The sequence below is a fragment of the Cryobacterium sp. TMB1-7 genome (genome assembly GCF_004402435.1).
GTDB classification, from domain to species: domain Bacteria; phylum Actinomycetota; class Actinomycetes; order Actinomycetales; family Microbacteriaceae; genus Cryobacterium; species Cryobacterium zongtaii.
On the sequence record NZ_SOFZ01000029.1, the window covers coordinates 512412 to 568695 of the forward strand.

Annotated in this window: 54 protein-coding genes and 1 pseudogene (1 of these 55 running past the window's edge); 26 read left to right on the forward strand and 29 right to left on the reverse strand. The window is 63.5% G+C overall.

Annotated elements, in window-relative coordinates:
- Positions 1-86, reverse strand: the start of a protein-coding gene (locus E3O60_RS19010) for a helix-turn-helix domain-containing protein (protein WP_088456561.1). It extends 310 nt beyond the left edge of the window; the window shows 86 of its 396 coding nt (coding positions 1-86); its start codon is at positions 84-86; the stop codon falls past the left edge of the window.
- An 89-nt stretch (positions 87-175) separates the two neighbouring features.
- Here E3O60_RS19010 and E3O60_RS15520 point away from each other — a divergent pair, with 89 nt between their 5' ends.
- Both E3O60_RS15520 and E3O60_RS15525 read left to right on the forward strand, forming a co-directional pair.
- Entirely contained in the window at positions 176-796 is a 621-nt protein-coding gene (locus tag E3O60_RS15520; protein WP_134408419.1) for an NADPH-dependent F420 reductase, read from the forward strand.
- A gap of 111 nt (positions 797-907) precedes the next feature.
- Positions 908-1114, forward strand: a complete 207-nt coding sequence (locus tag E3O60_RS15525; RefSeq protein WP_240632499.1) for an RNA polymerase sigma factor — start codon at positions 908-910, stop codon at positions 1112-1114.
- 89 nt (positions 1115-1203) lie between these two features.
- Here the strand turns inward: E3O60_RS15525 and E3O60_RS15530 are convergent, their stop codons facing one another.
- The 5 genes from E3O60_RS15530 to E3O60_RS15550 form a co-directional block, all read right to left on the reverse strand.
- A complete protein-coding gene (locus E3O60_RS15530; protein ID WP_088456564.1) occupies positions 1204-1761 on the reverse strand; it encodes a hypothetical protein in 558 nt (185 codons plus the stop codon).
- Between the two features lie 174 nt (positions 1762-1935).
- Positions 1936-2766: a DUF2382 domain-containing protein gene (locus tag E3O60_RS15535; RefSeq protein ID WP_370291300.1), complete on the reverse strand. Its 831-nt coding sequence runs from the start codon at positions 2764-2766 to the stop codon at positions 1936-1938.
- A 106-nt stretch (positions 2767-2872) separates the two neighbouring features.
- Positions 2873-3532 carry a hypothetical protein gene (locus tag E3O60_RS15540; protein ID WP_174776214.1) on the reverse strand — a complete coding sequence of 220 codons (660 nt, stop codon included), beginning with the start codon at positions 3530-3532 and terminating at the stop codon, positions 2873-2875.
- 260 nt (positions 3533-3792) lie between these two features.
- Positions 3793-4755: an aldo/keto reductase gene (locus tag E3O60_RS15545; protein ID WP_088456566.1), complete on the reverse strand. Its 963-nt coding sequence runs from the start codon at positions 4753-4755 to the stop codon at positions 3793-3795.
- A gap of 40 nt (positions 4756-4795) precedes the next feature.
- Complete coding sequence (locus E3O60_RS15550; RefSeq protein WP_088458040.1) at positions 4796-5722, reverse strand: aldo/keto reductase; 927 nt, start codon at positions 5720-5722, stop codon at positions 4796-4798.
- 86 nt (positions 5723-5808) lie between these two features.
- Between E3O60_RS15550 and E3O60_RS15555 the strand changes: the two genes are divergently transcribed.
- The 3 genes from E3O60_RS15555 (at position 5809) to E3O60_RS15565 (ending at position 10522) form a co-directional block, all read left to right on the forward strand.
- Entirely contained in the window at positions 5809-6417 is a 609-nt protein-coding gene (locus E3O60_RS15555) for a TetR/AcrR family transcriptional regulator (protein ID WP_198415729.1), read from the forward strand.
- A gap of 394 nt (positions 6418-6811) precedes the next feature.
- Positions 6812-7375, forward strand: coding sequence for a Chromate resistance protein ChrB (locus tag E3O60_RS15560; RefSeq protein ID WP_088458042.1), 564 nt, complete (start codon positions 6812-6814; stop codon positions 7373-7375).
- Between the two features lie 636 nt (positions 7376-8011).
- The gene (locus E3O60_RS15565) at positions 8012-10522 is read left to right on the forward strand and encodes an excinuclease ABC subunit UvrA (RefSeq protein WP_134498572.1); all 2511 of its coding nucleotides are present in this window, start codon (positions 8012-8014) and stop codon (positions 10520-10522) included.
- Positions 10523-10688: 166 nt separating this feature from the next.
- On the opposite strand, the gene E3O60_RS15570 is transcribed toward E3O60_RS15565, so the two are convergent.
- Complete coding sequence (locus tag E3O60_RS15570; RefSeq protein WP_134408423.1) at positions 10689-11279, reverse strand: ABATE domain-containing protein; 591 nt, start codon at positions 11277-11279, stop codon at positions 10689-10691.
- A 96-nt stretch (positions 11280-11375) separates the two neighbouring features.
- Between E3O60_RS15570 and E3O60_RS15575 the strand changes: the two genes are divergently transcribed.
- Positions 11376-12443 (forward strand): LLM class flavin-dependent oxidoreductase, encoded by a 1068-nt coding sequence (locus E3O60_RS15575; protein ID WP_134408424.1) that lies wholly within the window; start codon positions 11376-11378, stop codon positions 12441-12443.
- 106 nt (positions 12444-12549) lie between these two features.
- Here the strand turns inward: E3O60_RS15575 and E3O60_RS15580 are convergent, their stop codons facing one another.
- The gene (locus E3O60_RS15580) at positions 12550-13392 is read right to left on the reverse strand and encodes an SDR family oxidoreductase (protein WP_134408425.1); all 843 of its coding nucleotides are present in this window, start codon (positions 13390-13392) and stop codon (positions 12550-12552) included.
- Between the two features lie 64 nt (positions 13393-13456).
- Here E3O60_RS15580 and E3O60_RS15585 point away from each other — a divergent pair, with 64 nt between their 5' ends.
- The gene (locus E3O60_RS15585) at positions 13457-13837 is read left to right on the forward strand and encodes a helix-turn-helix domain-containing protein (RefSeq protein WP_088456571.1); all 381 of its coding nucleotides are present in this window, start codon (positions 13457-13459) and stop codon (positions 13835-13837) included.
- 34 nt (positions 13838-13871) lie between these two features.
- On the opposite strand, the gene E3O60_RS15590 is transcribed toward E3O60_RS15585, so the two are convergent.
- Positions 13872-14252, reverse strand: a complete 381-nt coding sequence (locus E3O60_RS15590; RefSeq protein ID WP_134498574.1) for a helix-turn-helix domain-containing protein — start codon at positions 14250-14252, stop codon at positions 13872-13874.
- 78 nt (positions 14253-14330) lie between these two features.
- On the opposite strand from E3O60_RS15590, the gene E3O60_RS15595 reads away from it, so the two are divergent.
- Positions 14331-14732, forward strand: coding sequence for a nuclear transport factor 2 family protein (locus tag E3O60_RS15595; RefSeq protein WP_134408426.1), 402 nt, complete (start codon positions 14331-14333; stop codon positions 14730-14732).
- Between the two features lie 43 nt (positions 14733-14775).
- On the opposite strand, the gene E3O60_RS15600 is transcribed toward E3O60_RS15595, so the two are convergent.
- Positions 14776-16203: a PepSY domain-containing protein gene (locus E3O60_RS15600; RefSeq protein ID WP_134408427.1), complete on the reverse strand. Its 1428-nt coding sequence runs from the start codon at positions 16201-16203 to the stop codon at positions 14776-14778.
- A 74-nt stretch (positions 16204-16277) separates the two neighbouring features.
- Between E3O60_RS15600 and E3O60_RS15605 the strand changes: the two genes are divergently transcribed.
- The 3 genes from E3O60_RS15605 to E3O60_RS15615 all read left to right on the forward strand — a co-directional run bounded on the left by E3O60_RS15605 (position 16278) and on the right by E3O60_RS15615 (position 18186).
- On the forward strand, positions 16278-16886 hold the full coding sequence (locus E3O60_RS15605; RefSeq protein ID WP_134498576.1) for a DUF5134 domain-containing protein: 609 nt from the start codon (positions 16278-16280) through the stop codon (positions 16884-16886).
- Positions 16887-16967: 81 nt separating this feature from the next.
- On the forward strand, positions 16968-17330 hold the full coding sequence (locus E3O60_RS15610) for a BlaI/MecI/CopY family transcriptional regulator (protein ID WP_255455319.1): 363 nt from the start codon (positions 16968-16970) through the stop codon (positions 17328-17330).
- 10 nt (positions 17331-17340) lie between these two features.
- Positions 17341-18186, forward strand: a complete 846-nt coding sequence (locus tag E3O60_RS15615; protein WP_134408430.1) for a M56 family metallopeptidase — start codon at positions 17341-17343, stop codon at positions 18184-18186.
- Positions 18187-18200: 14 nt separating this feature from the next.
- On the opposite strand, the gene E3O60_RS15620 is transcribed toward E3O60_RS15615, so the two are convergent.
- From E3O60_RS15620 to E3O60_RS15630, 3 genes are all read right to left on the reverse strand, one after another.
- Positions 18201-20471, reverse strand: a complete 2271-nt coding sequence (locus E3O60_RS15620; RefSeq protein ID WP_134408431.1) for a cation-translocating P-type ATPase — start codon at positions 20469-20471, stop codon at positions 18201-18203.
- Complete coding sequence (locus tag E3O60_RS15625) at positions 20461-22347, reverse strand: cytochrome c oxidase assembly protein (protein WP_166789003.1); 1887 nt, start codon at positions 22345-22347, stop codon at positions 20461-20463. Before E3O60_RS15625 ends, E3O60_RS15620 begins: the two co-directional genes overlap by 11 nt.
- A gap of 154 nt (positions 22348-22501) precedes the next feature.
- Positions 22502-22708, reverse strand: coding sequence for a heavy-metal-associated domain-containing protein (locus E3O60_RS15630; protein WP_134408433.1), 207 nt, complete (start codon positions 22706-22708; stop codon positions 22502-22504).
- 271 nt (positions 22709-22979) lie between these two features.
- On the opposite strand from E3O60_RS15630, the gene E3O60_RS15635 reads away from it, so the two are divergent.
- Positions 22980-23618: an isochorismatase family protein gene (locus tag E3O60_RS15635; RefSeq protein WP_134408434.1), complete on the forward strand. Its 639-nt coding sequence runs from the start codon at positions 22980-22982 to the stop codon at positions 23616-23618.
- 250 nt (positions 23619-23868) lie between these two features.
- Here E3O60_RS15635 and E3O60_RS19140 read toward each other — a convergent pair whose 3' ends face one another.
- The gene (locus E3O60_RS19140; RefSeq protein WP_166788816.1) at positions 23869-24177 is read right to left on the reverse strand and encodes a helix-turn-helix domain-containing protein; all 309 of its coding nucleotides are present in this window, start codon (positions 24175-24177) and stop codon (positions 23869-23871) included.
- Here E3O60_RS19140 and E3O60_RS15645 point away from each other — a divergent pair.
- Together E3O60_RS15645 and cynS are read left to right on the forward strand one after the other, a co-directional pair.
- The gene (locus E3O60_RS15645) at positions 24125-24580 is read left to right on the forward strand and encodes a hypothetical protein (RefSeq protein ID WP_241980060.1); all 456 of its coding nucleotides are present in this window, start codon (positions 24125-24127) and stop codon (positions 24578-24580) included. The genes E3O60_RS19140 and E3O60_RS15645 overlap by 53 nt on opposite strands.
- The gene (cynS, locus tag E3O60_RS15650) at positions 24567-25004 is read left to right on the forward strand and encodes a cyanase (protein ID WP_088456577.1); all 438 of its coding nucleotides are present in this window, start codon (positions 24567-24569) and stop codon (positions 25002-25004) included. Before E3O60_RS15645 ends, cynS begins: the two co-directional genes overlap by 14 nt.
- A 53-nt stretch (positions 25005-25057) precedes the next feature.
- Here the strand turns inward: cynS and E3O60_RS15655 are convergent, their stop codons facing one another.
- Positions 25058-25972, reverse strand: a complete 915-nt coding sequence (locus E3O60_RS15655) for an HAD hydrolase family protein (RefSeq protein WP_088456578.1) — start codon at positions 25970-25972, stop codon at positions 25058-25060.
- Between the two features lie 86 nt (positions 25973-26058).
- Between E3O60_RS15655 and E3O60_RS15660 the strand changes: the two genes are divergently transcribed.
- On the forward strand, positions 26059-27006 hold the full coding sequence (locus E3O60_RS15660; protein ID WP_166788817.1) for a GlxA family transcriptional regulator: 948 nt from the start codon (positions 26059-26061) through the stop codon (positions 27004-27006).
- A gap of 23 nt (positions 27007-27029) precedes the next feature.
- Here the strand turns inward: E3O60_RS15660 and E3O60_RS15665 are convergent, their stop codons facing one another.
- Entirely contained in the window at positions 27030-28244 is a 1215-nt protein-coding gene (locus E3O60_RS15665; protein ID WP_134498580.1) for an MFS transporter, read from the reverse strand.
- A gap of 387 nt (positions 28245-28631) precedes the next feature.
- Here E3O60_RS15665 and E3O60_RS15670 point away from each other — a divergent pair, with 387 nt between their 5' ends.
- Positions 28632-28910: a hypothetical protein gene (locus E3O60_RS15670; RefSeq protein ID WP_088456580.1), complete on the forward strand. Its 279-nt coding sequence runs from the start codon at positions 28632-28634 to the stop codon at positions 28908-28910.
- Positions 28911-29660: 750 nt separating this feature from the next.
- Here E3O60_RS15670 and E3O60_RS18560 read toward each other — a convergent pair.
- Positions 29661-29819: a hypothetical protein gene (locus tag E3O60_RS18560; protein WP_166788818.1), complete on the reverse strand. Its 159-nt coding sequence runs from the start codon at positions 29817-29819 to the stop codon at positions 29661-29663.
- Between the two features lie 200 nt (positions 29820-30019).
- On the opposite strand from E3O60_RS18560, the gene E3O60_RS15675 reads away from it, so the two are divergent.
- Complete coding sequence (locus tag E3O60_RS15675; protein ID WP_240632206.1) at positions 30020-30187, forward strand: sigma factor-like helix-turn-helix DNA-binding protein; 168 nt, start codon at positions 30020-30022, stop codon at positions 30185-30187.
- Positions 30188-30751: 564 nt separating this feature from the next.
- On the opposite strand, the gene E3O60_RS15680 is transcribed toward E3O60_RS15675, so the two are convergent.
- The 5 genes from E3O60_RS15680 to E3O60_RS15700 are packed head-to-tail and all read right to left on the reverse strand — an operon-like array spanning position 30752 to position 38853.
- Positions 30752-31972, reverse strand: a complete 1221-nt coding sequence (locus E3O60_RS15680; RefSeq protein ID WP_134479747.1) for an MFS transporter — start codon at positions 31970-31972, stop codon at positions 30752-30754.
- Between the two features lie 26 nt (positions 31973-31998).
- Entirely contained in the window at positions 31999-32754 is a 756-nt protein-coding gene (gene narI, locus E3O60_RS15685; RefSeq protein WP_134408461.1) for a respiratory nitrate reductase subunit gamma, read from the reverse strand.
- Positions 32754-33404, reverse strand: a complete 651-nt coding sequence (narJ, locus tag E3O60_RS15690) for a nitrate reductase molybdenum cofactor assembly chaperone (protein ID WP_088456582.1) — start codon at positions 33402-33404, stop codon at positions 32754-32756. Before narJ ends, narI begins: the two co-directional genes overlap by 1 nt.
- Positions 33401-35125, reverse strand: coding sequence for a nitrate reductase subunit beta (narH, locus tag E3O60_RS15695; protein WP_088456583.1), 1725 nt, complete (start codon positions 35123-35125; stop codon positions 33401-33403). Before narH ends, narJ begins: the two co-directional genes overlap by 4 nt.
- The gene (locus tag E3O60_RS15700; RefSeq protein ID WP_198415730.1) at positions 35125-38853 is read right to left on the reverse strand and encodes a nitrate reductase subunit alpha; all 3729 of its coding nucleotides are present in this window, start codon (positions 38851-38853) and stop codon (positions 35125-35127) included. Before E3O60_RS15700 ends, narH begins: the two co-directional genes overlap by 1 nt.
- A 301-nt stretch (positions 38854-39154) precedes the next feature.
- On the opposite strand from E3O60_RS15700, the gene E3O60_RS15705 reads away from it, so the two are divergent.
- From E3O60_RS15705 to E3O60_RS15715, 3 genes are all read left to right on the forward strand, one after another.
- Positions 39155-40207 (forward strand): iron ABC transporter substrate-binding protein, encoded by a 1053-nt coding sequence (locus tag E3O60_RS15705; protein ID WP_088456585.1) that lies wholly within the window; start codon positions 39155-39157, stop codon positions 40205-40207.
- 98 nt (positions 40208-40305) lie between these two features.
- Complete coding sequence (locus E3O60_RS15710) at positions 40306-41760, forward strand: iron ABC transporter permease (protein WP_240632207.1); 1455 nt, start codon at positions 40306-40308, stop codon at positions 41758-41760.
- A complete protein-coding gene (locus E3O60_RS15715) occupies positions 41757-42878 on the forward strand; it encodes an ABC transporter ATP-binding protein (RefSeq protein WP_088456587.1) in 1122 nt (373 codons plus the stop codon). Before E3O60_RS15710 ends, E3O60_RS15715 begins: the two co-directional genes overlap by 4 nt.
- Here the strand turns inward: E3O60_RS15715 and E3O60_RS15720 are convergent.
- On the reverse strand, positions 42853-45456 hold the full coding sequence (locus E3O60_RS15720; RefSeq protein ID WP_166789004.1) for an AMP-binding protein: 2604 nt from the start codon (positions 45454-45456) through the stop codon (positions 42853-42855). The genes E3O60_RS15715 and E3O60_RS15720 overlap by 26 nt on opposite strands.
- Positions 45457-45599: 143 nt before the next feature.
- Between E3O60_RS15720 and E3O60_RS19145 the strand changes: the two genes are divergently transcribed.
- Entirely contained in the window at positions 45600-45971 is a 372-nt protein-coding gene (locus E3O60_RS19145) for a family 1 glycosylhydrolase (protein ID WP_370448662.1), read from the forward strand.
- A gap of 668 nt (positions 45972-46639) precedes the next feature.
- Positions 46640-46942: a hypothetical protein gene (locus E3O60_RS15730; RefSeq protein WP_134498584.1), complete on the forward strand. Its 303-nt coding sequence runs from the start codon at positions 46640-46642 to the stop codon at positions 46940-46942.
- A gap of 531 nt (positions 46943-47473) precedes the next feature.
- Here the strand turns inward: E3O60_RS15730 and E3O60_RS15735 are convergent.
- Together E3O60_RS15735 and E3O60_RS15740 are read right to left on the reverse strand one after the other, a co-directional pair.
- Positions 47474-47578, reverse strand: a pseudogene (locus tag E3O60_RS15735) (leucine zipper domain-containing protein); the annotation flags it as partial.
- Between the two features lie 284 nt (positions 47579-47862).
- Positions 47863-48468 carry a CGNR zinc finger domain-containing protein gene (locus E3O60_RS15740; RefSeq protein WP_198415068.1) on the reverse strand — a complete coding sequence of 202 codons (606 nt, stop codon included), beginning with the start codon at positions 48466-48468 and terminating at the stop codon, positions 47863-47865.
- A 120-nt stretch (positions 48469-48588) separates the two neighbouring features.
- Between E3O60_RS15740 and E3O60_RS15745 the strand changes: the two genes are divergently transcribed.
- A complete protein-coding gene (locus E3O60_RS15745; protein ID WP_088456592.1) occupies positions 48589-49140 on the forward strand; it encodes a carboxymuconolactone decarboxylase family protein in 552 nt (183 codons plus the stop codon).
- A 209-nt stretch (positions 49141-49349) separates the two neighbouring features.
- On the forward strand, positions 49350-49811 hold the full coding sequence (locus E3O60_RS15750) for a nuclear transport factor 2 family protein (RefSeq protein WP_134498586.1): 462 nt from the start codon (positions 49350-49352) through the stop codon (positions 49809-49811).
- Positions 49812-50097: 286 nt separating this feature from the next.
- Here the strand turns inward: E3O60_RS15750 and E3O60_RS15755 are convergent, their stop codons facing one another.
- On the reverse strand, positions 50098-51624 hold the full coding sequence (locus E3O60_RS15755) for a hypothetical protein (protein ID WP_241993287.1): 1527 nt from the start codon (positions 51622-51624) through the stop codon (positions 50098-50100).
- A 719-nt stretch (positions 51625-52343) separates the two neighbouring features.
- On the opposite strand from E3O60_RS15755, the gene E3O60_RS15760 reads away from it, so the two are divergent.
- The gene (locus tag E3O60_RS15760; protein ID WP_134408443.1) at positions 52344-52589 is read left to right on the forward strand and encodes a hypothetical protein; all 246 of its coding nucleotides are present in this window, start codon (positions 52344-52346) and stop codon (positions 52587-52589) included.
- A gap of 42 nt (positions 52590-52631) precedes the next feature.
- On the opposite strand, the gene E3O60_RS19150 is transcribed toward E3O60_RS15760, so the two are convergent.
- Positions 52632-52877 (reverse strand): ANTAR domain-containing protein, encoded by a 246-nt coding sequence (locus E3O60_RS19150; protein ID WP_088456596.1) that lies wholly within the window; start codon positions 52875-52877, stop codon positions 52632-52634.
- Between E3O60_RS19150 and E3O60_RS15770 the strand changes: the two genes are divergently transcribed.
- Positions 52820-53458: an RNA polymerase sigma factor gene (locus tag E3O60_RS15770; protein WP_241983557.1), complete on the forward strand. Its 639-nt coding sequence runs from the start codon at positions 52820-52822 to the stop codon at positions 53456-53458. The two genes, E3O60_RS19150 and E3O60_RS15770, sit on opposite strands and share 58 nt — an antisense overlap.
- A gap of 1024 nt (positions 53459-54482) precedes the next feature.
- Here E3O60_RS15770 and E3O60_RS15775 read toward each other — a convergent pair.
- Complete coding sequence (locus E3O60_RS15775) at positions 54483-55196, reverse strand: GAF and ANTAR domain-containing protein (RefSeq protein ID WP_134498590.1); 714 nt, start codon at positions 55194-55196, stop codon at positions 54483-54485.
- A 313-nt stretch (positions 55197-55509) separates the two neighbouring features.
- Positions 55510-55860: an ATP-dependent DNA ligase gene (locus E3O60_RS15780; protein ID WP_174845069.1), complete on the reverse strand. Its 351-nt coding sequence runs from the start codon at positions 55858-55860 to the stop codon at positions 55510-55512.
- Positions 55861-56284 lie beyond the last annotated feature (424 nt).

Genomic DNA, 56284 nt, shown 5'->3' on the forward strand with positions numbered 1-56284 from the left:
CGCGTCATGAGGTCGAGCAGTGCGAACAGCGGCCGCCCTGTTCGCGAACCCTTGGCAGGTCTTCCTGGAAGAGGGGTGGTTGACATAAAGCCACACTATCGCTTGCGCTTCGATATTCGAAGTGGTAGCTTCGGCTTCACTTCGATAGTCGAAGTGATCAGGGTTGGGAGCGGAAATGAAGATCGGAATTGTAGGCGCGGGCAACGTAGGCAAGCTGTACGGCGAGCAGTGGGTGAAGCGAGGCCACGAGGTCGCGTTCAGCTATGTGCGCGATTTGGGCCGTCTCGAAGATTTTGTCGGCCGGCTAGGTTCGTTGGCGTGCGTGCTTGAGGTAGAGAAGGTGGCAGCATTTTCGGACGTGGTCGTTTTCGCGCCGCCATTCGAGCTGATTGCGCACGCGGCAGCGCTCGTCGGTCCAGCATCAGGAAAGGTGGTCGTCGACACCACTAATCCTTTCAACCCAGAGCGCACTGGGTTGGTCGATCTCGGCACCAACACTTCGTCAGCGAAGGTCGCAGACTTGTTCCCGGACGCCTTTGTGGTCAAGGCCCTCCATAATTTGTCGGTAGATCAGGCCGCCGCTGCCATCAACCAGACTCCCTCCGTCATGTTCATAGCCGGGGACAACAACGAGGCCAAGGACATGGTGGCGCGCTTAGTCGTCGACGCTGGGCTCAGTCCCTTTGACACGGGTGAACTAACTACCGCCGATCTGAGCGAAGCACCTGGCCCCTTGTTCATGAACGTGTACAGCATGTCGGCGGTCGCCGAAGCGGTCGCGATCGCCCGCGGCTGACTGTCCCCTAACAAACTCGAGCCACCCCGACTTCGCGGTAAGTTGGCGCACGATCGAACGGAGCTCTCGTTCGACATCCCGGCCACAAGCGAAAGCAGCCCCTTGGACGTCGTGGAGTTGCTGCTCCAGGACGACGCCTTTACCCTGGCGTTGAGCAGCCTTCCCATCAATCAAAAACGTGCCTGGCTCATGCGCGAGTTCGCCGGCTGCACCTACTCGGTCATCGCGCTTGAACTCGTAGTTCCGGAGTCCACCGTGCGCGGGCTCCTGGCCCGATCGCGTCACACCCTTGCCCGGGAATTGGCCTCCTGGCGCTAAATCGCGAGACCGCTCTTCCCGGGGAGAGCGGTCTCGCCGCCGACAGGTGCCGGCCCGGGTCGAATCGACCCGGGCCGGGGATGGGGCGGTTAGCGCCTGATAGCGCGTTGGAACCAGCTGGCTTTGGCCGACGGCACCGGCCGCTGCTGTTCGCCCTGCTGGGCGCCGAGCACGATCAGGATAAGCGTGACGACCGGAGTGACCCACTGCAGGATGCGTTGCTGGTTCTGGGCGGACGCCAACTCGTCTGAGGTGACCTCGCTGGGTTCGGTGGTGCCCTCGACCGCTTCGCCTGCGTTCGCGCCCATCTTCATTCCCAGCACGCCGGAATACACGCTGGTGCCGATGGCGACCAGCGTGAGTGCCAGCTTGACGCCGGTGTTCACCCGCCCTTCCTTCTGGGCGGCGAGCCGCTCGGTGTTGCCCAGGATCAGGCCGACCCCGCCGAGGCCATGCGCGGCCATGGCCGCCCACTGCACCGGCGCCCAGTGCTTCCAGCCCACGCTGGACACCGCCAGCCGTTCCCGGGGGTTACTGACGGAAGCGGCAGCGCTGTTCAGCCCCACCGCGCCCATCAGCGAACCACCGAACCAGGCGGCCAGGCCCACATCATGAAGGCTTCGAACGAGAGTGTTGCGTTGTGACATACGTCTGCTCCTCTTAGTTGTTTCAGGTCGCGAAAACTCTTGGCTGTTTAGGCTTCGAAGGCTTCCGCGCGAAACGTCATGACCAACTGAATAGCACTGGGCCGCACGGTCGCGCCTCCCACGGCACCCGGACCCGGGGACCGAAGCCTCCCGGGCCTGGCGGTTCTTCAGGTGCTAAATGGTGTCGTCGCGGGCACGGCGGCCCTTGCGCTCGATGTCTGACTCGTCGTAGTCGATCTCTTCTTTGCGCACGTCTTCGGAGACCCGCTGGTCTTCGGTCACCGTTTCGGTGCCCAGGCGGACCCGCTCCACCGGAACGGTTTCTTTATCCACCACGACGCGCTCCTCGGTGAGCTGGACTTCGTGCTCCTCGTCACTGAGGTCGGGACCGGAGTTGGCGTTGCCGCGGTTGGCGTCGGTGATGGGTTCACGTTCGAGGGTGACCTCTTCGTGGCTCACCGGTACCGTGACGGTCTGGTTCTCCGTCACCACGTGCTTGCGCAGTCGGGCGCGGCCAGCGGACACCTGCTCCTTGCCGACGCGCAGCTGCTCCTCGGAGCGGGTCATCGCTTCGTCGGTGGTGGGCCCGGAGGTGTCGTATCCCTCGGTGCGACGGTCACCGGCAGCGGCATCCGTGCGGGTGTCGTCGGAGTTTCCGGTGTTGCCGGTGCTCTGGCCGACGGTGGATCCGCTGAGGCCGTAGTACCTGTAGAGGGCGTCTTCGTCGGCGCTCTCCAGCGCGCCGTCGGTGTCGATGCGGGGGGCATCCTTTACGACATCCTTCGCGAAGCCGATGTGGAGCTCGTCGCCGGTCCAATCGGCAGTTTCAAGGGGTGCGAAGGATTCGCTGGTTCCGAACAGTCCGGTCTTCACCGTGACCCAGCTGGGCTGGTTGGTGGACGAGTCCAGGTACACCTGGCCGACGGTACCGACCTTGCGGCCCTCGGTGTCGACGACGTTGGCACCGATAAGGGAATCGATGTTGTTGGTGTTGATCATTGTCATTTCTCTCTTCCTACTTCGCACGCCGGACCAGTTGCCCGGCGGTGGTGGGGCGGTGGATCGAATTGAGGATCAGGGTTGATGCAAGGGTGCTGTTGAGTGGTGCGGACTAGCGGCCGAGGCCGGCCTTGTCGACCTTGCGGTGGTAGCGCATTCCGGCGAGACCGCCGAGGATGGCGCCGCCGAGGCTGACGACGGCGATAGCGATGGCCGTGATGATGCTGCCGAGGGCAAGGTCGCCCTCGTTGATGGGGATGCGCGGGAAGCTGTTCAGGTTGGCGAGGACGTTGAACTGACTGCCTGCTATGGCTCCCACGACAGCCAGCACCACAGCCACGATCAATGCCCAAAGCCAGACGGCGATGCCCTGCTTCGCGCCGCTGAACCGCGCCATCCGCCCGGCGACATAGCCGCCGCAGAAGTATGCGACGAACACGACGACCCCGAGCGCGATTGCCCCGATTAGGCCCACCGTTGCGGCGTTCTCGGTTGCTGCCCCCGCTGCCTGCTCTGGGTCGGCCTGCGTGCCAAGCCCGACGGCAGCGCCGGCGCCGACGACCAACGCGGTAAGCAGCACCGCCGCCCCTGTAGCGGTGAGCCAGCCGAAGAAAGCGGTGCCGAACCGCATGCCGCCGAACTGTTCCTTCTGCTTCGCCACAACATCCTCGCGGATGGTGTTACCGCTGGTGGCTGCGTGAGCGGCCGGCTGGGTGTCGCCGGATGTTTGTGCTGGCGGCACCTGGCGGGGTTCGTTCTGCGCTGAGGTCATGAGGATCTCCTTCGAACGAGGCTGCCGAGTGGAACGAATGCGTCTCGATGGCCGGTGCGGCACATCCGCCGAATCATCGGCTACCTATCTCAGACGGTCAGACCCGGCGCATCGTCACGCTCCAAAGTGAAGTTTTCTCAAAAATCGCGAGACGGATACACGCAGGCCTTGGGACGTACCCAGCCGGAATTCGTTCCTCCTTGTTGATCATGATCTAAGTGGGTGATTGTGGGAGCCGAGTCTGCGTCGCGAGGTCGCGATCACTCCCATTCGGCGCTCATACCGGCCGGGAAGCGGGAGCCGAAGCCGCCCGTGGGGAGGATCTGCGTGATGCGGTCGAGATCTGTCTCGGTGAGGGTTAGGTCGGCGGCTCCGAGGTTCTCCTCGACGCGTGCGGCGCTTCGGGTACCGGGGATCGGGACGATGTGCTCGCCCTGGGCGAGGATCCAGGCGAGGGCGAGCTGCGCGACCGTCGCGCCCTTCGAGGAGGCCAACTCACCCAACTGGCGGGTCGCCTCGAGGTTCTTTTCGAAGTTGCCGGCCTGCCAGCGGGCAGCGGTGTGGCGCATGTCGGTCTCGTCGTACTCGGCTCCGGGCTTGGCCGTGCCGGTGAGGAATCCGCGTCCCAGAGGCGAGTAGGGCACGAATCCGATGCCGAGCTCGTCGAGGGTCGGGAACAGTTTCTCGATCTCGCGGTCAAAGAGGGAGTACTCGGTCTGCAGGACCGAGACCGGCTGTACGGCGTGAGCGCGGCGCATGGTCTCGGGGCCGGCCTCGCTGAGACCGAAGTACTTCACCTTGCCTGCTTCGATAAGTTCCTTGACCGTGCCGGCGACGTCTTCGATGGGCACGTTCGGGTCGGGGCGGTGCTGGTAGAGGACGTCGATGTGGTCCATGCCGAGGTAGCGGAGGCTGTTCTCGACGACCTCCCGGATGTGCTCCGGGCGGCTGTCGAGCCTGAATTCGGGCGTGAAGCCGAACTTCGTGGCGATCACCACGTCGTCGCGGAAGCTCTTCACCGCACCGCCGACGACTTTCTCGTTCTCGCCCCAGCCGTACATCTCGGCGGTGTCGAAGAAGGTGACGCCGAGCTCGTAGGCCTTCTGGATCGCGGCGACGCCCTCGTGGGCTTGGCCGGGTCCGTAAAACGAGGAGATGCCCATCGAGCCGTAGCCGATCGCGGAGGTGGTGAGGCCTTGCTGGCCAAGAGTGCGTTTCTGCATGAGATGCCTTTCAAAGGTGTTCGGTGGTCGGCGGTCGGCGTCAGACGTGAGCGCCGTCTGGGACGATCTGCTCGATGAGGTCAATGTCATCGGCGGTCAAGGAGAGGTCGGCCGCCGCATCGTTTTCGGCTACCCGCTCTACGCTTCGGGAGCCAGGGATAGGGACGATGTAGGACTTCCGGTGCAACAACCACGCAAGCGAAAGCTGCGAAAGGGTTGCACCCCTGCTCTCGGCAAGGGACCCCAGTTGCTCGGTGATTGCGAGGTTCGCCTCGAAGTTCCCGGGTGCCCACCACGGGTTGTGGCGGCGGAAGTCGTTAGCCGGGTAGCCGTCGAGTGGCTTCACGGCGCCAGTCAGGAACCCCCGCGCCAAAGGGCGGTAGGCGATGAGGCCGATTCCCAGGTCTTCGAGGACGGGGAAGAAGGCTTCGGACGCGCGGTCGAAGATCGAGTACGAAGACTGCACAACACTGATTGGATGCACCGCGTGCGCTTTGCGAACGTTCTCCGGAGTGGTGTTGGACAGGCCGAGGTATTTCACCTTGCCGGCATCGACGAACTCCTTCATCACGCCGACAACGTCCTCGATGGGCACTGCCGGGTCGTGGATGTGCTGGTACAGCACGTCGATGGACTCTACGCCCAGGCTCCGCAGGCTGCCGTCGACGACATCGCGCACATGGTCGAGCTGCGAGTTCGGAGCGAACGCGGGCGTGAAGCCGAACTTCGTCGCGATCGTCACCTCCTCCCGAATCGGGGCGAGAGCCGCACCGAGCAGTCTCTCGCCCTTGCCCCACCCGTAGAGCTCCGCTGTGTCGAAATGCCTGACACCGCCCTCAAAGGCGCGACGGATCGCGGCGATCGACGCGGCGTCGTAATCGCTGCCGTCGCCAAAAGCGGTATCCATCGCGCCATAGCCGATGGCGGACGTAGTGAGGCCCTGCTGACCTAGCGTGCGTTCCTGCATGGTGTAGTCCTTCCCAAAAACCGTAATTGTCATCATAGGCCCCGAATGGCAGACTCTGCCAAATTCGGCAGATGTAGAATGAGCTCGTGACTGAAATCAGCAATCCAGCCGGCGGGCTTCGAGCCGTGACCCGCGACATGGTTCGGCAACGGTTGGCCGACATAGCGATAGACCTATTCGCCGAGCATGGATTCGAGTGCGTCACCGTCGAGCAAATCGGCGCTGCGGCAGGCATCTCGGTCCGGAGCGTGCACCGCTACTTCCCCGCAAAGGAAGACATGGTGGTGGGCACGCTTGCCGCCTACGGCACGATTGTGCGCGATGCCCTCGAGGGACGCCCGGTCGAAGAACCCGTCATGCAGTCATTGCACGCCGCGTACGCGACGATGCTTCGGAGCCGGCCCCAGACCCAAGGCGACAAGGTCGCCATCCGCTTGCTCTCCAGCACGCCGTCACTGCATGCCCGAAACGCGGAGAAGCACCTTGCGTGGGCTGAGCTCTTGCAGCCCATCATCGCAGAGCGGGTCCATGGCGAAGATGCACCCCTGCGTTCACGGGTGCTCGTGCAGGCCAGTCTTGGCGCGTTCTCCGCTGCCTTGTCTGCCTGGGCCGATAGTCGCGAGACTCGTGACCTGCATGAGCTGCTGGATGTCGCTTTTCACGCGCTTGAACGCACCGGACCCGATTCGTGGTGACCGAGGTTGGGCGCGGTATCGGAGCACTATCTCAAGTCACACGTGATATTCGGGCCAGACGCATATTTTGAATGGTCCGAAGGCAACCCACTGATATATATGTTCCGTTATCTCCTTCTGGGTCGAGGCGACACCCCACCGGTGGTTCGGGAGATCCTGCGTGAAAGTGAACCAGACCCACGCAAACGCCCTATCGTCCACGTGGGCGGTTAGCAACTCTGCGGATGGGACCTCCAGGTGGTGAGGCTGGGGGCAGCCCGCTGAATGCTGGCGCGGTTTGCCATAATTTTTCCTCGGATGCCTGCTACACCCACACGGCCCGAGCGGGATCTCGACAGTGATGTTCTCCTTTTAGACACAGCACCACGCCTGTAACGTGTGTTACATTGCGTTTGTGACTGACACTACCTTCGCTTCCTGGCTCCTTCTCATCCCGCGCGTGCCCGCGCAACCTTCGCGCCACCGTGTGGCGATATGGCGGGAACTCAGACGGATGGGAGCCGTGCCGGCGACGGCGGGTGCTTGGGCGGTACCGAACTTGCTAGCCTTCACCGAGCAGGTGCCGGCCGTTCGCGAACTTGCGGAGCGGGGCGAGGGAACCCTTGCAGTGTTCGAGGTCACCGGCCAAAGCCAAGCTGACGCTTCAATCCTGCGGGACGCTTTCGCTGCGGCGCGCAGAGATGAGTGGAATGAGTTCATCGCTGATTGCGGCAAGTTCGATGCGGAGATCGATCGCGAGTTCGCGAAAGAGAAGTTCACCTTCGGCGAGTTGGAGGAGGAAGAGCAGAGCCTCGATCGACTCCGCCGCTGGCACCGCGATCTCATGCGACGCGACGCACTGGCTTTGCCCGATGCGGTACGGGCTGCGGAGCATCTTGCGCAAAGTACGGAAAAACTCGCTGTCTATTCCGAGAGGGTGTTCGAAGTAAATCTCCCAGTCGACCCATCTGAGGGTTGAGAGATTCGGGCTTCACCGGCGGCGTCGCCCCCGGCTCGCGAGCATTCGGGGTGTCCGCGAGGCATGGTTGGCAGCCCTACTCCGTCTGCCTCAGGGCCCGATCTGGGCGTACGTTTCCGGCGCACGTGAGCCGTCCCTTACGGCGCCAGCTCGCCAACTCTATTTCTGGGACCGGAAGATTCGTATGCCCGCCACGTTCATGACGCGGATATTCGTGATGCGGGGCCTTCGCTGACAAAGTCCGCGGCCGATTCTTATCCACAGGAGTCGCGGGAGACGGTACCCGACGATCCAACTGATTTCAGCGCGCTCGATTCACCTGGACAAAAAGCGAGCAGTACATTCCACTCCGGTCGCTCCGTGATCACCACACCCACCTAGTTACGTTGAGGTAACGGGTTACCCAATGCAATCCTTGACGAATCACCGCGGCAAGTAGACATACAGAGCGCGACTATGCACCACCTGTTGTGGCGGATACCGGCTTCGGCGTACCCGACAGCGGCGACGTGCCAGCAGCGATGATGCCTCTTCGGCCCAGTACCGAACTGGAGTCGACCGTGCGGTAGGTTCAAGCTCGAGTTGCCTGAACCCAACGTTGCAAATGACACACTGAAGGCTCCAAGAGAGACAGATATGACCATCAGTCAGCCGACGTCGATCAAAGTTCGTGGTGCTCGAGTCCACAATCTCAAGAACATCGATGTGGATGTGCCCATCGGCCGTCTCGTCGCGATCGCGGGTGTGTCCGGTTCGGGGAAGTCGTCGCTCGCGCTCGGTGTTTTGTATGCGGAGGGCTCGCGTCGCTACGTCGAGGCGCTTTCGACGTACACGCGTCGACGGATGTCGCATGCCACGCGTGCAACGGTGGACTCCGTTCAGCATGTACCCGCCGCCTTGGCGCTCCGGCAGCGGCCGGGAGTGCCCGGCGTTCGGTCGACATTCGGTACATCGACGGAGTTGCTGAATGTGCTGCGGGTGATGTTCTCGCGTCTCGGTTCCCACTTGTGTCCCAACGGGCATCGCCTTGCTCCCACCATCGACGTCGCTGCGAATAAGGACCTGGTCTGTCCCGAGTGCGGTGCCTCGTTCTACCCGCCCGGCGCCGAAACTCTCGCGTTCAACTCAGACGGCGCCTGCACCGTCTGCACCGGCACAGGCACAGTGCGCGACATCGATGATGACACTCTTGTCCCCGATTCTTCGAAAACTATCGAAGGCGGAGCGGTAGCTCCGTGGGGCATGTTCGGACTTTCCGTGATGCCCCAGGTCGCGGCCGAACTCGGCGTGCGCATCGACGTACCGTACCGGGACTTGACTGAGAAAGAACGATGGATGGTCACGGATGGCCCCGCCGTGAAGCGGGAGATCCGGGTCCCCTCGAAGTCGGGAAAGCTCTTCGACCTGAACTTCACCTACCGCAGCGCCAGGCAGGCCGTCCGCGAGGCGATTGACAATGCGACCAGCGAAGCTGGACTCGGTCGCGTGAACCGGTTCATCACGGCACACGCGTGCCCGTCGTGCCACGGCACTCGGCTGTCGGACCAGGCGCTCGGAAGCGAAGTCGACGGCATCAACCTCGCTGAAGCGGCCGGAAAGGACCTCGACACGGTGCTTTCCTGGGTATCGACGATCCCGAGCACAGTCGACTCCGATCTGCAGCCGATGGCATCGCTCATTGCCGGCCAGTTCGCCGAGATGGGCCGACGTCTGCTGCAACTGGGCCTGGGATACCTGACCCTCGACCGTGCCAGCTCAACGCTCTCCACCGGAGAACGCCAGCGGGTGCAACTGGCTCGGGCCGTGCGCAACGAAACCACCGGGGTCCTCTACGTCCTCGACGAACCGTCCATCGGCTTGCATCCGGCGAACATCGACGGCCTCATCGGAGTGATGCGCGACCTGCTCGACGACGGGAACTCTGTCGTCCTCGTCGATCACGACGTCCAGGTGCTACGTGAAGCAGACTGGATGATCGAGATCGGACCAGGCTCTGGCGCGACGGGCGGAACGGTGCTCGCGCAGGGAACCATTCCACAGATCGGCGCCAATCCCGCTTCCCTGATCGGCGAATACCTCACCGGACGCGCCGACGTCATCACCAGAACGCGCGCCGGCGAAAAGGAGGTATTCGCAGACGGGACGATCCAACTCGTCACATCCGCCATGCACACCGTCCACGCCCTCGACGTCAGCATCCCGAAGGGTCGGCTCACCGCAGTGACCGGTATGTCCGGCTCGGGCAAGACCACTCTCGTCCTCGACAGCCTTGTCCCCGCCATCGCCGCGGCACATGGGGGCGGTGCGTTACCTTCGCACGTCCGGAGCCTGGACGCTGCCGGCCTGGCAAGCGCCAATGTCGTCGACGCCACCCCGATCGGCACTAATGTGCGCTCCACCGTGGCAACATACAGCGGCGTTCTCGACGAACTTCGCCGCGCATTCGCAGACACCCCCGCAGCGCGCGACAACGGCCTGAAGCCGGGCGACTTCTCGTACAACACCGGTTCGCTCAAGTGCCCGCGATGCGAAGGCACGGGCCAGGTCGTGCTCGATGTCCAGTTCCTTCCCGATATCGACATCCCCTGCCCCGATTGCAACGGCACCCGATACAGACCTGACGCCGACGACATCCGAATTGCCACACGGCAGGGCGACCGCACTCTGCCCGAGATCCTTGCCACCACCGTCGCGGACGCTGCCGAATTGTTTGCCGACCGCCCCCGTATCAAGAAGAAACTCCAGACCCTCGTCACGCTCGGACTCGGGTATCTGACACTCGGCGAAGACACTCCGTCGCTTTCCGGCGGCGAAGCGCAACGACTCAAACTCGCAACCGAGCTCGGCCGAAAGCACACGGGCACCCTCTTCATCCTTGACGAACCTTCGGTCGGCCTTCACCCGCTGGATACCCGAGTGCTCCTTGGCGTCCTCGACCAGCTTCTAAAAACAGGTGCGACCGTGATCATCATCGAGCACGACCTCGACATGATCGCCAACGCCGACTACGTGGTCGACATGGGCCCGGGCGGCGGCACGGCCGGTGGCCGCATCGTGGCCACCGGCCGCCCGGAAGAGATCTCGAAGAATCCCGAGAGCGTCACAGGGCGATACCTCGCGGCGTCGATGCGCGGTTACGAGCCATGAGCGTGTGCAGCCACTGAGAACGGCATTTCGCGATCAGTGAGTGTGGTCCCGGCCGAAACACCTCGCCGCGATCGCACGCGCAGGCTGTGTCCCGGACCCGATGCGCCAGAGGCGAGCCCCCGATTACCGGCGCCGCTCACCGTCGTTCGAGCTTGACCCTCTCCCGTCATACGGCGGGAGACTGGTCCTGTTTCCGGGCGTAGGCGCGATTGGCCCGCTGCCTGGCGCCGCAGCGTTCCGAGCACCACTGCCGCCTTGCGTGCGTTCGAATCATGAACCGATCACAGGGTGCGGATGCGCACTGCGCGATGCGATGCGCATCCGGGCCAGTCAACAACGCAGCGGCATCCTCGGCGATGTGGGCCATGGCGTGAGCGACGAGCTGGCTCGTTGGATGGCTCGGAACCCGGAGCAGCCCTGCGTCGGGGTCGAATCGCAGCAACGACGCGCTGGGCACTGCGGTCAGGGCGCGGTTGATGCCGCTCAATGTTTCGGCATTCGGCGCGACACCTTCGGTGTGCGACTCCAGCGCGTTCCGCAGGTTCGCTCTCAGATCCGTGAGCTGAAGTTGGCAATAGGCCAGCAATCCAGTATGGGCGGGTGCGAGGGCGTGCATGACGAGCCACGCGGTGGCACTTTCCGGGCTGTTGAGCTCATCGACCCGCTGCCCGCCCGGGAGGGTGACGATGCTGTTGACCAACGCCAAGCACGGATGCTCGGCGGTGCCCGGAGCGAGGGGCAATGGAACCTTTGTCATAGCGCTCACGGTATCAGTTGCACTTTGCCGTGATGAGACCTTAGAGTGAATTGTCACGTCAAAACCAATATTATTCCGTGACAAGTTAGGTAGTATATGAACAATCCGAGCCCTTCCGGCACCGCCCCCTTCGTTTTGTCGATACTCGACAATGCATTCACCGGGGTTGGCCACCCGGTAGAGGAAACCTTCCACGAGATGATCTCGCTCGCGCAGCTGGCCGACCGGCGCGGTTACCAACGGTTCTGGATGTCCGAACATCATGCAATGCCCGGTGCCGCCGTCTCGTCCCCGCAGCTGATGGTGGCTCGGCTCACCGGCGAGACCGAGCGCATCAGGCTCGGCGTAGGCGGGATCATGCTGCCCAACCACGTGCCCCTGGTGGTCGCCGAACAAATCGGCATGCTCGACGCGCTGGCTCCAGGACGGATCGATCTCGGCCTCGGTCGGGCTCCGGGCACCGACGGAGCAACCGCTGCGGCCCTGCGCCGTCACCACACGGCGAACGACGAATTCCCCGAGCAAATCGACGAACTGCTCGGATTCTTGGGCAATGACTTTCCGCCGGATCACCCCTATCGTAATGTGCCCGCCGTGCCGGGCCCGTGGCAGGCGGAGCAGAACCGGGTCCCACGATCGGAGACCAGCGCTGATATCTGGGTTCTGGGATCATCGACCTACTCCGCGCACGTTGCCGCCCGCCTCGGTCGGCCCTATGCCTTCGCACTGCAGTTCGGCAGCGCCGACATCCTGAATGCCATGCGGATCTACCGCGAGAACTTCCGGCCGTCTTCGTTCCTCGCGGAGCCATACAGCCTGGTCAGCATCGGGGCGATTGCTGATGAGAATCCCGCCGAGGCGCGGCGCCAGTCGACGTCCACCGCCATGGCAATGCTGAGGATGTTCCAGCGTAAGCCCTTCGCGCTGCTTCCTCCCGAGGAAGTGGAGGCCTTCCAGGCCAACGTGCAGGAGCGACAAATCATTGAGGAATACACCGATCGGACTCTTCATGGAACCGCCGGCCAGGTGGCCGCAGGCCTGGAAGAGCTTCAGGCACAAACCGGTGTCGACGAGGTGATGCTGGTGGTTTCGGGATACTCGCGCCGTGCCCAGTCCCGCACGGTGGAACTGATCGCCGACCACTACGGCATGCCCACCCACTGAGGGCGGTGATTCGCGGGTAGATAAAGCGGTAGAGCCAGTCCTCGCGGACTGGCTCTACCTACAAGGTGATTCAGGGACGGTTAGCAACCCGGTGATCAGATCCAGGTCAGGCTCGGACGTCTCGAAGCCACTGCTCGATGGAGCGCGGTTCGATACCGAGACGTTGCTGTGCACTATTTCCCATTTCGATCTCCTCACCGGTCTGAGTGAGCCTCCAGTGGTAGGACGCAACAACCGGGTCGGCCCCGGCTTTGCCGAACAACGGCGTTATGAGGGCACCGAAGTCGTCCGGATCCTGCGCCTCAAAGCTCACGCTCCGGTCAAGATACGTTCCGAAACCCGTTGCCAAGTCGTCCCCAAGAAGACCGGGAAGAGCTCCGACCGCGACCACACCGGTGACCTCGGGCTGATCGAAGAGTCGAACCACCACGTCGGCGATGTCCAAGTGCGAACTCCACGACACACGGTAGTCGTCACGGATCGGATAACGCAGCATTCCCTCTTCACGGGTGGGTCCAGTCACTGTAGGCAGAAGGAGGTTCTCTAGGTAGAGCCGGGGTTCAACGATGGCTACTGACACACCGCTCGCCATGAGTCCCCTCACGAGAACCGACGCGGCGTCCTCCCCCGCCTCGGTCGTGTTCACGCGGTACCCGCTGGTAGAGGCGACCACCCGTGCGGGCTGGGCGCGCGTGACGGCCTCAACGATGGTCCGCGCGTGGGCGAGTTGCTGTTCGGCAGTCCCGATCGGCAGGTGCACGAAGAGGCCCTCGACTCCGCGGTAGGCCTCTTCCAGGGACTCGACCGAACTGAAATCGACGGCGACGGCGTCGCCCTCATAGTTGGATGGGTTGCGAACCGCGGCTGTGACGTTCTTGCCGGCTTTGCGGAGGGCTGCGACGACGGGGCCGCCTTGGGCGCCCGTGGCGCCGTGAATGAGATAGGTCATGGGAACCATTAGTGCACGCGATGCACCAGTTACGTCAACTGCACTAATGGAGTAGCCTCAAAATATGACATTTTCCGGTGCGCCCTGGCCAGAATGCGGCATTGCTCGATTCCTGACCCTGCTTGATGGCCCCTGGGCGACGCTCATCATCAGAGAGCTGCTGACCGGGCCGGCGAGGTTCACTGAGCTGCGCGATGCACTGACTGGCATCAGTGCCCACACTCTCACGAACCGGCTTCGACGATTTGAGACCTATGGATTGGTGACCAGGACCGTGTACGCCGAGATTCCTCCTCGTGTGGTCTACGAGCTGACGGCGTCAGGTGAGGCGCTGCGCCCCGTGTTGGAGGCGATGAACACCTGGGCGGCCACAGTGCCTCTGATCGACGCTGAAGGCGCCGTCCCGCTGCCCGCGTCCTGTGTGACCGAACCCGCGAGCGCGTAGCGGACACCAGGACTTCACGTGGACGCCGGTTGCGTCACCTGTCCGTCGGCCGTTGATCGTAAGCGTCTCGGGCGTCCAGAACCGCTTCGATGTGCTGCTCCGCCCAGATGCCCAAGGCGGTCAGAGGCTCGCGTAGCGTGCGCCCCAACGACGTGAGTTCGTATTCCACTCGAGGTGGCATCTCGTCGTACGCGGTCCTGGTGAGGACCCCGTCCCGTTCCAGGTCGCGAAGCGTTCCCGAGAGCACCTTGCCGCTGATGCCCCCGACGCTCTCGCGGATGGCACCGAACCGGGCCGGGCCGTCGCTGAGCGTGATGACGATCATCGCGGTCCACTTGTTGGCGATCTTCGCCACCGAGGTTCGGGAGGGGCAGGTAGCCAACATGACGTTCCATACCGGGGCTTCGTTCGACATGCATCTCCTTAGTTACGTTGAGGTAACAAGTTACCATCTGTGACTATGGGTGAACACACCGACGAAGGAGCCACCAAAATGACCGAGCCCACCCCCGCAGCCGTTGCTGAGACCTATTTCGCCGCCCTCGGCCGCGGCGATATCCCCACCGTGATGGCCCAGTTCAGCGACGACGTCCTCTGGCACCAGCCCGGCGATCACCAGTTCTCGGGAGACCACCATGGCGTGGGCGGGGTCGGCGCCCTTCTCGGCGGAATGATGGAAGCCAGCGCAGGCAGTTTTCAGCTCGCCGTCGCCGGTGCCCCGATGGTCAATGGGGACCTGGTCGCCGTGCCGGTGCGGTTCTCAGGGAACAGTGCCGGAGCAACCATGGACATGGCCGGCATCGATCTGCTCACGGTCCGGAGCGGCAAGATCGTTGAGGTGCACCTGTTCTCCGAAGACGGCCCCGCTGAAGATGCCTTCTGGGGTCTGAAGTAACCCACTGACAGCGCTGTCGATCTGACTCGCGTGGGCGACTCGGTTACGCCGTTCTGAAGAAACGGCGCAACCGGGGCACCCTGCGGATCAGCAGCTGGTCCAGCGCGAGGACGATCAGCAGCGACAGCCCGAACATCGGCAGGAAGATGCCGAGGGCCGTCATTGCCACGAGCAAGACCCGGTGACCCCACACTGGCAGCTTGGCACGGGGAGCCGCAGTCCCGGAAGCCGTGCCACGCCGAGTCCACCACATGATCGGCCCCGACACGCACATGAAGATCACCGCCAGACAGAACAAGGTTGTTGCGATCATGTTGACGGCCCCAAAGCGTCGCCCCTCGTGCACAGCGATCCCTTGGGATACGACCTTGGCCACCGCACTGTAGTCGTCGTAGCCGTAGCGAGCTGCTATCGCACCGGAGTACTGATCGACGTGCACGGTCTGCTCTTGGGTCACATCGGATTCAGCGGCGTTTCCGTTGTTGTCCCACTGACCACCTGTCACGCTGAACACTCCCGTGTCACCATCGGGATACATGACGGAATAGGGCTCGGGGGCGCCGGCAGCGGTCGCCGCGGCGACCGCGATATCGATCGAGATCGGCGTGCCGCCACCAGCGCTGGCGCCGAGTGGGCCGTTACCAATCGCCCAGCCCGCCTCCGCGGAGGTTCCGTTTGTCTTCTCCATCAGGTCGCGAATCGTCGAGTCTGCCCCGGGATCCTCGCCCCACAGAGAAGCGGAGGTGTCCGTTGCGACCTGCTGCGCTAGCGTTCCCCAGACTCCAGTCCAGGGCAGTCCCGAGACGACCAGCATCAGGATGCCCAGGCCCACGGGCACACCAGCGATGGCATGCATTCCCCGAATTCGTGAACCCGTGACGTTCTTGTTTCTTCCTGCTTTTCGTGGCCGTCGGCCGAGGAAGAAGATAATGAACCCGCTAATACTCAGGACAATGGCCCAGCTTGCCCCCAGTTCGACGATGCGGTCGCCGATCCCCTCGTCGCCCAGTAGCAAGTCTCCGTGCACCCGCTCTGCCCAGTCGGAAACAAGTTGGTCCGATGTCAGGTCCCCGGTGACTGTAGCGGTGTAGGGGTCGACGTAAACGTTGCTACTGCTGCCGTCCACCAATTCCGTCACGAAAATCGTGGACCGATCGCCCGTGGCGTCGACAAGGGAGAGAACCGTTCGATCGGGGAACGCGGCGCGGACGACGGATTCCTGGGCAGAGAGGGGCACGCGCACCGTACCCTGAGGCTGAGTGACAGTAAGCACACCGGGGTGGGTGAACGCGTCGACCTGACTCCGGAACATGTACGTCATACCAGACACAGCGAGCAGGAACAGGACGGGAATCACGATGATCGATCCGTAAAAGTGCCACCGCCAGAATGCGGCATACCAATTGGTGCCGCGTCTCTTGATTGGCGCGTACGGCGTCCCGGGCCTGGCCGGTCGGTCAATGGCGGTCATGCCGACCTCTTTCTCTCGATCTCAGACTCAGACTCAGACTCAGACTCTACAAGATGTAGAGGTAGGGTGGGTGCATGATCGGATCTCCGTGGGACTTCATCCTGACAATCGCCTTCTTGTTCACCGCCGTCGTTTGCTTGAGGGTTCTCGTCCAGCATCGGATTGCATCCCGCTCACGGTATGAGGGGCTGACGGACATGGGGTTGATCCATCTCAATCACGGTTTGATGAGCATCGCGATGATCGTGATGGTCTGGGTGTACGTCATAGATGCGGTTACGTGGGCGCAGGTTGCGCTGTTCGGAGTTTTCACCCTCTCGTTGTTCCCGCTTTTCGGCAGAACGAAGCCGCTCGCCGGCAAAGTGGATCTCGTCAGTCATATCGTCATGGATGCGGCCATGATCTGGATGCTGGCGGCGATGCCGCTACTCATGGCTGGATTCATGGGAGGCGAGAGCAGCTCGGCCCACGCCAGCCACCACGGTGGAGGTGCCGGCGCGATGATCTCCGCCACGCCAGTCTGGGCAGACGTCGTCAACGTGGTGTTCATCGTCGCCTCCGGTGCGGCAACGCTGTGGTGGCTGTGCCGGTTCTTGGGCGTGCGAGGGCACCGCCTTCACTCGTTGTGCCACACGGTCATGGCGGCGGGAATGGGCGTGATGCTCTTTCTGATGAACGTGTGAAGTGATTTCGGGGCCGATGCCTTCCACCCCGCTCGGTCACGCCCTGTAAAATGACAATAGAGGGAAGGTTTGGGTAGACAGGTGCGACGCAACAGAGGCGAACTTGAGGGCATAGTTATGCGCGTCCTCTGGAACTCGAGCGTTCCGCTATCGGCGAGAACCATCTGCGACTCCTTCCCGACTGAGGGCCCCACCCCGGCGCTCACCACGATCCTCACCGTGCTAGACAGGCTCAGCACCAAGGGCGTGGTGACCAAGTCCCCACTCGGAGCCAGCGGCGCCGTCTTTGCAGCGACACATTCCGAACCCACCTTCGTCGCGGATGCCATGGAGTCTGCGCTTCACTCCAGCAGCGACCGCAGCGCGGCCCTGTTGCGCTTTGCCGGTTCATTGGGGTCTCAAGACGCCGATCTCCTCAGGCGCGCTCTCGGCCCGGAAGAGTAACGGACACGTCGTGACGATCGTCGTTGTGCTCACCCTCGCCGCGACGGCATTCCTCCTCATCGGCGGGGCGCCGTATCTGCTCGTGTCCGAGCGCGTGACCACAGGCAGCCCTCGCTTGGCGCTCCTAGCGTGGTACTCAGTGTTTTTGGGCGGCTTGGCCTGTATCGTCGCCAGTCTGACCATCACCATCAGCGCGATCATGGCGATGGCCGGCGCTCCCAGCAGCTCAAATTCATGGCTGATCCCCACTTCCCTGGTTTTACTCGGCTGGGTCGGGCTCGCCGGGGTGGGCGCGCTCGTCGCGTTGGTCATGGCTACGGCGGAGCCCCTCGCCGACGCCGAGCGGCGGCTGCACGCTCAGTTCACCCTGCTGTCAGCGGCCTCCGACTGCCGCAACCTGTATATGCACGGCGTACGCGTGACGATCGTGCCGTCCGCGCTACCAGTTGCCCTTTGCACGCCCGGGGCCGACGGCGGAGTTCTGGTCTCGTCGCGACTGGAAAGCGAACTCAGCCGGGGACAGTTTCGTGCCATCGTCGAGCATGAAAGAACACACTTGGTACAACGGCACGGTCGCATCTCGCAGCTGGCTCAGCTTAACCGCATGTGCCTGCCGATGATCCCGGGCGCGCGCCGCCTCGAGGAGACCACTCGCCTTCTTGTCGAACTCATCGCCGACGATGCTGCGGCCCGCCGGGTGGGGGCGGTACACACGGCCAACGCTCTACTGAAGGTCGGGGAGCTTCTCGGCGACGATTCGATGCTGCTGCGCGCCCGCAGAGTCGCGGCCCGCCCGCCCCGTGGCAGCGTGGGAGCCGCTCGAGCACGCCGGTACGCCGCTCTTGTCGACATCTGACGCCGCTCTACGCACTAGCCGACATGGTCTCCGGGTTCGAAGTTGCGCAGGCGCAGGCTATTGGAGATCACGAACACCGACGATGCCGCCATTGCCGCCGCCGCGATGAGTGGGTTCAGCAGCCCCGTCGCGGCCAACGGGATGGCGGCTATGTTGTAGCCGAATGCCCACACCAGGTTGCCCCGAATGGTGCGAAGCGTGCGTCGGGCTAGCAGCACGGCGTCGACCACCACCCGCAGGTCCTCCCGCACGAGGATGATGTCTGCGGCCTTCATGGCGATGTCTGCGCCGCGCACCATCGCCAGGCCCAGATCTGCCGTCGCCAGCGCGGCGGCGTCGTTGATACCGTCACCCACCATCGCCACACGATGGCCGGACTGCTGCAGGCGTTCGATCACTGCGGCTTTATCGGTGGGTAACACACCGCCGATGACCTCGTCGATTCCGATCTCACCGCCCACGGCCGTTGCCACCACGACGGTGTCGCCCGTGAGCAACACCGTGTGCAAACCCAGCTTCTGCAACGCGGCGATAGCGGGCGCGGCCGAGGGTTTGATCGTGTCGGAGAGGGCGATGATGCCGATGGCGGCGCCGTCGACGGCGACAACAACAACGGTGGAACTGGACTGAAGGGCGTTCGTCAACTCATCATTGCCCTCACCAAGAATCACCACGCCCTGGTCTGTCATGAAACGTTGGTTGCCGATGAGAACCACCGTGCCGTCGACTGTTCCTTTTGCACCGAGACCGGTCAGCGCAGTGAAGTTCTGTACCGGAGCAATCTCGGCCAGCTCGTCTCGGGCCAAGCCCACGATTGCTTGGGCGATTGCGTGCTCGGAGGCCGCTTCGATCGCGCTGGCGGCCCGCAGTACCGACGGGCGGTCGTGGGAGCCGAGCGGCACGACGGCTACAACCTGCATGTCGCCAGTGGTGACCGTACCGGTTTTATCGAAGACCACGGTGTCGATGACGCCGCTGGCCTCGAGGGCATCCTGCCCTTTGATCAGCACACCGAGCTGGCCGCCGCGGCCTACTCCCACCATGAGCGCGGTGGGGGTGGCGAGACCCAACGCGCACGGGCACGCGATGATGAGCACGGCAATTCCATTACCGACGGACGTGGAAGCATCGGCTCCGGACCAGAGCCAAGCCACGGTGACCACCACGGCCAGCGCTATCACGATAGGAACGAAGATCGACGACACCTGGTCAGCAAAGGTCTGGGAACGGGCCTTGCGACGCTGAGCGTCGTCGGTGAGCGCCGCCATTTGCGCAAGCCGGGTGCGCGTTCCCACAGCCACGGCACGAATGCGGAGCCGCCCGCTCACATTCACGGTGCCACCGATCACACTGTCGCCGGGGCCGACTTCGGCAGGCGCGGACTCGCCGGTCATAGCACTCGTGTCCAGGGTGGACCTTCCGTCAGTCACGATGCCGTCGGCGGGCAGTCGTTCACCTGGCAGCACGACCAGGGTGTCGCCGACCCGCAGCTGTGCAGTAGCGATGAGTTGTTCGTCACCGCTCTCACCAACAATCCGAGCCTGCCGAACGGCAAGGTTGCTAATGGCATTGAGCACGTCTCCGGCGCGCCGGCGCGAGCGTGTTTCGAAGTATCGCCCGCCGAGCTGGAAGGTGACCATGCCGGCAGCCACATCGAGGTAGATCGAGTCGGCGCCTGCTGGGGTCACACCAAAGCCCAACCAGTAGCCCGGTTCGGTACTGGGCGCGAATACCATGCAATAGACCGCCCAGCCGAACGAGACCACAGTTCCGAGAGAGACGAGAGTGTCCATGCTCACCGAGCCGTGCCGCAGGTTGCGCAGGGTGGCCTTGTGAAACGGCCACGCTGCCCAAGTGACGATAGGGAGCGCGAGGAGGATACAGACCAGTTGCCACCCCACGAACCTGAAGTCGGGCACCAGCGCCAGCAGAATGGTGAGATCGCACAGCGGGATTGTGAGCAGCGCCGAGATGGCCAAGCGACGCCGGAGCGACGAGATCTTCACCTCGGTTGCCCGCAGGGACCAGGCGTCGTCATCGCCGCTTCGCACGGCAGCGCTGTACCCGGCCCGGGCCACGGCGTCGAGGGCAAGCTGCGCCTCCGCTGCGGGCAGGCCAGATACCAGCGCCCGTTCGGTCGCGAAGTTCACCGACGCAGTGACGCCTTCCAGCTTGTTGAGCCGGCGCTCCACGGCATTCGCACAAGCCGAACAGGTCATTCCGCCCACGTCGAGTTCCAAGTATTCATCGGCAGGGGCGGTACGGTTCAGCGACTCAACGCTCATGGGCAGATCCTTCGGGGAGGTTCGGGCTGGTGGGACGAGCCGCCTCGCGGCGGGCGAGCGTGGCCAGCATGTCGTTGAAAGCGTCGAAGCTGTCGTCCATACCGGTATCCAGATGCCTGTCGGTGCGGGACGCCGTGCGAGCGTCCTGTCTTGCCCACTGCGTGACTAGGGCGATCACCACCACAATGAGCGGTAACTCCCCGGCCGACCAGGCGATCCCGCCGCCGAGGTATTGGTCGCCGGCAAGATCGGTCATCCAGGGGGCGTCGATGTAGCGGTAGAAGGTCTCGGCGATGATGTCGGTCTGGGTCATGATCACCACACCGAAGAACGCGTGGAAGGGCATTGCGGCCAGCACCAGGCCCAGTTTGCCGATGTGCGGTAGCGGGCGAGGGGGATGGTCCACGCCGATCACAAGGCTGTAGAAGAGGTACCCTCCGAGCACGAAGTGCAGGTTCATCAGCTGGTGCGACCAGTGGTAGCGCAGGGCTTCCTGGAAGATCGGAGTGAGGTAGATCAGGTAATAGCTGCCCACGAAGGAGATGAAGACCCAGAGCGGAGCGTACATCGCCCGGGTCATCCGCCAGTTCAACAGGCCGGTCAGCCATTCATGAGGGCCGGCTGGTTCGCTGCGTTTGCGGGGGGCTAGGGTGCGGAGGGCCAAGGTCACCACGCCGCCCAGCACGAGCAGCAGCGGGCCGAGCATATTCAGGCTCATGTGCATCAACATGTGCAGGCTGAACGAGACCGTGGAGTACCGGCCCAGGCCCGACGAGGTAGTGAGCACGAGGACCACCCAACCGAGCACCCAAGCGATCGTGCGGCCGACGGGCCACACGTCGTTGCGGCGACGCAGTCGCAGCACACCCAGAAGATACGCGGTCACCGCGATTGTCGCCATGACGGCGAAGAGGATATTGAGGCGCCAGGCCGTAATCAGCACGCCGAAGGTGGGAGCCTCCGGAACCTCGAAGCCGAGAAAGAGCTGCTCGATGGAGGTAGGCACAAAGTACTGCGGCGGCGGGATCCGGGTCATCATCACGGTGACGCCGAGTGAGACCACCAATAGTACAGATGCCGCTATCAGACGGCCGGGCACCGCCCCGGTTGCCGCGGGGGCTGCCAGCGCCTGCGCGGTCAGCTGCCGGCGGACCTGCCGGGCACCCAGCACCGCGAGGGCGGCGAGAATAGCAAAGTTCACAAGGAAGAGCAGGCCGGTGGGACTCGCGAATGGGGACGACCCGGCAAGCTCAAAGACCGCGATCACCAGTTGAGAGGCCGCAACCGTCACGGCGCAGCAACAGGACAAGATTGTGAATCGGACAACGGCCAGAGGAGAGCTGGTGCGGCCACTCCGCCAGCCCAGCACCATACCAACGCTCGCGCCGAGCCACAGTGCCATGGCGGGCGTGCCGAGCATCGCCGCGTCGCCGCCGAGGTCATGGTTGGGTCCCACGAGCACCTGGGTAACGAGAACCGGGGTGAGCAGCGCCAGCGCGGCTAATACGGCCAGGACCAGGCTCGCCATCCAGGACTGCACGAAATTCGCGGCACAGAAAATCGTCAATGCAAGCACGGTGACGACGATCCAGGCGCCGGGTAGGTACGAGGCCTGCACCAAGTACGGCAGAGCGCCGGGTTCCAAGAGCCTGGACAGCGGGGCGCCACTAGCGTCTGCGGCATCCACGGCGATGAGCGCAGCCGCGCCGACGGTCCAGACCAGTGCGCTCCAGCGCACAATGACGAGGTCGGCCCCGTTTCGGATGAACATCCGTTGTTTCCCCGACCGCGGAACGACCAGCGTCACCACGGCGAGCGAGCCAATACACAGGGCACCGGCAAGGTCGACGACAAAACGCAGGACGGCACTGGTCACTGACGTTTCGAGGCCTGGATAGCCGCGGTTCAGTGCTGCGTAACCGGAGTCCCCCCTGTTGACGACAACCACTACCACCACGGCGAGAGACACCAATGCGGCCGCGGCCATCCACCAGTCGCGTGAGATAGGGGACGTGGGAGTTGCGCGCGCGTCAGACATCGAGGAGGTCGTAGCCTGCCTCGTCCACCGCGGCAGCGAATGCCACTGTCGGTACAGTCTTGGCGCTCGTGACGATGACGATTCCCGTGCGGTAGTCCGATGACACCTCTGAGACACCCTCGATTGCGCCGACCTCACGCTGAATCCGACCCTCACAATGAGCACAATGCATCCCGGCGATCGTGAACTGGGTCTGCATGGGGTCTCCTCCGGGTTACCGATAAGTGCGCGACTTACGCACTCCAAGCACTCTACGTCTTGTAGAGTCAACAAGCACTCTACGTCAACTGGAGCAGCCCAAACGTTTGGAGATCACACTTTCCAACGCAAAAGTGGTGAGATATCGGTCCCGTCTCAACTGGCCTAAAGTCATCGCATTGCGTCATGTGAGCCAATGGTGTGCCGTGAGGGAGCACGGGATCATAGAGGAAACGCAGTTAACGCTGCCCGAACGTCTGGACCTAATGACTATGAACACACCCCGTCGCGCACTGATCCTCGTTGACGTGCAGCAGGAGTATTTCAGCGGACCGCTGGAGATCAAGTACCCGGCTCACCAGGACTCCTTGCCGAAGATCACCGCCGCCATCGACGCGGCCACGTCCGCAGGAATTCCGATCGCTGTCATCCAGCACAGCGCTGGAGATGAGGCACCTGTCTTCAACCCGACGATGGCCGGTTTCGCGCTGCATCCCGAGATTGCGAACCGCCAGAGCCCCGGGTGGAAGTCCGTGACGAAGCAATTCGGCACGGTCTTCGCCGGCACGGATGTTCTCGACTGGCTGCGGGAGCACGAGGTCGACACGATCACCCTGGTGGGCTACATGACCAACAACTGCATCATCGCCTCGGCCGCCGAGTCCGAGACCCACGGGCTGACCGCCGAGGTCCTCTCGGACGCGACCGGATCCATCAACATCGCCAACGATGCGGGCTTCTCCGACGCGAAAACCGTGCACACGACCCTCATGGCGCTGTTGAACTCGAACTTCGCCGCGGTCGCCACCGCCCAGGCCTGGACCGATGCGATCGCAGACGGTTCCGTGCTGCCGAAGGACAACCTCGGCAGCTCCGCCGTCCTCGGCGCCCAGCGAGCAGCCGCACTCTGAGTTCACGAACCCGAAAGTCTCGCCTCCGTACTTGCTAAGCGTCCACTATCAGGGTCCTTCGCGGTATGACCACCGGATACTGCCCCGGACGCCGCCACGGCTTGTCAAACGGACGCATTTGCGTCTTCCGTTCGATACGAATGCCCCCACACCAGTGGCTGTGGACTGTACTACCCGCAGACGTGCTCAATCTGGTGATCGTCTGAGGTGTCACAGGTGGGGCGCCTCAGACTCGCGAGCCGCTCCTCGACTAGCTTTCGTCAGGTGCGTGCAAGGAGGAGTGCCGGGAGGGTGGTGTGCCGTACTGGCGCCGGAAGGCGCGGGCGAACGCACTGGGCTGTCGGCATCCTCTGTCGAACGTTGCGCGTGGCACGGTGTTACCGCGGTCTATGAGGTGGCGCGCGAATTCGAGGCGTACCGCCCGGATCGTGGCTGCTGGAGTCGTGCCCGCTGCCGCGAATTTCATCTGCAGAGTCCTCACCGAGATGTGATTGTTCGCGGCCAGCGTGAGCGCATTGAAATCTGGATCGGCGATGTGCTCCCTGATCTGGCGGCGCATCTCGGATCGGAGGGCTGTGCGGGTGGGCGCTATCCCGAGGCGCCGTGCGGCTGACCTGACCGCGTCCTCCGGCGTCCACGGGCGCATCGCTAAGCGAACGGCGAGCCTGAATGGTGTGGAGGTCACGCAAATCACGTTCCACGTTGGCGCGCGCTGGTCCGCGGACCTCAAGGAATATGCGGGCACCGATCTGTGCGTGCTGCCACACGTAGCCCTCGTTACCGCCGGAACCCTTGCCGTCGAGATGAGAGACGGTGAGCATGCCGAGTTCTCCACCGGAGACGTGATGCTGCTCCCGCCCGAACACGATGCGTGGGCCGTAGGAGAAACCGATTGCACCTTCGTCGAGTTCTCCCGTGGCAACGACTATAACGACGGCGAGGTAACGCATGGAGAAGGGTGAGGCGGGAGAGCTGGCGAACCAACTGCGCATCAAAATCGGGCTCACCTGGGAGGACCTCGCGTCGGCTATCTCCCGCCCACCGGTGTGGACCGCGGCCGCGATTCTCGGCTTCCACCCGATTCCGGCCGACCAGGCACGTGCGCTTGGCGAGCTGCTGGGTTTGGACGACGACGCCGTCACAGCGATGCAGCGTCAGCCCTCCCGCACAGCAGACGACTCGCTAAGGAGCGATCCAACGATCTACCGGTTCCACGAGCTCCTCCAGGTCTACGGCCCCGCACTCAAAGAACTCATTCACGAGGAATTCGGTGACGGGATCATGAGCGCGATCAATTGCAATGTCGAACTCGGCCGCGTTGCTCACCCCGACGGCGATCGAGTCCGGGTAACCATAGAGGGAAAATTCCTCGCCTATCAATGGTAAAAGCCGGTTCTCGTGGGGGTGTTCGGTCTGACGTGGAGACGGCCTGGATACCTCTACCAGACGCGCTCAGGCTCTTCCACGTCGGGACGCACTGGTCGAATTTCTGGACGTGTCAGGCCTAGAGCATCGAAGCCGAAGACTATTCCTTCACGGTCAGGGCCTGGGATGACCAGGTCGGCCAGCCGGAGCAACGCTTTCGGGGATCCTTCAACGGCGACAGCAGTACCAGCGAAGGCGAGCATCTCAAGGTCGTTGGTCCCATCCCCGATGGCAACGACGTCGCTTTGGTCGATTCCGAATCGAGCGATGACAGCGGCGATACCGACCGATTTGTCAACGCCGGGGATGTACAGCTCACCCGCCCTATCCTTCAGCCCCGTGATGGAACTCGGAAGTGCCGCGATATCGATGCCGATCTCTTCCGCGAGGACGGGAACCGGCACTCTGGAGTCGAAAATTGTGACTTTACCGAACGAACAATCGTTGAGGTCGTTAGGTATCTGAAGTGACGCGAGGATGTCGCTCGGCCCCTGGCCATCGCCGGGAAAGGCTCCAAAGAGAATCCCGTGTATCCGCTCGCGACTTCCGGGCGGCCCGAAGATCGCGGTGGGTGCTTCGAGGACGTAGGTGACGTCGTATTTCTCGAGGACGGAGATCGTTCTCGCTGCTAGGTCAGCCGAAAACCGCTGGTCAGACCAGACCTGCTCGTCAACCTCAATATAGCCGCCAGCAGCAGCGACAAGGCCGTCGAATCCGACGGCCTGCACGTTGCGAGCGAGCATCGATTTCGGTCGGCCCGTGCACAGGAATATCTTGTGGCCGTTGGACCGCGCTCGACGAACGGCTTCTACGTGAGCGGGTGGGATGACTCCTCGATCAGCGAATGTCCCATCGAAGTCGATGAACACGGCCTTGGCGGTGACTCTGTCAGCGGAAGTGGGTGTTGGGGTAATAACTGGATGGGGCACGTCTCCACGCTACCGGTCTTGTCGCCGTCTCCGCGACTGGCCCGTGTGCAGTATTACGATGGCATCAGGCCAGAGAAAGGGTTTCTGTGAAGATCGCGATCTACGCATTCGATGGTGTCCCGATGTTTCATCTTTCGGTGCCGCAGATGGTCTTCGATGAGGTGAGTCGGCAGGGGCTGGCCCAGTGGGAAACAGTTCTGTTCTCCGACCGCGCGGGCTCGATCCGCACTGCCGAGGGGTACACCTTGGGCCGGGTTATGGGTCTTGACGCTGTCCTTGACGCCGACTTGGTCGTCGTCCCCTCATGGATCGACGACGGCCGGAAGATCCGGCCTGCATTCCGGGCAACGCTTCTCAGTGCCCACGGTCGCGGATCGACGATCGTCGGGCTGTGCCTCGGGGCGATCGCCGTCGCCGACCTCGGCCTGCTCGAGGGCCGAAGTGCGGTGACGCACTGGCACGCCGCCGGCGACCTGGCCCGGAGACATCCGGGCGTCACCGTAGACGCGGACGTGCTGTATCTCGATCACGGCGACGTGATGACGTCGGCGGGTACCGCTTCCGGTATCGACGCGTGCCTGCATGTAGTCCGGACGCGCCTCGGCGCCGAAGCGGCGAACCGGGTCGCGCGAAGCTTGGTCGTCGCACCACATCGGGAGGGCGGGCAGGCGCAGTACATCGAGCGGCCCCTGGCGCATCAAGCCGCAGCCGACCCCATCGCCGTCGCATCGACCTGGGCCCTGGAAAATCTTGGGGAGGATCTCGGCGTTGACCGCCTCGCGGCCGCGGCGCACATGAGCCGCCGCACCTTCGTACGGACTTTCCGCAACGCCACGGGGGCGACACCGGCCGCGTGGGTAAGGTCTCGCCGACTCGATGAAGCCAGACGGCTTCTCGAGACGTCGGAACTCTCGGTCGATCAGATCGCCGCGTCGTGCGGATTCGGCAACCCCGTTACCCTGCGCCAGAACTTCGCCGCCGCGTTCGGCAGCACGCCGTCGAGCTATCGCCGCCGGTTCGACGCCCGGGCGTGACAGTCCGCTTCAACCGTTCCGGGTCAGCGAAGCGCCGCACGCACTGGCAAAGGCGACCCAGCACGATCGGTCAAAGCCTCGGGAGGCCTGACGACAGGGGTGATGAATGCAGCGGCCGCCACTAGGACGAGCGGGGCGATCAGTGCCGTCCTGAGACTGGAGTGTTCGCCAACGAACCCGATGAGGGGCGGCCCGACGAGCAATGCCACGTATCCGACCGTGGCCGCGAAGGCGACGCGCCTGGCGGGGTCTCCCTCTCCTTCTCCTGCCGCGGACAACGCCAAAGGGAAACCCAAGGACGCGCCCAGGCCCCAGAGGACGACGGCCGCTACTGCGGCGACCTGGCTGTCGACGAAGATCACCAGGGCCATGCCCACAACGGCGCTGAGGACACCGACTCGCAGAACAGGTGCACGGCCAAAACGGGCGACGAACGCCCCACCGACGAAGCGGCCGATCGTCATGGAGGCGGCGAATCCGGTGTACACGGCAGACCCCGATGTGGCGTCGAAACCGTGGCCGTCGACCATGACTAAGGGGAGCCAGTCGCTCGCGGTCCCTTCGGTGAGCGCCATCGCGAGCACCAACGCAGCGATAAGAAGAAGGCGCGTGTCGCGCCACAGAGGCAACCGAGGCGCCGCCGCCGTGAGCTCCGCTGCCCGAAGAACCTGCCCGGTTCCGCGCGGGATACGCGGAGCAGCCGCGCCCATGACGACGACGGTGACGACCCCGATCGCGGACAAGTGCCACAACACCGGGACGTCGGTCGCGGTGAAAGCGATGCCCGCACAGGCACCGACGAGAGTGCCCAGACTGAAGAAGCCGTGCAGGGCAGGCAGCACGGGGCGGCCGATGGTCTTCTCGATGTCGGCGCCCTCGACGTTCATCGCGATCTCCCCGCCCCCCATCCCCAGCCCGAAGAGAAACAGGCCGATGATCGTCGCTGTGGCCGACGATGAAGCTGCCCCGACGCCGATCGTCGGCATGCTCAGGATGACCCCGATCGTGCCCGCGAGCATCACGGGCCTCGCTCCCCAGCGCGCGACGGCAGGACCGGACGCAAGGATGCCGATCATCGACCCGGCGGACAAGCCGAGCAGGATCAAGCCCATCTCCGATGTCGTCGCGCCCAGCAGATCCCGGATGGCCGGCGTCCGAGTCACCCACGAAGAGATCGCCAGACCGGGCAGGGCGAAGAGGGCAAAAAGTGCCAGGCGGCGCGAGTGCAAGGTCGTCATGGTTCATTTCTCGGTCGTGGATACAGCGGTCCGGAATCAGCATTGAGATCACGAATGCCGCCCTAGGCCGAAAGCACGGCCTTTCAAATTCTGCAGGCGGCAGGCGATCTGGACCAGTGGCCTAGAAACCAAATACCGATGAATACGAGCCACAGGAAACGTGTAGACGTCTCCCTGACGTGCGCCACGACATGCAGTTCGAAGACCCCGATCACACCTTCGCTGCGGGCGAGGACGTGCTGTAGCCGGTCGCCCCTGCCGGCATTCGCCGGTGCGTTCAATGATCCGCAGTGGGGCACGAGGTACCCGCCGGCTTATCTATAGGAATGTCTTTTCTAACGGCCCGGGGACGTGCGCCGGCGCTTGGCGATACGACAAGATAAGGGCATGGATCGCGCGTCAAACTACCTGATCGCAGACCTCGAGGAGCCATCAGGCACGCGCACTCGACGCCTGCTTCGTCGGGCATGGGCACTGATCCGCGCAGCATCGGGTGACGTCGAGATCGACGCCGACCTAGTCATCCGCCGGCGCGCGAGCGGAGCCGAGGTTCTACGCACTGCCGCTGACATCGGCGAACCCCACTTCTTGTTGGAGACCGTGCGCCGCGACCTCGAAACCAAGACCGTCGATGAGTTCGTGCGCGAATGGCGCGTCTTCGACTAAGGCGCAGCCCGCTGGGCGTCGGGCCCCACGTTACGAGATACCTCTCGGCTCGGCCGCAGCAGTGCGACTAATCCGACTGTCAAAATTCATCTCACCATCTCGCATCCGTAGGCTACGAGACGCTCAAGGGCTGGCTTGTCGACAGACTATATTTCGCAGGCGGCGTTCCCCATTCTGTCGAGTCCTTCTAGCAGCTGTCCGATCTGCTCGGCCCAGCTCTCACTCGCACGGAGGACGACGGCCCGGTGCTTGCTCGCCGCTCCCCCGTCGCCGACTTAGAGGATGCAGGGATACCTACCTGTGCTCAATCCGTGCATGACGGCAAGCCACGCGAATTTCGACACCACGGATCGGCCCTAAACGTCTCTCAACAGGGCTTTCGCGTGCGCTCGTTCTAAATGAATTTGTTGTCTACAACAGCACTGTGGCCAGATACTCTGCCGAGAATGTGATTATGTTAACAACAAAACCCCCGCTTGACCGGGGGTTGCTACTGCTGGGGTACCTGGACTCGAACCAAGAACAAACGATAGCCGTCTCGAGCTCTTCGTCCACCCACAACTGGGCCGGAATCCCGCGGATTTCCGCGGTTTTCATGGGTCTAGTGTACGCGCTGGCACGGACGAATACGGGCTCATTCTGGTCACACAGCGAGCTATCTGGTTCGTTTCTGGTCACACCGCCGACCGGTTCTGGGACTGCCGGAGAGCTAACCTACACGCGCTGCCCTCGGCAAAGCGCGACCTGAGGTCAGAGTGAGGTGGTGTCCGTTGCCGGTGGGTTCTCGTTAGGAGTATCGCTATCGGTGTACTCGCCCTCTGCCTGCGTCTCGTCGGCGTCAATTTCCGGCGTGCCGGCCGCTGCCTCGGAATCGGTGTATTCACCATCAGCGTCGTCGTTGATTTTCATGGCTCTCCCTCTCGAACGAACAATCAGTCTATGTCGCTGGACTGACCAAGGACAGGCGTACGTGATGTGCCGTGTCCCCTGTCCGCCTGCGGACGACCCTACGGAATCCGGGAACGCTGTCCTTCGACACCCCGGCACAGTCGAAAGTCGTCCCTTAGACGTAGTGCAGCTTCTACTTCAAAACGGCGCACTGTCTAGCGTTGGCTAGCTTCCCCCTGGATCAAGAACGGGCCTGGCTCATGCGTGAGTTCGCCGGCTGCAGCTACGCAGATATCGCGATCGAACTCGTCGTTCCAGAGTCGACAATGCGCGGATTACTCGCCCGATCGCGTCCCACCCTCGCCGACGAACTGGCCGCCTGGCTCTAGCCATTAGCCGACGCTCGGCCGATGGACTCCTGTTCTATGGACCGCGGAGGAACTGCGGCGGCCGGCGCGCGCAGCGCCGCCCGCGACGCCCTTCGCAGGAAGCGCGTTAGCCGTCTGCGTCCGTGGCTCGAGCCGAGTAAGTGCTAGTCGTGCTAACGGACTCGTCGTCAGAATCTTCGACGCCTATAACGGGACCACGCCAAAGGAGTTCGTTTGCTCGCGCATGCACCCGGGTGCTATCAAAACTGAACCCACCACCTGGATGGCCTACGACCGTCAATTCGATCTGGTCTGCCGATTCGAGTTTGCCGGAGAACGCGATGTGCGCTAACTGCTGCGCCAGAGTCTCCTCAGCCTGATCGGTCGGAGCCTTGAGAAAGTCTCCTCCGAGTTCACCCAAACTTGAAAAACAAGAATTTGGCACAGATCGCTTCCCGTCATCGGCACGATCGTGGTTAGTCCCTAGATCCCACGGCACGCGCGCCTCCCCCATCTCTATCCATGCGCCGCGACCGTCCGATTGTGGCTGAGACGGGCGTCGTCTCGTTCATGTCGACGCAGGCATCACTGATTCGTGGTGACAGGCGTCTTGTCTTTCACAGAAAGCATCGTGAAGACCAGGGCGACCAGAGCAGTACCGGCTAGGAGGAGTAGTCCGATGGCGTAGCTGTTTTCCGCAGCGTTGTAGGTGGCCCCCATCACCAGCGGCGGAAAGTATCCTCCCAGCCCGCCGGCCGCGCTGACGATGCCGCTGACCGCACCCACCCTGGCGGGCGGTGCGTTTCGTCCGATCCAGGCGAAAACTCCTCCGGCGCCGAGGCCGAGAGCCGAGGCCATTGCGACGAAAGTCAGGCCGGCAGGGATCTCACCGTCGGGGCGGAGATTCACCACCCAGGCGAGAACTGAAACGGCTGCGATCGAGCCCATCACCACCGGTTTCGGCCCGACGCGGTCGGCAAGGATCCCTCCGACGGGGCGGAGGATAACGGCGGCAACCGCAAACCCCGCCGTCCGGGTTCCGGCGGCAGTGAGGTCGAAGTCGTAGATCTGGCGCAGGTAGGTGGGCAGGTAGGTGGAAAAGGCGACGAATCCGCCGAAAACCAGCGCATAGAGAAAGCTCATCTGCCAGGTCACGCTGAGCCGAGCAGCAGCAGCGAGCTTGGGCAGGAAGGGATCAGTGCTGGCCGTGAATCCTGGGGACTCGGCCATGAAGAGCCACACGATGACGGCAACAACGATGAGGAGCACCGCGAGGATGAGGTGAGTGGGAACGTATCCGAACCGTTCCACCAGGCGAGGCGTGAAGAATGCCGACAACGCGGTACCGCCCATCCCTGCCCCGAACACGCCGGTGGCGAAGCCACGTCGGCTCGGCGGGTACCAGTGACTCACGAACGGGATTCCCACGGCAAAAACGGTTCCGGCCACGCCGAGCAACAGCGCGGCGGCCACCAGGAAGACGTAGGTGTTGAGGGTTCCTGCAATCGCGACGAGCACCAGAGCAGGGACGGATGCTAGTAGCACCAGTGCGAATAGGATGCGTCCGCCGAATCTGTCAGTGAGCACGCCCACCGGGATCCGGCCGATCGATCCGACAAGCACAGGCATCGCGACGAGCACTGATGTCTGGGCCGGGGAGAGGCCCATTGATTCGGTGTAGCGAATGCCCAGCGGCGACACGCTGGTCCATGCCCAAAAGCACACGACGGATGCGAGCGTCGCGAGGGCGAGGTTGGTCCCTCTACTGTGGTGTGCCCTCTGCCGTGCAGAGGTTCTCGAGCCCATCGGTGTGTCCATCGCCGCTGCTCCGATCAGCGCTTATCGGGAGTGCGATCCTTGGTGCCGATGGGCGCCCACCCGCGCCGCGCCGGCCGTACCTGCCCGGCTTCTCGATCCCTGGACCGGTAGACGATGTAGGGCCTGAACAAGTAGTGCAGAGGCGCGGTGAAAGCGTGCACCAGTCGGGTAAAGGGCCAGATTGTGAACAACAACATGCCGACGAGGGTGTGGATGTGGAAGGAGAACGGAGCGGCAGCCATAGCCGTGACATCGGGTTGCAGGATGAACAGGGATCGGAACCAGGGCGACACCGTTTCCCTGTAGTTGTGGCCGTGCTCACCGCTGAAGACGCTGGCGAGAGTGGTCCAGAGGCCCAGGACGATCGCAGCTGTCAACACGACGTACATGATCTTGTCATTGGTGGTCGTGGCCATGAAAACCGGCCCCGTCTTGCGTCGTCGATAGATCAGGATCACGATCCCGCCGAGAGTGCATACCCCAGCGACTCCCCCGACCAGCAGGGCGTTGAGATGATAGAAATCCTGGCTCATCCCGAAAAAGAGTGTCCAGGACATGGGGACCACCAGGCCGAAGAAATGCCCGGCGATGACGGCTAGGAGCCCGAAGTGAAATATCGGGGATCCGATCCGCAGGAGGCGGGATTCGTAGAGTTGGGATGAACGGGTGGTCCAACCGAATTGGTCATAGCGGTAGCGCCAGATGGTCCCACCGATCAGGATCGCCACCATCACGTAGGGGAGAATGCCCCAGAGCAGCACGTCCCACATCATGAGCCGCCGTTCAGGGGAAGCAGACGGGGGTCGTAGGGTTCGAGGCCGACACTTTCGGCCGGTGGGCCGACGCCCGCCATGGTTTGGACGGCCTGTCGATCGGCGGGTGATGGGCCGGGAAGGGTGGCACAAATGCCCTCCACCACGGTGGCGTACGGTGACTTGTGCTCGGTGAGCGCGAGTCGGAGCATTTCGACACTGGGCCGGTATCGGATGAGCAGATCGCGACCCGCCATCGGGCCGGCCAACGCGGCGAACTCGAGAACCAGCGGTAAGAAGTCGGGCAGCTCACCGTGGGTGTTGGTCAGGTAGTCACTGCCCCGGTACACCTGCTTGAACTCAGCCAACACGTCACCCCGGCGACGGGTGTCGCCGTCGGTCCAATACGAGAGATAGAGCGGATGGTGCTTGCTCAGGTCGAACGTCTCCACGTAGGAACGCTCCAGGGTCCCCAACGCGGTGTTCTCGAGGTACCCGATGAACGCTGTGAGATCCGGTGCAGCCGGGCCGTGTTCGGCCAGCGCGGACCGCATCAACGCGCACCGTTCCAGGAGTTTGGCATCCGGGTACGACAGACACCAGGACGCGGCCTGATAGAACACGCGCTGCGCCAGGCTGTGCGCGGCGGCGGCTCGATCGCGCCTCATAGCGAGCCGCCCTTTTCCGTGGGCGGGCGCAGATCGCCCGGCGACGGGGCCGCAGCGCTTGGTCGGTCGCGTTTCTCGGGAAAGAGACCGGTCGGGCTACCGTTGCCGTCCCAGTTCAGTAGATTGACGCGGCCTCGGAGGGCCTGCTCGCCGGCGGGAGTATCGGACGTCTGCCGGTCTTTCAGCGCGTAGAAGTTTTCCACGGCCACGGGTGTTGGCCTGCCGCTCGCCTCACCGAACGGCGAGTCTTCATACATGCCCGGACCACCCTCAAAATCGACCGAGCACCCCATCTCCTCCAGGTCGTGTGCCTGCTCGACGTGTGCCTTGGGAATGACGTAACGCTCGTCATACTTCGCGATCGCCATCAGCCTGTACATCTCGTACATGGAGCCCGGCGACATCCCCACGGCTTCCGGAATCGACGGGTCGGGTTCCTGTTCCATCGTGATCGCCCGCATGTAGGCACGCATCGCCGCAAGCTTGCGCAACACCTCGGTGATCTTGTCGGTGTCGCCGGCGGTGAACAGCTCAGCGAGATACTCGACGGGGATGCGGAGTGCGTCGATGGCGCCGAAGAGATTGCCGCTGTCTTCGGCGTCGTGGCCCTGCTCGCTCAGCAGGTCAACGATGGGAGACAGCGGCGGCACGTACCAGACCATCGGCATGGTGCGATACTCCGGGTGCAGCGGCAGCGCCACTTTGTACACCTTGGCGAGCGCATATACCGGCGACTTCTTCGCTGCGTCGAGCCAGTCGGCGGGGATGCCCTGGTCGAGGGCGGCTGCGGCCACCTCGGGGTCGTTGGGGTCTAGGAGTACGTCCATCTGCGATTCGTACAGGTCAGTCACGTCCGTCACCGCGGCGGCGTCGGTGACCCGGTCGGCGTCATAGAGGAACAGACCGAGGTAGCGGAGGCGGCCGACACAGGTTTCGGAGCACACGGTGGGAAGACCGACTTCCACCCGCGGATAGCAGAAGGTGCACTTCTCGGCCTTACCGGTCTTGTGGTTGAAGTAGATCTTCTTGTAGGGGCAGCCGGTGATGCACTGGCGCCAGCCTCGGCACTTGTCCTGGTCGACGAGAACGATGCCGTCTTCGACGCGCTTATAGATGGCACCGGAAGGGCACGACGCCATGCAGGAGGGGTTGAGGCAGTGCTCACAGATCCGCGGAAGGTAGAACATGAAGGTCTGTTCAAAGGCGAACTTGATCTTGTCTTCCGACTCCCGCCGCACCTTTTCGACGATGGGGTCGAGGTGCCCCATCTCCGGGGCGCCGCCGAGGTCGTCGTCCCAGTTGGCCGACCAGCTAATTTTGGTGTCCCGACCGGTGATCAACGATTTTGGTCGGGCCACCGGGAAGTCGTCTCCGAGCGGAGCGTCGATCAGGGTCTTGTAGTCATAGGTCCAGGGCTCGTAGTAGTCCTTCAACTCGGGCTGCACGGGGCTCGCGAAGAGTCCGAACAGCTTTTTCAGCCGTCCACCGCCCGTGAGCACCAGTCGGCCCTTCTTGTTAAGCTGCCAGCCGCCCTTCCACCGTTCCTGGTCTTCGTAGCGGCGCGGATACCCTTGTCCCGGCCGGGTCTCGACGTTGTTGAACCAGACGTATTCGGTGCCGGCGCGGTTCGTCCACGCTTGTTTGCAGGTCACCGAGCAGGTATGGCAGCCGATGCACTTATCGAGGTTCATCACCATGCCCATTTGAGCCATAACGCGCATCAGTACCGCACCTCCTGGGAACGCTTTCGTATTGTGGTGACCATGTCACGCTGGTTGCCGGTGGGTCCCAGGTAGTTGAACGCGTAGGACAACTGCGCATACCCACCGATAAGGTGGGTGGGTTTGACGAGCAGTCGGGTGGCCGAGTTGTGGATGCCACCTCGGCGGCCGGTCGCCTCGGACTTCGGCACATCGATCGTGCGCTCTTGGGCGTGGTAGACGTAAACGACACCCGCGGGCATCCGATGGCTGACGATGGCTCGGCACACATACACCCCGTTGGTGTTGACGCACTCGATCCAATCGTTGTCGGAGACCGAGATCGCCGCAGCATCCGCGGGGCTGATCCACGCTGTCGGACCTCCTCTGGACAGTGACAGCATGAAGAGGTTGTCCTGGTACTCCGAGTGGATCGACCACTTCGAGTGCGGGGTTAGGTAACGCACCGTGATCTCGGAAGTTCCGTTCGGGCCAAACCGCGGTTCGCCGAACAGCCGCTGCATATCCAGCGGTGGTCGGTAGATTGGCAGGGCCTCGCCCAGGTCGCGCATCCAGTCGTGGTCGAGGAAGAAGTGCATCCGACCGGTGAGGGTGTGCCAGGGCTTCAGCCGCTCGACGTTGATGGTGAACGGGGAATACCGGCGCCCACCCGTCTCGGACCCGGACCACTCCGGGGATGTGATTACCGGAACGGGCCCCGCTTGGGTTTGCGCGAAGGTCACCCGCTTCTCTTCGGAGCCTTCGGCGAGGTCGGCGAGCTTCATGCCGGTCTGTTCTTCCAGTTCGCGGAAGCCTTGCACGGCAAGTTCGCCATTGGTCGTTCCGGAGAAGCTCAGGATGGCTTGGGCGAATTTCGCATCGGTATCGATGGCCGGGCGACCGTTGCCCGCCCCGCCGAGCATCAACCCGTTGCTCTGTGCGAGCCGCTCAATTTCGTGCTCCATCCGGTAGGTGATGTTCTTGACGGTGAAGCCGCGTTCCTCCGCGAGCGGTCCGACCGTGGCGAGCTTCTCCGCGATCGCGGTGTAGTCGCGCTCAACGATCGAGAAAACCGGCATGTTCTGACCGGGTACCGCCGGGATATCCGTGTCCCGCCAGTCGCGGACCACTCCACCGGGCTGGGCGATCTCCCCCGGCGTATCGTGTTGCAGCGGCACACTGACCAGGTCCCGCCGGGTGCCGAGATGCGTCTTAGCCTGGCGGGAAAACTCCTCCGCGAGCAGACGGAACGTGTCAAAGTCGGTTTTCGCCTCCCACGGCGGGTCGATGGCGGGGCTGAAGGCGTGCACGAAGGGGTGCATATCGGTGGAGGAGAGGTCGTGCTTTTCGTACCAGGTGGCAGCGGGAAATACGATGTCCGACAACAGCGTTGTCGACGTCATCCGGAAATCTGCGGAGACAAGGAGGTCGAGTTTTCCTTCCGGTGCCTCGTCGTGCCATTTCACGTCCCGGGGTCGGGCGGCGTTCACGTGGTCGGTGCCCATCACGTTGTTATGGGTGCCGAGGAGGTTGCGCAGAAAGTACTCGTTGCCCTTGGCCGACGAGCCGAACAGGTTCGAACGCCAGAGCACCAGGGTGCGCGGCCAATTCTCGGGAGCGTCGACATCGTCGATGGCCGGGTTCAACCGCCGGTTCTTAAGGGCGTTGGCGATCCAGGTCGGGGTATCTGGTGCCTCCCCCGCATCCACCGCCGCTTGGGCCTCATCGGCGAGATCAAGCGGGTTGCGGTCGAACTGCGGGTAAAACGGCATCCAACCGAGCCGGTTCGACTGAGCGAGGGTGTCCGCGGTGTGCATTCCATCAAAATGTCCTTCGGCGAGGGGGGACTTGAGGGAGTCGGCCGAGTACCCATCAGAGCGCCACTGATCGGTGTGCATGTACCAATACCCGGTCCCGATCATGGTCCGGGGCGGTCGGCTCCAGTCCAAACCGTTCGCGAGGGAAATCCACCCGGTGATCGGACGGGTCTTTTCCTGACCGACGTAGTGCGCCCAACCGCCGCCGTTACGCCCCATGCACCCGGTGAGCATCACCAGCGAGAGCACCGCGCGGTAGGTGGCGTCACCGTGGAACCACTGACAGATGCCAGCGCCCATGATGATCATGGATCGCCCCTTCGATTCCTCGGCGTTGCGGGCAAATTCGCGCGCGACCCGGATGCAGGCGGCAGCCGGCACACTCGTGATCTCCTCTTGCCAGGCCGGCGTATACGGGGTCGACGCATCGTCGTAGTCGGTGGCCCAGTCTCCCGGCAGCCCCGGACGGCCAACCCCGTACTGGGCGAGCATCAGGTCGAACACTGTGGTGACCAGGTGACCGGCCACCCGCCGGACCGGCACACCCCGGGTCACCACCGAGCCCTCGCCGGAGGGCGCCTCGAAGCAGGGCATCCGAATTTCGGCGGTTCGGGCGGATGCGCCGCCGTCGGCCTCGTCGAGAAGGCTCATGACCGGGTCGACACCCTCCAGGTCAAGGTTCCACTTGCCCTTACCCGCCTCCCCATACCGGTAACCGATGGACCCGTTGGGCACCACTGGAGCGCCGGTGGCCGAGTCGATCAAAACCGTCTTGAAGGCGGCATCAGGAGTGTTCGCCTGGTCGGGTAGGTCCGTCGCCATCAGGAATTTAGTCGGCACGAGGCCACCGTCAGCGTGCTCCTCGATGCGGACGAGGAAAGGCAGATCGGTGTAACGGCGTACGTATCCGCTGAAGTACGGAACCTCGCGGTCCACAAAGAACTCCTTGAGCATCACGTGGCCCATTGCCATCGCGAGCGCAGCGTCTGTGCCGGCCTGGGCGGGCAGCCACTCGTCGGCGAACTTCGTGTTGTCGGCATAGTCCGGACTGATCGCGACCACCTTCGTGCCCCGATACCGCACCTCTGCCATGAAGTGCGCGTCGGGCGTACGTGTCACTGGAACGTTCGATCCCCACATCATCAGGTAGGTGGAGTCCCACCAGTCCCCCGATTCAGGCACATCGGTTTGGTCGCCGAACACCTGCGGAGAGGCCACGGGGAGGTCGGCGTACCAGTCGTAAAACGATGTCATTACCCCACCGATGAGCTGAATGAACCGGTTTCCCGCCGCGTGAGACACCATCGACATGGCCGGAATCGGGGAAAAGCCGGCGCACCGGTCCGGACCGTACTTCTTGATCGTGTGAACGTGGGCGGCAGCGGCGATCTCAACCGCCTCCTGCCACGGAATGCGAACGAGCCCGCCTTTCCCTCGCGCCTTCTGGTAGCGACCGCGCCGTTCAGGGTCATCTACAACGTCTGCCCAAGCGAGCACGGGATCTTTCAGCCTCGCCTTGGCCTCCCGGTACATCTCGACGAGCACACCTCGGCCGTACGGATACCGCACCCGTGTTGGCGAATAGGTGTACCAACTGAATGCGGCACCCCGAGGACACCCGCGCGGCTCGTACTCCGGACTGTCGGGGCCGACCGAAGGGTAATCGGTCTGTTGCGACTCCCAGGTGATGATGCCATCGCGAACATATACCTTCCACGAACACGATCCAGTGCAGTTGACCCCGTGGGTGGAACGCACCACCTTGTCATGACTCCACCGGTCACGGTAGAACACATCACCCTTGCGCCCGCCCTCACGGAACACCGCGCGTCCATCATCTGTCTGGTCCCACCGCGTGAAAAAACGGCCAAGCGCCAACATGGTGTCCGACGCTTTCCCGTCCAAACCGGCAGGCACTGAAGCAGCTGCCATGGCCAAATACTATATTTCGCCCTCCCAGCGCGCTAGTGATCAGTGAGCTTTCGTCACGTCAGTGTTTCCGGGCGCACCGTGCACCACTACGTCATCTTCGATCACTTGGGACGAGAGGCCGCCAACACCTGGTGGAGGCGCGGACGAATGCGTCGAACGGTACGTGCCCGCAGCAGCCATCGTTCTAGGGTTGGTGAACCACGGCATACCGATTATCGTCACAGCGATCGGCGAGGCAGCACGATGCGCGCACTGGTGGCTTAGGATTGCCTTACCTGCCCCATGGACTGAAAGGTCCCCAATGCTCTTTCCCCTGCGTCTCGCGCGCCTTGCCCCCGTTGCCATCGCCGCACTGCTCGTTGCGGGCTGCTCAGCGAGCGGCCCGGGCGATGATTCGAGCGACAGCCAGGATGGTGGCACTTCCGACGGCGCGCTCGTCGTGTACAACGCCCAGCACGAGGAGCTCACCACAGAGTGGGCCGACGCCTTCACAGAGGAATCCGGCATCGAAGTGGTCCTCCGCAATGGCGATGACAGCGAATTGGGCAACCAACTGGTGCAAGAGGGCGCCGCCTCTCAAGCCGACGTTTTCCTCACCGAGAACTCACCGGCGATGTCGCTCGTCGAGAAGGCAGGCCTGCTCGCCCCGGTCGATGAGGCCACTCTCGCGCTCGTGCCGGAGCAGTACCGACCTTCATCGGGCGACTGGACCGGCATTGCCGCCCGCTCGACTGTGCTCGTCTACAACCCTGACCTTATTTCCGAGGCAGAGTTGCCCACCTCGCTCCTGGATCTAGCCGACCCTGAGTGGAAAGGCCGCTGGGGTGCGGCCCCGGCGAAGGCGGACTTCCAGGCCATCGTCTCAGCTGTGGTCGAGACGCAGGGCGAAGACGCCGCGCTGGAGTGGCTCGAGGGTCTGGCAACGAACGCCACCGAGTACCGCAACAACATCGTGACCATGAAGGCTGTCAGTGCCGGTGAAGTGCCCGTCGGCGTCATCTACCACTACTACTGGTACCGCGATCAGGATGCCGCGGCGGAAGACAGCGGCAACACCCAGTTGCACTATTTCGGCAACCAGGACCCGGGCGCCTTCGTAAGCGTGTCCGGTGGCGGCGTGCTCAAGAACGCCCCGCACGCCGACGAGGCCCAGCAGTTTCTTGCCTTCATTGCCGGAGAGCAGGGCCAAGAGATCCTCGGCGAGGGGTACAGCTTCGAGTACCCGGTAGCCTCGAACGTTCAGGCGAAGTCCGAACTTCCACCGCTTGACGGCTTGGCGGCCCCGGTGATCGACCCTTCAGCCTTGAACGGCCCGAAGGTTATCGAGCTCATGACGGAAGCCGGTCTACTCTGACTACGCACCTAACCCGGCCGCCGTTAGTCGCCACGCCAGCGCGTCGCGCCTCCGGCGGTCTCATCACGCTCGTCGCCGTTCTTGCCCTCGGCGCGCTCGTGCCCATCGGCTACGTCGTCCAGGCCTCGGTTGCCATGGGCTGGGACGAGCTTTCGACGCTGGTGTTCCGCCCGAAGGTCGGCGAGCTGCTCGTCAACACTGTGCTCCTCGTCGTGATCGGCGTTCCGGCATCGGTTGTACTCGGGGTCAGCGGCGCCTGGCTGGTTGAGCGCACAGCCCTGCCGGGGCGCCGTGTCTTCGCGGTGGCACTGGCTGCGCCGCTGGCGATTCCCGCCTTCGTCGCCAGTTACGGGTGGGCGAGCGTTGTGCCCTCGATCAGCGGGCTGTGGGGCGGTGTGCTCGTCGCGGTCACCGCGTATTTCCCCCTCGTGTACCTGCCCGCGCTGGCGGCGATCCGGGGCCTCGACCCCGCACTCGAGGAATCCGCGCGTTCGCTCGGTATGGGCTCGTGGACGGTGTTCTTCCGGGTCGTGTTACCGCAGCTGCGCGTGGCGGTCCTGGGTGGCGCCCTGGTGGTCGCGCTGCACCTCCTGGCGGAGTACGGCGCCTTTGCCTTCCTGCGCTTCGACACCTTCACCACCGCCATCGTTGTCGCATATCAGACAACCTTCGCCGGGCCGAACGCGGCCGCACTCGGGCTGGTGCTCGTGCTGCTGTGTTTGGTCCTGCTTGTCGCTGAGTCCCTCGCCCGCGGCCGTGCACGCTACGCCAGGGTAGGCGGCGGTTCGCCGCATCCGCCGGCCCGAGTACCGCTGGGACGCCTCGCCCCGCTGGCGGTCGCCGGGCTGGTCTGCCTCGTCACGGCCTCGACCCTCGTGCCGTTGACAAGCGTGGTGCGCTGGTTGTTCCGCGCTGACACGGCCGACCTCGGGCACCTCGCATCGGCGACGGTCCAGACCCTCGTCCTGTCGCTTGCGGGAGCCGCCTGCGCGATCGCCGTCGCACTCCCCTTCGCCTGGTTGGCGGTGCGCTACCCAGACCGGCTCTCGCGCGTCCTCGAAGGAGCCGCCTACCTCGCCAGCAGCCTTCCCGCGATCATCGTCGCGCTCGCCCTCGTTGCGACGACCCTCGCCATCGCCCCCACTCTTTACCAAACTGCGTTCACGGTCATCGCCGCGTACGTCGTGATCCTCCTGCCTCGTGCGCTCGTTCCGCTGCGAGCCGGCCTGTCGCAGGTGCCCGAGTCGTTGGAAGAGGCCGCTCGATCGCTCGGCGTCCCACCTTTCGTCGCGCGCCTGCGGGTCACGGTGCCGCTACTCGTGCCGGCGGCGTGCGCAGGCGGCGCCCTTGTCGCGCTCGGTGCGGCGAACGAACTCACCGCGACACTGCTGCTCGCGCCGACCGGCACCCGCACGGTCGCGACCAGCTTCTGGTCCGCGGCTTCCTCACTCGACTATCCGACCGCTGCCCCCTACGCCGTGGTGCTGGTGCTGCTCTCGTGCCCGGCCGTCGCCCTCATGTTCGCCCACGCAACCGGACGGAGCCTCCGATGACCCTGCACCTCTCTGGCATCTCGAAGTCGTTCGGCGCGACGGAGGTGCTCCGCGACGTCACCCTCGAGGTGCCGGACGGCACCCGAATCGCCCTGGTCGGGGCGTCGGGCAGCGGCAAGAGCACCCTGTTGCGACTCATCGCCGGCTTCGAACGACCTGATACCGGCACCATCACCCACGACGGCCGGGAGATAGCCGGCCCGCGATCGAGTCTGCCTGCGCACCTGCGCGGCATCGGCTACGTCGCACAGGACGGCGCACTGTTCCCGCATCTGTCCGTCGCCCGCAACATCGCGTTCGGACTGCCCAGGGCGGCCAGGAATCACGCGCGTGTGCGCGAACTGATGGAATTCGCCTCTCTCGACGCCAGGCTGGCCGCCAGGATGCCGCACGAGCTTTCGGGCGGACAGCAGCAGCGGGTCGCTCTCGTTCGCGCCCTCGCGCAGCGACCCAAGGTCATCCTGCTTGATGAGCCGTTCAGCGCCCTCGACACGGGTCTCCGCGCCCAGACCCGGCAAGCGGTCGTCGATATGCTCGAGCTCAGCGACGTGACGGCCATTCTGGTGACCCACGACAGAGACGAAGCGCTCTCATTCGGGCAGCAAGTCGGTGTGCTCGCGGGCGGCCGACTGGTGCAGGCCGGTACGCCGGCGACCGTCTTCGACTCTCCGATCGATGCCCGTGTCGCCGAGTTCCTGGGTGACGTGGTGCTCGTGCCGGCGCGCCCGGCGGGCGCCGACGCGGTGGACTGCGCCTTGGGACGCCTTCCAGTGCGGCACGACCGCAGCGGCGCGGCCGCCACCCTGTTCGCGATGGTTCGGCCCGAGCAGCTGCGTCTGGCGCCGGCTGCGGATGGCGGCAACGCGACTGTCATCAACGTCCGGTCAACCGGTGCAGGCGCCGAACTCACGCTGGCGTTCGACGGCGGCGAGTTCCCGGCGGAGGCGACGCACCGGGTGCCGTTGCACGCGGCGGCGCAGTTCACGGCCGGACGCTCCGTGCAGGTTTCTGTCGATGGCGGGGTGGTGCTCTACCCTCAGCCTGGCGCGCCGGGCCAGAAGTCAGCCCTGAGCACGCCTAGACCTGCACCGGTCACTTCTGTCGCGCCGTCGAGGTAACACGCGTCGACCAAATCGCTCCTCTGACCCGACCGCTCACCAGCGTGTACCCACGCCAGGCGATGACACCGACCATGAGCGAGAGCACAGTCCCGAGCCACGGCGCATCCTGCTCGAACGGCGGGTACACCTGCCAGTGGGTGAGGTAGATGAACATCGACGCTCCAGCCAGCGCGACGACAGCGGGCACCAGTAGTCGTGGCACGCGAATAGCCGGTACCCAGACCAGCACCAGTGCGCCGCCGGCGAGGATGGCTTCGCGCAGCGGATCGTCGAAGAACCCGAACGAACTCACCCCGATGACCATCGAAACGAGGACTCGCCTCGACGTGCTGTCGGCTCGCGCGACAAGCCAACCGAGCGCGATGAGCCACACGACCACGGGTCCGCTGTAGCGCTCGACATACTCGGCATGCGGCCCGGCGAAAACGAAACGCGCCACGAGGGCGACGGAGAATGCGACGAGGGCGAAGCCGAACGGCCACCGCCGCTCCAACCGGTCCACCGGCCGGATGGCGAACAGGACGGCAAGACCGACGAGGGTCCACAGAAGCGCTTCGAGAAACCAGAACTGCCACTGTTCATTCCACCGCCCGTCGCCCGGCACGAGGTTGTTCACTAGCAGGACAGTGGTGAGGCTGTACTGGCCGCTCAGGAGGGCGACAGCACCGATCCAGAGCACCGCGGGCACCGCGAGTTCGGCAGCGCTGCGACCGAGGCCACGGAATCTGGGCCGCCCCGGCACCGATGCGAGTTGAAAGCGGGCAAGGTTGTATCCGGCGACGGCGAGCAGCAGGTGGGCGCCACCTTTCAGGCCGAACAAGTCGGCGTGCGTGCCGACAATGAGCACGATGGCGACCGCCCGCAGCACGGCCGGAGTCTCGAGGCGCACCAGATGTGCGAAGCGAGGGCGGCGGCCTGCATCGACGGAAGCGCCCGGCGCACCGGGGCCTGCTTCCGCTCGCGCTCTGTCGGCGTTCTCGCGCACCTCTGTGGCGAACGCCGCCAACTCCCGAACTGAGCGGGTCGGCCAGTCCCTGGGCAGCTCCCCGAGCATCGCCTCGAGCCGAAGCGACACTTCGATGTAGCTGAGCGAATCGCCGCCGAGCCCGGCAAAGGAGTCGTCTAGGCTCACTTCAGGTCGGGACAGCAGCGTCGAGAGTAAATCGCGAATCATGTCGGGTGCGACGCCGCCCCCGTGTGCCTTGCTCACGTGGCACACCGAGTCAGAGGTCGATTCGACGCGATCCTGGAGTGCCGCGAACCGCACGAGAGCCGCCGTGTCGGGCTTTCCGCTCGAGGTGCGAGGGAACTGGGCTATCGCATACGCGCCGATGACCCGCATGGGAATTCCGACGAGGGCGGCGGCGCGCTCGTGGGCGCGTTGGGCTGCGCGATCCGAGGTGGCGAAGAGAAGCAGCCGTTCATCGGAGCTGGCCACGCGCACCTCGATCCCTTCGTCGAGGAGGAGCCGTTCAACTCGGTCGAGGTCGATTCGCAATCCGAAGATTTTGACGAAACGGTTCATCCGGCCGACAATCTCATACAGGCCGTCGGCGCGCCGGCGCGCGAGGTCCCCCGTCCGCAGTTCGTGCACGGTGCGACCGAGTTCGAAATCCGCCGGTGTCTCGGCGTAGCCGAGCATGACGTTCGGCCCCTCATAGACGAGCTCACCCTGACTGCCGGCCGAAGCCTCCGTGCCATCGTGGGCGTCGATGCGGAACCGGCCGCCGGGAATTGGTCGACCGATGGCACCGGCAGAGTCCTGGAGCAGATCGGGCGGCAGGTAGGCCATCCGAGCCGTGGCTTCAGTCTGGCCGTACATCACGAAGAGTTGAAAGCCCCGTTCGTCGCCAATACGGGCGAACCGTCGGATGACTTCCGGAGCGAGCCGACCGCCCGCCTGGGTCAGGTACCGCAGGCTCGGCACCGAACGCTCGGCGAAGTCGCCGGCCTCCAGCATCTCGAAGGTATAGGGCACGCCCGCAAATGAGGTGATTCCATGGGCGGATGCCTCGTCCCAGAACTCCTCGTCCGTCACCGATCGCTCGGTGAGAAGGATGCTTGCACCGGCGAACAGATGGCTGTTAACGACCGAGAGCCCGTAGCAATACTGCAGCGGCAGGGTCGTAGCCGCGCGATCATCAGGTCCGAGGCGCAGGTACTCGCCAATGGATGCGGCGTTGCTTCGCAGGTTGTCGTACGAGAGGCGCACGAGCTTGGGGGATCCTGTCGACCCCGACGTGCTGGCGAGTAGGGCCAACTCCGGATGGAATTTGTGTGCGCTGCCGGGGTGGCGCTCCTCGAGTGTCCACCCTTCTGGGCCGTGGCCGGCAATGACATCGGGCCGGAAACGCTCGGTGAGGGCGGCTCTGTGGATCAGGCTCGCCTCATCTGAGGCGCCGGGAACGAGGAACACGGGGTGCCCGCCCTCGAGTGCGGCGAGGTAGGTCACAATCGGCTCCAGCCCATTAGCCGCCGCGATCATCACCAGGCGACGGGTCTCGCCAAGCTGCGTCCGACGCGCCCGGATGAGCAGAAGTAGCTCGGCATAGCTGATTCTGACGCCGTTGCCCACGAGGGCGGGAGCGTCCGACCGACCGCCGAGAAGGGACAGGCTGGGAACAGAGACTAGCGAGGGCATAGCGGGCGACTTTCAACACGGGCGGGAAACGCAGAATCGGGCCAAGTAAGCCTAACCTAACGTTGTGCGGACCTGCTTTGCGCTCGCGAAACCACCGGGTCGACGCGTACCGGATGTCGCTGTCATGGACGCGAGTTTTCCCAGACGGGACGCGGCGCAACCCTGCCGGGCTCGACTTCGACGACCGCCTCATCGACGCAACCCTTGCGCGCAACATTGAACCGTTCGTCACGATCAACCACAGGGAAGTGCCCCTCGCGCTAGCCGAACGTGGTGGTTGTCCCAATCGCTTTACGTACACGACCACCGGCACTTTTAACGGGCGAGTGGTCGGCAACGTGGGCCTATCCTCGCCGCAACCGGCGACCGTCCCCAGCGTCGCCGGCTCCCCCGGCAGCTCTGCCCGGTCTTTGGCGGCTCCCGTAATCAGCCCCGCAGTTCGCTGCTGAGAACGGGATTGCGGATTCGGTTGCTCAGACAGTGCTCTCCCAGTGCTTCTGGCTCGTCGCCGCGGCGGGCGTCTACGGAAACCCTTGCAAGGCATGCAAGGAGCAGCCCATCTTCGCGTCTGGGCGTTCCGACGTCCCCGAAGCAACCGACCACGACCTGGCAGCGCCGACCCAATCGCCAGGGTGGGTCAAGCTTGACTACCGCCCTAGCGCCGAGAACCCCTCCAACGAAGCCTGGTACTACGGTTCAGCTCAATGCCCAGCCCCAGTTGCAGGGCTCAATTGTGATGAATACCCGTTCAGAGCTACAGTCCGAGGAGGGGCAACCGCCCTGACTCTCCCCAGTCTCAAGCTCATAAATGGAGCACAGAATCAACTACAGGGCAGCCGCTACGGTTCCTTTTTGTCGACGTGTCACGTTTCGTCCAAGCCAGTAGGAGAGCGGGGCTTCCTTGCGATTCCTCTCCCCCCGTCCGCAGTTGGAGTGCCTACTTTGACTTTGTGCAATGGGAGCTAACTCGTGACTGCCGCTGAGGTCGGGCAAGAGCTGCAGCGGTTCGCGCAACTCTGCAGCGACCGCGGCGCCGGCAACATCAGACGGATGCGCCCGGGCCTCACGTCCAACCAGCTCAGCGAGATCGAGAAGAAACACAACCTCCGGTTGCCTGATGAGACTCGACATTCGCAACGAAGGCGATGTTTTTCTGTATCCAGGATCACGCTGGTTAACGCTGAGCTTCAGCACTATCGCCAGGGTTATCGATATCACCGATCATTCCATCCCCAACGCCCTCGTGCTCATTTCCGACGCCACCGCATCGCCGGAAGAGTTCCCGATCGTGTCCGTTGCCAAGCAAGTTTGGTGGTGGAACTTCGCGATCGAGAGCGGTGTCTGGGCGCTTGACGAAGACGGCCAGTGGGTTCATGACCACGCTCATTGGCCGACTGGCCCGGAGCGGCACCTAATGTAGCGGCCGTTGTAGCGACGGGCATAGACGGATTCCGTTCGCCGACGGGGAGCCACTGCGTGTAGTGCGGTGGCGTAAGCCTGTAGAGCGCCGGTGAACAGCAGGCTGCCACGGTTGTCGCGGAGCGAGGAGCACAGTCTCTGCGGCAATTTTGGCGCCGAGCACGTCGACGGCAAGAGCGTTGGCCCCTCCGTCGTCATCGCCGTCCGTCGGGGCGCAGTAGTGCCGCGTTGCAGATCAGGGCTGACGGGGCGCCGAGCTCATCGATGGCCTTCGACAGCGCCGCGCGCAAAGCTGGCGGGGATCACTGGCGTCAGCAGCGTAGTCGCGGGCGTCCACGTCGGCGCGACTGAGCTCAGTTGTCAGGGAGTCGACCCTGCTGTCGGCGCTGCGGGCGTGTAGGGCGATGTTGTGGCCGGCGGCGGCGAAGGTGCGAGCAAGGGCGAAGCCCATGCAGGGGGCCAGCTCCGAAGATGATTGCGGTTCCCTTGGTCATGGGTGGTTGCTTGCCATGGGCGCAGGTGCGCCCCCGCCGCGTGCGCAGTTGCGGGGCCGTGACGAGCGATTATGGAGCCCTGTTGTTCCTTCGGCGCGGTGCCGGTTGATCCATCGGTGGGCGCACTGCCGGTAGATGCCGAGTCTCCACTAGAACCAGAGGTTTTCCCTTTTTTCAACCCCGACTGTCACCAACCTCTCGGCTCAGTACAACTATTAGCGGCCCGCGGAAATTTGCGGGCGGGCACTGGAGGTCGCGATCTATCCGTTGACGATTATTAGTCAGGTCCAGGCCAGAGCAGTGTCAACTGGGTCGGCACGCAATCACGCAAAGGATTGATGACGATGCAAACGTACAAATTCATGGTCTATTTTCTGTGCTGTGCTGGCGCGACGAACAGTTCAGACACTCGAGTCAGGTCAGGACACTACTGGTCGGCACGCACTTGCGCGCTACGTGCAGACCTCACGGATTGGTAGTGCCGGGCGGCGCGGGCGCGATTGCCGCAGGCAACCGAGCACCATTCCCGCCGCGGGTGCGTCTTCGTGAAGTAGAGCACGCACCCTGGGGCGTGACACGCCCGCAATAGGGCCGGATTCGCGCTGAGCAGCTGTTGGGCTTCTACGGCAACGCCGGCGATGCCGACGACGACTGGCGACCGCGCCGATTCGGCGGCGAGCACGAGGCGCGCGTCGAGCAGTCGCAGCCGGGCAATCGGTCGCTGGCTGGCAGCGGCGTTCACGTTTCGGGCCGCGTCCTCCACGCTGGCTACGGCGGATACGGCAGCCGGACGGCGGTCGCCCGTGACGTGGGCTGCCAGCTTGCGTACTGAGTCCCGAAACGTCCGTGCGCTCAGGAACTCCTCTTGCGTGGCCGCCACGCCCTGCACGTCAACGCCGACTGCATCCAGCCACGCGTCCAGGTCCGACGGGGCCGCGAAGTCATCGTGCTGACCCTCCGAGTCGGCCCATCTCGTCGCCATCAGCCGCACCGGGGCGGGTTCGTCAGCGAGTACCCAATTACGGTCTGACATGTCATTTCTCACCTCACCAAACTATCACGGAACAAGCAGCTTGCATCCGTTAGAACATTCATGGTAGAACTTGTCACGGATGAACACGTGTTCATGCATTAGAATCGAGGAGACAAAACTATGACCGCCACCACCGCCGCCACCATCGCCCCGATCCAGCCCGAGACGGCCACAGGCGTCGCCAAAGAGCTGCTCGATCAGGTCCAGAAGGGACTGGGCCTCGTGCCGAATATGACCAAGGTCATGGCCACCAGCCCCGCTTTGCTGAAGGGGTACCTCGCGCTCTCCGCCGCAGTGGGATCAGGCAGCCTTCCTGCCGCGGTGCGTGAGCGTCTCGCGATCTCGACCGCACAGCTGAACGGCTGCGAGTACTGCCTCTCCGCCCACACCTATATCGGTAGTAATATCGCCAAGGTGGATGCTGCCGAGCTCGACTCCGCGCGCCGCGCCGAGTCGAGGGACCCGCATGTTGCCGCGCTGCTCAAACTCTCCAACACGATCGCAGAGTCTGCCGGTGATGTGGGCGACGAGGCGATCGGCGCAGCCCGCGCCGCTGGCGTGACCGACACGGAAATCGGTGAGGTCGTCGCGAACCTCGCGCTGAACATCCTCACCAATTACTTCAACACGCTCGCCAAGGTGGAGAACGACTGGCCCGTAGTCGGGCTGTAAATCTCCCTCGGTCCTCGAGGAGATGATGACGACGATCGAACGCACCAGCTCGCCGATGTGGGTTTCCACGCCGGCGAGCTGGCTGTGCGGCGCAAGCCGGGGTCGGGCAGGACCAGGCCCGGGCGGCGCAGCTGCGCGGGCCCGCCACCCAGACCGCCGTCAGCTCTTATCCGCGCAACCCGCGCTAACTGACTTAAAGGACAGATGGAATGACCGAATCCCGACCCCCGTTCCCTCCCTTCGACCTACCCTCGGTGCTGCAGAAAGTTCAGGCAGCCGAAGACGGTTGGAACAGCCGCGAGCCCGAGAAGGTCGCTCTTGCCTACACGCCTGACTCGATCTGGCGAAACCGGGACGTGCACGTCGTCGGGCGCCCGGCCATCATTGAGTTCCTCACCGCAAAGTGGCAGCGTGAGCAGCACTACGCGCTTCGCAAAGGGCTGTGGGGCTTCCGCGGCAACCGCATCGCCGTGCGGTTCCAGTACGAGTGGCACGACGATCACGGCCAGTGGTGGCGCAGCTACGGCAACGAACTGTGGGAGTTCGAGCCCAACGGCCTGATGAGCCGCCGAGAGGCATCCATCAACGACCACCAGATCACCGAGACTGAGCGTCGCTTTTTCGGGCCCCGCCCACAATCCGAACACGGCGTTGACTTTCCGCTCTGGTGACACCCATGAATCAGCGCATTGAGAGAGGGCAACGAGGGTTCTCACGCTCTGCCAGCCCGAGCGACAGCGTGTCTCATATTCGGGATGCCTCATAACCGATGGTTTGTGGAGGTTCCTGTCGGCGGCGGCGTCGAGTCTCCGACTGGCCTGCCGCCGCGTGATCCGCGCGGGACGAGTAGGATTTGTCGCCTCGGACCGCGTCCGGCCGGGTGCGTCGGCGGCCGATATCGTGCGCCCCAGTGCCCTTCCGTCGTCTGGCCGGCTCCGGAGCACGTGCCCGCAGATGTCAGCTGTGTGTCCCCACCACCGCGATCAGCTCGCGCGCCTGGGCAACGATGGCGTCACGCCACGCCTCGAACGTCGCATCCGTCGCGGCGAACTCGGTGTGGAAGTGCTGCATGTCGGGGGTGTGGATGTGCCCGGCCGGAATGCCGAGCCCCGCCCGATCGCGCAGCAGCGTGTTGCGGTAGGCCGACTCATTCGAGAGATAGGTGCCACCTCCGCCGCTGCGCGCGCAGGAGCCCTGGGGTGGGGGCGTCGGCTCGAGGGCAGGCGGGTATGTGTCCTCGCGCTGGGAAGTCTCCTTCTCTTCACCTGAGTCGCATCTGGGGAAATACCTGTAGTTCGTATTCCACAGCACGCCGAACGCAACCGACTCGTCTTCCCACGAATCGCCCGGCGGACGGGGAACATTCGAACCCGTGCGTGCCGCGATCATCTGCTCGATCGGTAGCGTCGACGCGGTCCACTGTGGTGGATCCGTCAATGTGTCGCCGCCACCCCAACGCTCCAGCACCTGGGTGTTGCAGCCAGGATTGTCCTTTGCCAGCTGCGCGGCGCCGGTCAAACCGGCAGGCGGACAGGGCGCAAAGCTGTCGTTGCCGGCAACGTCGCCGTGGTATCGGCCGTTCCATTGCTCCAGCGCGAACTGCGACCCGGCCGCCTGGCTCATGGTGATTGACGCATCCAACCGATCGTCGCCGGGCTCCATGAGTGGACCTACGGTGTCGTCCAGATATCCGCGCTCGAACTCGGGGTAGTTCACTGGCAGCGTGTACGCCTCGTAGCGCACCGTGGTGCCATCGGGAGCCGTCGTCGTCGTACCGTCAATCGCCAGTACGGTCGCCCCGGACGGATTACCGTAGCGAATCTGATTGCCGGCTGTTCCCGCCGCGCTGCCCGTGGCGCCACCGTCGAGAGTGAAGGGATCGAATCCGCTTACCAGCACCCGCGCCACCTGGTCGCCCGACGGCAGATCGACGTCGCGCATGCCGCGGGCCGCCCGGTCGAAGGCATCGACCAGCAACGCACGCTCTTTGGTGGAGAGGGTGAAGTCCGGGCCCCACTGATGCAGCACGGTCATGGCCTCCAGCCGCGTCCAGTACAGCGGTCGGTCGTCGCTCGCCGGCAGGTCACCGGTGACGCCTTCCGTCGATTGAGCTCGGGCGACAGCGTCCTGCCACAGCAGGGTACCCAGTCCCTCGACGACGGTCTTCGCATCGGCAAGGGACCCCTGTCCGCAGACGTCTTTGGCGAAAGCAGCGGTGAACTCACCGAATCCGGCGCCCTCGACCATCGTGCGTGCGAACGTACGATCGGCGGGCTGCGACGGATCGGCCTCGTCCGGCATAAACGCCGTGAGGCGCTCCTCTTCGACTGTGACGGGCAGCGAGGCGTTGGTGCAGCCCTCGGGTGCGAACCCGGCGACGATAGTGCTGAGCTCGTCGGATGCCGACTTGAGGGAGGTCGTTGACCGCTGCTCCGGGGTGGCCACCGCTGGCGAGCATCCGACCAGCAGTACGGAACCGAGCATCAGCGCCAGCCCGGCAGCGACAGGTACCGTCTGACGCGAGCGTGCACCTGGTTGACCTTGCTGAGAGCGGCCGGATAGAGGGCGCATGCAGGAATCCCTTCCGCGCGTCCGCGGGGCGGCATAGCGCTTGGTCAAAGAGTGAACTCGAATCATTACATGCCTTTCGTTCACCTACGACGCTACGAACCAAGCCGCACCTGCACATCAGACTCCAGTCTCGAAAAAGAGCGACGAGGCAGTACCAGAGTCCACACCCGCGTAGTACTCGTGTGCCGCCCGCCGCAGTCTTTTCGGTTACGCAGTACCCGCAACTGATCGACCCCTCACCGAAAACGCTCGTAGGCGGCGCGTCAGATCGGAACGCAACTGTTGACATGTTTCGCGACCCGGAGCGCGTGGTGACGCAGCGTGGATCGCGCGCCATGGACAGCGCCTGGGCCCAGGTATCGCGCATGGTCAAATTGTGCTTGATGCGCTGAGACCTCGTCGCGGTGAGTCTCGGACCAGAACTTGAGCTGCCGGACCGTTTCGTGAAGTGACAGTCCCAGGCGGGTGAGGACATGACCGGAGTATTCGGCCGAGAGGGCTGGATCACGGCCGCCCATGCGCGTGCGACCTCTGCTACCGGCGACTGACGCATCTTTGTCGAATGCTAGTCAGGAGCACCCCTGACAACGCATGCTTGAGTGAATTGATCCACGACATGGAGGGAAATTGCGATGTCCGGCACTGACTTGGGCGACAACGACCAGACCCGCAAGGACACCAGTTACAGCCCGGCGAGCGAAACTGAGACGCAAGCCAAACAGACCGACGCCGCACCGTCAACGCTCGACCCCGAGATTGCCGACAAAGTGAATGTGGCGCCGGGAACAGGCGGTCCCGATGATGTTGGGGACGTCGAGGTAAATGAGGAGGACATCAATCTGCCGCCGTTTGGAGAGACGGTGGAACCTCCGGATTGACCCCTAACTCTTTCCTGAGCAAGGGGTGGTCGCTGATCGGACCTAGCTGATCATCGCTTGTTCGTTGTCGCTGACGTGGTGTGTCACGCACTTCGTTGCCATGTCTCGAAGGCTCATGTGCGCGCTGGCCGCGGCCGCTCGCAGGATCAGGAAGGCCTGATCCATGGGTACGCCGTGACGTTGCGCGAGAACGCCCTTAGCGGGCCGCGTTGTGTTTGTATACTCAACGAGTGAATTCAGCTGATCGAGACAATGAGCCCGAACCGGTGGGTCCTTCCGCGCAGTCATCGAGCAGCTCGATACTGCTGGCAGACGTCGGCCGGTCGCTCCTCGAAGACGAGCCGGATAGCGTCCTGGTTGACGTCGCGAGGAGCGGGAATTTGGTCGCTTTTGAGGTCTTGGTGCGTCGCTATCGGAATCTGATGCGTGGCTACGCCGTCAGGATCCTGAAGTCGTCTGCCGATGCTGACGATATCGTGCAGGAGGCCCTCATTACTGCTTGGGAAAAGCTACCAACCTTAAACGATGGCGCGCACGTGAAGGCCTGGTTAATGCGTGTGGTGCGCAATAAAAGCCTCGACCGGATCCGTAGGAACGCCCCGGTGGCTGCCGAGTATGACGATGACACAACAGAAATCCTGGATACCGAGCCTTTCAAGGTCGTCGAAACGCTGCTTCAGAATGAGGCATTGGCCCTAGCCCTTGCCAATCTGCCGACCAACCAGCGCCGCGCCTGGCTGATGCGCGAGTTCTCCGACTGCAGTTACGCCCTCATTGCGGATGAACTCGAAATTCCGGTATCGACTGTCCGTGGTCTCCTCGCGCGTTCACGCAGAAGCTTGGCAGGGGCGTTGGCCGACTGGCGCTGACGGTGTTTTCATCAACTCGAGAGGAAGCCTCCTCGGCTAGCTCATCATCAGCGGTACGGAAATTGAATTTGACGTGCGCTAGCTCGATACTGGCGGCAAGCTGCGCCGGGTGAGAGTTCGGTGTCTCTGGGTCTTCGTGCCGCGCCAGTATCGCAAATCCGTGTCGACGACGCCCGACGAGATCCTATGATTCGAACTGATCGACGCAGCCGGATTTCGACTTTGATTCACGACGTCACGGCGTGGCTCCTCGCCTCCAGGACGCCGGCTCGAAATATTGACATTGGCCCGTCCGGGGTGTCAGCTATGTGAAAGCGCGAGTTGAGCAGGGGGCCCACTCGCGTGTGGGGGTGCTCATGAATCTACGCAACCGCTTCAACTCACGCTGCGGTGCCCGATGAGCACCGCCGCTACGCCCCGTCGAATTTTCGACCTGGTCGACTCGCTACTCTCTGGGACGTGGCCTGTCCTGGAACGCGACGCAATTGCGCTACTCGAGAGGCATTGCTGCAACGTTTTGCTCGCTCACCGGCACACTGAACGTGCGGTTCGGGTTGCGCGTTGGCACTGCACCGAACTAGACATCTGGGGCGCCTGGACGACCTGTCCCCCGCACGGGATCGGGCTCAGTGTCTATCTGTCGGACACTACCGCCACCGGCCCCACCATCTCGCTCGGGTACGGCGCCCTGACCAACGAGTTCACCACTCATCTGGGAGCGCCAGAGATCATTGACCGCAACCCCTACAGCCCCCGAACATCGTGGACTCGCCACAATCTTGCCGTCAGCATCGACTCTTACACCCGAGAACACGAATGCCCCTTGATCAAACTGACTATCCAGCCGCTGACCACAGTCATCCAACACCACGTCACCCCAACCGACCAAACCGCCTGAAATCGGGGGTCCTGTCCGGCACCTCGTTACCCACCCGTTGGCTGAACTACCGGAAAGTTGAAGGCAAGCAGCTTCGGACTTCTAATCCGGGCGAGGGCGTTGAAGCGGACGTCTCAATCGTTCCACCTAAAATGAGAGCCCGTGATGCACGACACCTTCAGCGATGTCGTGCAGCTTTGAACTGCTGGTGCGCGCGTAGGTGCGGAGCAAGGAGAAGGCGGCATCAATGGGCACCCCGTGGCGCTGCGCCAAAACACCCTTGGCTTGCTCGATGAGTATCCTGCTCTTCAGCGCTTGCTGTAATTGACCGTTCACCGTGCCTTGATTGCGGATGGTTTGATGCTGAACGAGGCTGATCGTTGCCACTTGAGCCAAGGCCAGCGCCAAGGCTGCGTCCTGGTCGCTGAACGGTTCGCGGGTGGAACTAAAGAGGTTAAGGCTCCCGAAAGTGTGACCGCGCAGGCGCAATGGGAAGGCATGCACGGCATCGAATCCTCGCGAGAGGGCAATCGCAACAAACTGAGGCCACCGCCCGGATTCTTCGGAGAGATTAGGAATCTCTACAGGTTCCCCGGAAGCGAAGCAGTCCAGACACGGGCCTTGATCGTGACCAAGCTGGGCCTCTTCGACCTCGCTCGTACGCTCGTTGGAAGACGCCACAATGTGAAGAACTCCACCGCTGTCGGCCAGAAGAATTCCGGCGTCTGTCGCCGCGGTAAATTCGGTGCTGGCCTGGACGAGGATGTCCATGGTGTCGACGACGTCGCGGCCCGCACTTAGTGAGTCGGCGAGGAGCACAAAGACGTCTGCAAGATCAACTTCGCGTTGTGAGGAGACCATGCACACAGAGAATAGAGCGCGATCACGACGGCCGTAAAGGGCTTGCGCTCAACTGTCAAAGGCCCTACACGGATTAGCGAACTGTGCTCTTGGCCCACACTGGCTCATAGACCTCAGCGGTCCCGTTCGTCAGCCCAGCCATCCAGGACTGGACAGCTCTCGGACAGTGCTAATCGAAATACAGTCCCAATGGAAAGCTCTGGACACCAAAGCAAAATAGACGAAGGCAGTCCTTCGAGATTGCACAATGATCGGAATGGCTATCGACGACATTGCGGATTTTGTCCCGTCGAACCAAATGTGCTGACCGAACTCAGCCGCTCATGGGCACTGTTGCCCTGTCCTGGGCGGGTCGATTCGCGACGAGTGGGCGCGGTTCTGGGATGACCGTCATTCCTTCGGGCGTGTTCGCGGACTTGACTAACACTTCGACCCACTCCAAATCGAGGAAAGGCCATCGGTCGTCTGCGAACTTGAAGAAGAGTGGGGCGCCGGGGAATATCCAGATCGAGCCCCGCCCTCCGTCACCGTCCGTCTCATCTTTCCAGGAGAGATGAAAGCTTTCTTTTAGGTGGAGCTTGACCCCGATGGCGACCTGAAGATGAGCGAGTGTCCAGTCGTTGAAATAGATTGTGAGGCCCGAGTCGTACGTCAAGGTTCCCATGAGCTTTCCTCTCATGAAGTAACTATGGCCAGACCATAACCCCACTGCGTAGCCTCAGGGAGGGGGTTGCGCGCTCCCGCGACACTGTGTGTTCGATGCATTGCGGCGACGTCACGAGCGCTCTGGTACAGGAGCGGATCCGCACCTGCGAAAATGCATGCGACGAGCTAATTGCGGTGAGCGAGAATTGCGCCGACGCGTGTCTGGCGGTGCCTGGTGACGGAAAAATCACAGCATGTTTCCTCGCCGATCTCTACTGCGTGGAAATCGCAGCGGTGACAATCAGAGCGCTGTCATGGACGACAAGCACGACTGCACAGCAGCGATCTCAGTCCTGGGCGCGTGCGTAGAAGCGTGCACATCATCAGTAGTGCTCTCCGAATTCCGACGGCCCAAGGCTGCTCCCCCCACCAGGGCGCCGATG

Bases quoted from the DNA above. Each gene is read 5' to 3' on its own strand.
- E3O60_RS15520 (WP_134408419.1), top strand. From the start codon at position 176: ATGAAGATCGGAATTGTAGGCGCGGGCAACGTAGGCAAGCTGTACGGC.
- E3O60_RS15530 (WP_088456564.1), bottom strand. From the start codon at position 1,761: ATGTCACAACGCAACACTCTCGTTCGAAGCCTTCATGATGTGGGCCTG.
- E3O60_RS15535 (WP_370291300.1), bottom strand. From the start codon at position 2,766: ATGACAATGATCAACACCAACAACATCGATTCCCTTATCGGTGCCAAC.
- E3O60_RS15540 (WP_174776214.1), bottom strand. From the start codon at position 3,532: ATGACCTCAGCGCAGAACGAACCCCGCCAGGTGCCGCCAGCACAAACA.
- E3O60_RS15545 (WP_088456566.1), bottom strand. From the start codon at position 4,755: ATGCAGAAACGCACTCTTGGCCAGCAAGGCCTCACCACCTCCGCGATC.
- E3O60_RS15550 (WP_088458040.1), bottom strand. From the start codon at position 5,722: ATGCAGGAACGCACGCTAGGTCAGCAGGGCCTCACTACGTCCGCCATC.
- E3O60_RS15565 (WP_134498572.1), top strand. From the start codon at position 8,012: ATGACCATCAGTCAGCCGACGTCGATCAAAGTTCGTGGTGCTCGAGTC.
- E3O60_RS15570 (WP_134408423.1), bottom strand. From the start codon at position 11,279: ATGACAAAGGTTCCATTGCCCCTCGCTCCGGGCACCGCCGAGCATCCG.
- E3O60_RS15575 (WP_134408424.1), top strand. From the start codon at position 11,376: ATGAACAATCCGAGCCCTTCCGGCACCGCCCCCTTCGTTTTGTCGATA.
- E3O60_RS15580 (WP_134408425.1), bottom strand. From the start codon at position 13,392: ATGACCTATCTCATTCACGGCGCCACGGGCGCCCAAGGCGGCCCCGTC.
- E3O60_RS15585 (WP_088456571.1), top strand. From the start codon at position 13,457: ATGACATTTTCCGGTGCGCCCTGGCCAGAATGCGGCATTGCTCGATTC.
- E3O60_RS15590 (WP_134498574.1), bottom strand. From the start codon at position 14,252: ATGTCGAACGAAGCCCCGGTATGGAACGTCATGTTGGCTACCTGCCCC.
- E3O60_RS15595 (WP_134408426.1), top strand. From the start codon at position 14,331: ATGACCGAGCCCACCCCCGCAGCCGTTGCTGAGACCTATTTCGCCGCC.
- E3O60_RS15600 (WP_134408427.1), bottom strand. From the start codon at position 16,203: ATGACCGCCATTGACCGACCGGCCAGGCCCGGGACGCCGTACGCGCCA.
- E3O60_RS15605 (WP_134498576.1), top strand. From the start codon at position 16,278: ATGATCGGATCTCCGTGGGACTTCATCCTGACAATCGCCTTCTTGTTC.
- E3O60_RS15620 (WP_134408431.1), bottom strand. From the start codon at position 20,471: ATGAGCGTTGAGTCGCTGAACCGTACCGCCCCTGCCGATGAATACTTG.
- E3O60_RS15630 (WP_134408433.1), bottom strand. From the start codon at position 22,708: ATGCAGACCCAGTTCACGATCGCCGGGATGCATTGTGCTCATTGTGAG.
- E3O60_RS15635 (WP_134408434.1), top strand. From the start codon at position 22,980: ATGAACACACCCCGTCGCGCACTGATCCTCGTTGACGTGCAGCAGGAG.
- E3O60_RS19140 (WP_166788816.1), bottom strand. From the start codon at position 24,177: ATGCGCCGCCAGATCAGGGAGCACATCGCCGATCCAGATTTCAATGCG.
- cynS (WP_088456577.1), top strand. From the start codon at position 24,567: ATGGAGAAGGGTGAGGCGGGAGAGCTGGCGAACCAACTGCGCATCAAA.
- E3O60_RS15665 (WP_134498580.1), bottom strand. From the start codon at position 28,244: ATGACGACCTTGCACTCGCGCCGCCTGGCACTTTTTGCCCTCTTCGCC.
- E3O60_RS15670 (WP_088456580.1), top strand. From the start codon at position 28,632: ATGGATCGCGCGTCAAACTACCTGATCGCAGACCTCGAGGAGCCATCA.
- E3O60_RS18560 (WP_166788818.1), bottom strand. From the start codon at position 29,819: ATGAAAATCAACGACGACGCTGATGGTGAATACACCGATTCCGAGGCA.
- E3O60_RS15680 (WP_134479747.1), bottom strand. From the start codon at position 31,972: ATGGGCTCGAGAACCTCTGCACGGCAGAGGGCACACCACAGTAGAGGG.
- narI (WP_134408461.1), bottom strand. From the start codon at position 32,754: ATGTGGGACGTGCTGCTCTGGGGCATTCTCCCCTACGTGATGGTGGCG.
- narJ (WP_088456582.1), bottom strand. From the start codon at position 33,404: ATGAGGCGCGATCGAGCCGCCGCCGCGCACAGCCTGGCGCAGCGCGTG.
- narH (WP_088456583.1), bottom strand. From the start codon at position 35,125: ATGCGCGTTATGGCTCAAATGGGCATGGTGATGAACCTCGATAAGTGC.
- E3O60_RS15700 (WP_198415730.1), bottom strand. From the start codon at position 38,853: ATGGCAGCTGCTTCAGTGCCTGCCGGTTTGGACGGGAAAGCGTCGGAC.
- E3O60_RS15705 (WP_088456585.1), top strand. From the start codon at position 39,155: ATGCTCTTTCCCCTGCGTCTCGCGCGCCTTGCCCCCGTTGCCATCGCC.
- E3O60_RS15715 (WP_088456587.1), top strand. From the start codon at position 41,757: ATGACCCTGCACCTCTCTGGCATCTCGAAGTCGTTCGGCGCGACGGAG.
- E3O60_RS15730 (WP_134498584.1), top strand. From the start codon at position 46,640: ATGAGACTCGACATTCGCAACGAAGGCGATGTTTTTCTGTATCCAGGA.
- E3O60_RS15740 (WP_198415068.1), bottom strand. From the start codon at position 48,468: ATGTCAGACCGTAATTGGGTACTCGCTGACGAACCCGCCCCGGTGCGG.
- E3O60_RS15745 (WP_088456592.1), top strand. From the start codon at position 48,589: ATGACCGCCACCACCGCCGCCACCATCGCCCCGATCCAGCCCGAGACG.
- E3O60_RS15750 (WP_134498586.1), top strand. From the start codon at position 49,350: ATGACCGAATCCCGACCCCCGTTCCCTCCCTTCGACCTACCCTCGGTG.
- E3O60_RS15755 (WP_241993287.1), bottom strand. From the start codon at position 51,624: ATGCTCGGTTCCGTACTGCTGGTCGGATGCTCGCCAGCGGTGGCCACC.
- E3O60_RS15760 (WP_134408443.1), top strand. From the start codon at position 52,344: ATGTCCGGCACTGACTTGGGCGACAACGACCAGACCCGCAAGGACACC.
- E3O60_RS19150 (WP_088456596.1), bottom strand. From the start codon at position 52,877: ATGACTGCGCGGAAGGACCCACCGGTTCGGGCTCATTGTCTCGATCAG.
- E3O60_RS15775 (WP_134498590.1), bottom strand. From the start codon at position 55,196: ATGGTCTCCTCACAACGCGAAGTTGATCTTGCAGACGTCTTTGTGCTC.
- E3O60_RS15780 (WP_174845069.1), bottom strand. From the start codon at position 55,860: ATGGGAACCTTGACGTACGACTCGGGCCTCACAATCTATTTCAACGAC.